This window comes from uncultured Ruegeria sp. (assembly GCF_947489545.1).
Taxonomy (GTDB): domain Bacteria; phylum Pseudomonadota; class Alphaproteobacteria; order Rhodobacterales; family Rhodobacteraceae; genus Ruegeria.
This window is the reverse complement of sequence record NZ_CANLDZ010000016.1, coordinates 1-56,115: the sequence shown is the minus strand read 5'-3', so window position 1 is coordinate 56,115 and position 56,115 is coordinate 1. Positions and strand designations below refer to the sequence as shown.

At 55.5% G+C, this 56,115-nt stretch carries 54 protein-coding genes and 8 pseudogenes (1 of these 62 only partly in view); 33 read left to right on the top strand and 29 right to left on the bottom strand.

Translation table 11 applies throughout. The features are described from left to right. Positions 1–755, bottom strand: partial view of a homocysteine S-methyltransferase family protein gene (locus Q1B13_RS19155; protein WP_299083059.1) — the 5' portion only. Its footprint begins 190 nt before the window's first position; 755 of the gene's 945 nt are visible here — the first part of the coding sequence; it begins with the start codon at positions 753–755; its stop codon lies off the left edge, out of view. A gap of 187 nt (positions 756–942) precedes the next feature. Here Q1B13_RS19155 and Q1B13_RS19150 point away from each other — a divergent pair, with 187 nt between their 5' ends. The 3 genes from Q1B13_RS19150 (at position 943) to Q1B13_RS19140 (ending at position 2,145) form a co-directional block, all read left to right on the top strand. Further along, entirely contained in the window at positions 943–1,560 is a 618-nt protein-coding gene (locus Q1B13_RS19150; protein WP_299083057.1) for a TetR/AcrR family transcriptional regulator, read from the top strand. 150 nt (positions 1,561–1,710) lie between these two features. After that, positions 1,711–1,875 carry a hypothetical protein gene (locus tag Q1B13_RS19145; protein WP_299083055.1) on the top strand — a complete coding sequence of 55 codons (165 nt, stop codon included), beginning with the start codon at positions 1,711–1,713 and terminating at the stop codon, positions 1,873–1,875. Positions 1,876–2,010: 135 nt separating this feature from the next. Continuing rightward, positions 2,011–2,145, top strand: coding sequence for a hypothetical protein (locus Q1B13_RS19140; RefSeq protein WP_299800249.1), 135 nt, complete (start codon positions 2,011–2,013; stop codon positions 2,143–2,145). A gap of 69 nt (positions 2,146–2,214) precedes the next feature. Here the strand turns inward: Q1B13_RS19140 and Q1B13_RS19135 are convergent, their stop codons facing one another. Beyond that, positions 2,215–3,108 (bottom strand): AraC family transcriptional regulator, encoded by an 894-nt coding sequence (locus Q1B13_RS19135; RefSeq protein ID WP_299083053.1) that lies wholly within the window; start codon positions 3,106–3,108, stop codon positions 2,215–2,217. Between the two features lie 169 nt (positions 3,109–3,277). Here Q1B13_RS19135 and Q1B13_RS19130 point away from each other — a divergent pair, with 169 nt between their 5' ends. Together Q1B13_RS19130 and Q1B13_RS27040 are read left to right on the top strand one after the other, a co-directional pair. Further along, entirely contained in the window at positions 3,278–4,225 is a 948-nt protein-coding gene (locus Q1B13_RS19130; protein ID WP_299083051.1) for an SDR family oxidoreductase, read from the top strand. A 576-nt stretch (positions 4,226–4,801) separates the two neighbouring features. Further along, the gene (locus Q1B13_RS27040; RefSeq protein WP_366871116.1) at positions 4,802–4,993 is read left to right on the top strand and encodes a DMT family transporter; all 192 of its coding nucleotides are present in this window, start codon (positions 4,802–4,804) and stop codon (positions 4,991–4,993) included. Between the two features lie 310 nt (positions 4,994–5,303). On the opposite strand, the gene Q1B13_RS19120 is transcribed toward Q1B13_RS27040, so the two are convergent. The 7 genes from Q1B13_RS19120 to Q1B13_RS19090 form a co-directional block, all read right to left on the bottom strand. After that, complete coding sequence (locus Q1B13_RS19120) at positions 5,304–6,791, bottom strand: cryptochrome/photolyase family protein (protein WP_299083049.1); 1,488 nt, start codon at positions 6,789–6,791, stop codon at positions 5,304–5,306. 79 nt (positions 6,792–6,870) lie between these two features. Further along, positions 6,871–7,002: a DUF2256 domain-containing protein gene (locus Q1B13_RS19115; RefSeq protein WP_299083172.1), complete on the bottom strand. Its 132-nt coding sequence runs from the start codon at positions 7,000–7,002 to the stop codon at positions 6,871–6,873. A 2-nt stretch (positions 7,003–7,004) separates the two neighbouring features. Next, positions 7,005–8,519, bottom strand: coding sequence for an FAD-binding domain-containing protein (locus tag Q1B13_RS19110; protein ID WP_299083047.1), 1,515 nt, complete (start codon positions 8,517–8,519; stop codon positions 7,005–7,007). Positions 8,520–8,624: 105 nt separating this feature from the next. Continuing rightward, complete coding sequence (locus Q1B13_RS19105; RefSeq protein WP_299083170.1) at positions 8,625–8,708, bottom strand: hypothetical protein; 84 nt, start codon at positions 8,706–8,708, stop codon at positions 8,625–8,627. 14 nt (positions 8,709–8,722) lie between these two features. Next, complete coding sequence (locus tag Q1B13_RS19100) at positions 8,723–9,298, bottom strand: ABC transporter ATP-binding protein (RefSeq protein WP_299800272.1); 576 nt, start codon at positions 9,296–9,298, stop codon at positions 8,723–8,725. Then, entirely contained in the window at positions 9,298–10,368 is a 1,071-nt protein-coding gene (locus Q1B13_RS19095) for an iron ABC transporter permease (RefSeq protein WP_299083044.1), read from the bottom strand. Before Q1B13_RS19095 ends, Q1B13_RS19100 begins: the two co-directional genes overlap by 1 nt. A gap of 43 nt (positions 10,369–10,411) precedes the next feature. After that, positions 10,412–11,560, bottom strand: coding sequence for an ABC transporter substrate-binding protein (locus Q1B13_RS19090; RefSeq protein WP_299083042.1), 1,149 nt, complete (start codon positions 11,558–11,560; stop codon positions 10,412–10,414). A 953-nt stretch (positions 11,561–12,513) separates the two neighbouring features. Between Q1B13_RS19090 and Q1B13_RS19085 the strand changes: the two are divergent. Then, a pseudogene (locus tag Q1B13_RS19085) lies at positions 12,514–13,161 on the top strand (IS6 family transposase). A gap of 283 nt (positions 13,162–13,444) precedes the next feature. On the opposite strand, the gene Q1B13_RS19080 reads toward Q1B13_RS19085, so the two are convergent. Beyond that, a complete protein-coding gene (locus Q1B13_RS19080) occupies positions 13,445–14,512 on the bottom strand; it encodes a ParB/RepB/Spo0J family partition protein (protein WP_299083040.1) in 1,068 nt (355 codons plus the stop codon). Then, the gene (locus Q1B13_RS19075) at positions 14,505–15,836 is read right to left on the bottom strand and encodes an AAA family ATPase (protein WP_299083168.1); all 1,332 of its coding nucleotides are present in this window, start codon (positions 15,834–15,836) and stop codon (positions 14,505–14,507) included. Before Q1B13_RS19075 ends, Q1B13_RS19080 begins: the two co-directional genes overlap by 8 nt. 634 nt (positions 15,837–16,470) lie before the next feature. Here Q1B13_RS19075 and Q1B13_RS19070 point away from each other — a divergent pair. The 3 genes and pseudogenes from Q1B13_RS19070 (at position 16,471) to Q1B13_RS19060 (ending at position 19,823) form a co-directional block, all read left to right on the top strand. Then, a complete protein-coding gene (locus Q1B13_RS19070) occupies positions 16,471–17,730 on the top strand; it encodes a replication initiation protein (protein WP_299083038.1) in 1,260 nt (419 codons plus the stop codon). 228 nt (positions 17,731–17,958) lie between these two features. Continuing rightward, a pseudogene (locus Q1B13_RS19065) lies at positions 17,959–18,586 on the top strand (IS6 family transposase); the annotation flags it as partial. A gap of 217 nt (positions 18,587–18,803) precedes the next feature. After that, positions 18,804–19,823 (top strand): glycosyltransferase family 8 protein, encoded by a 1,020-nt coding sequence (locus Q1B13_RS19060; RefSeq protein ID WP_299083036.1) that lies wholly within the window; start codon positions 18,804–18,806, stop codon positions 19,821–19,823. A 283-nt stretch (positions 19,824–20,106) separates the two neighbouring features. Here the strand turns inward: Q1B13_RS19060 and Q1B13_RS19055 are convergent, their stop codons facing one another. Next, positions 20,107–20,250 carry a hypothetical protein gene (locus Q1B13_RS19055; RefSeq protein WP_299800243.1) on the bottom strand — a complete coding sequence of 48 codons (144 nt, stop codon included), beginning with the start codon at positions 20,248–20,250 and terminating at the stop codon, positions 20,107–20,109. Between Q1B13_RS19055 and Q1B13_RS19050 the strand changes: the two genes are divergently transcribed. From Q1B13_RS19050 to Q1B13_RS19040, 3 genes and pseudogenes are all read left to right on the top strand, one after another. After that, a complete protein-coding gene (locus tag Q1B13_RS19050; RefSeq protein WP_299800241.1) occupies positions 20,242–21,744 on the top strand; it encodes a rhamnan synthesis F family protein in 1,503 nt (500 codons plus the stop codon). The two genes, Q1B13_RS19055 and Q1B13_RS19050, sit on opposite strands and share 9 nt — an antisense overlap. Positions 21,745–21,832: 88 nt before the next feature. Continuing rightward, a pseudogene (locus Q1B13_RS19045) lies at positions 21,833–22,048 on the top strand (IS6 family transposase); the annotation flags it as partial. After that, positions 22,039–22,433 (top strand): annotated as a pseudogene (locus Q1B13_RS19040) (transposase); the annotation flags it as partial. The pseudogenes Q1B13_RS19045 and Q1B13_RS19040, both read left to right, overlap by 10 nt. Before the next feature lie 5 nt (positions 22,434–22,438). On the opposite strand, the gene Q1B13_RS19035 reads toward Q1B13_RS19040, so the two are convergent. The 12 genes from Q1B13_RS19035 to Q1B13_RS18980 form a co-directional block, all read right to left on the bottom strand. Then, the gene (locus Q1B13_RS19035) at positions 22,439–23,542 is read right to left on the bottom strand and encodes a nucleoside hydrolase (protein ID WP_299083032.1); all 1,104 of its coding nucleotides are present in this window, start codon (positions 23,540–23,542) and stop codon (positions 22,439–22,441) included. Between the two features lie 12 nt (positions 23,543–23,554). Beyond that, positions 23,555–24,421 carry an ABC transporter permease gene (locus Q1B13_RS19030; protein ID WP_299083031.1) on the bottom strand — a complete coding sequence of 289 codons (867 nt, stop codon included), beginning with the start codon at positions 24,419–24,421 and terminating at the stop codon, positions 23,555–23,557. Positions 24,422–24,423: 2 nt separating this feature from the next. After that, on the bottom strand, positions 24,424–25,332 hold the full coding sequence (locus Q1B13_RS19025) for an ABC transporter permease (protein ID WP_298934665.1): 909 nt from the start codon (positions 25,330–25,332) through the stop codon (positions 24,424–24,426). A gap of 51 nt (positions 25,333–25,383) precedes the next feature. Further along, entirely contained in the window at positions 25,384–26,727 is a 1,344-nt protein-coding gene (locus Q1B13_RS19020) for an ABC transporter substrate-binding protein (protein ID WP_298934666.1), read from the bottom strand. Positions 26,728–26,752: 25 nt separating this feature from the next. After that, positions 26,753–27,796: an ABC transporter ATP-binding protein gene (locus Q1B13_RS19015; RefSeq protein ID WP_299083030.1), complete on the bottom strand. Its 1,044-nt coding sequence runs from the start codon at positions 27,794–27,796 to the stop codon at positions 26,753–26,755. Continuing rightward, positions 27,793–29,217: a hypothetical protein gene (locus tag Q1B13_RS19010; RefSeq protein ID WP_299083029.1), complete on the bottom strand. Its 1,425-nt coding sequence runs from the start codon at positions 29,215–29,217 to the stop codon at positions 27,793–27,795. Before Q1B13_RS19010 ends, Q1B13_RS19015 begins: the two co-directional genes overlap by 4 nt. Positions 29,218–29,233: 16 nt before the next feature. After that, on the bottom strand, positions 29,234–29,962 hold the full coding sequence (locus Q1B13_RS19005; RefSeq protein WP_299083028.1) for a GntR family transcriptional regulator: 729 nt from the start codon (positions 29,960–29,962) through the stop codon (positions 29,234–29,236). After that, positions 29,959–30,855, bottom strand: a complete 897-nt coding sequence (locus tag Q1B13_RS19000; RefSeq protein WP_298934670.1) for a tagatose 1,6-diphosphate aldolase — start codon at positions 30,853–30,855, stop codon at positions 29,959–29,961. Before Q1B13_RS19000 ends, Q1B13_RS19005 begins: the two co-directional genes overlap by 4 nt. Continuing rightward, the gene (locus tag Q1B13_RS18995) at positions 30,852–31,874 is read right to left on the bottom strand and encodes a dihydroxyacetone kinase subunit DhaK (protein ID WP_299083026.1); all 1,023 of its coding nucleotides are present in this window, start codon (positions 31,872–31,874) and stop codon (positions 30,852–30,854) included. The genes Q1B13_RS19000 and Q1B13_RS18995 overlap by 4 nt, the downstream gene beginning before the upstream one ends. Next, the gene (locus Q1B13_RS18990; RefSeq protein WP_299083025.1) at positions 31,871–32,401 is read right to left on the bottom strand and encodes a DAK2 domain-containing protein; all 531 of its coding nucleotides are present in this window, start codon (positions 32,399–32,401) and stop codon (positions 31,871–31,873) included. The genes Q1B13_RS18995 and Q1B13_RS18990 overlap by 4 nt, the downstream gene beginning before the upstream one ends. After that, the gene (locus tag Q1B13_RS18985; RefSeq protein ID WP_299800235.1) at positions 32,391–33,206 is read right to left on the bottom strand and encodes a sugar phosphate isomerase/epimerase; all 816 of its coding nucleotides are present in this window, start codon (positions 33,204–33,206) and stop codon (positions 32,391–32,393) included. The genes Q1B13_RS18990 and Q1B13_RS18985 overlap by 11 nt, the downstream gene beginning before the upstream one ends. A 93-nt stretch (positions 33,207–33,299) precedes the next feature. Next, a complete protein-coding gene (locus Q1B13_RS18980; protein WP_299083024.1) occupies positions 33,300–34,466 on the bottom strand; it encodes a hypothetical protein in 1,167 nt (388 codons plus the stop codon). Between the two features lie 84 nt (positions 34,467–34,550). Between Q1B13_RS18980 and Q1B13_RS18975 the strand changes: the two genes are divergently transcribed. Genes Q1B13_RS18975 through Q1B13_RS18965 form a run of 3 tightly spaced genes read left to right on the top strand, consistent with a single transcriptional unit; the run spans position 34,551 to position 37,752 of the window. Continuing rightward, complete coding sequence (locus tag Q1B13_RS18975; protein WP_299083023.1) at positions 34,551–35,720, top strand: thiolase family protein; 1,170 nt, start codon at positions 34,551–34,553, stop codon at positions 35,718–35,720. Continuing rightward, complete coding sequence (locus tag Q1B13_RS18970; protein ID WP_299083022.1) at positions 35,717–36,088, top strand: zinc ribbon domain-containing protein; 372 nt, start codon at positions 35,717–35,719, stop codon at positions 36,086–36,088. Before Q1B13_RS18975 ends, Q1B13_RS18970 begins: the two co-directional genes overlap by 4 nt. Next, complete coding sequence (locus tag Q1B13_RS18965; protein WP_299083021.1) at positions 36,085–37,752, top strand: AMP-binding protein; 1,668 nt, start codon at positions 36,085–36,087, stop codon at positions 37,750–37,752. Before Q1B13_RS18970 ends, Q1B13_RS18965 begins: the two co-directional genes overlap by 4 nt. A 33-nt stretch (positions 37,753–37,785) precedes the next feature. On the opposite strand, the gene Q1B13_RS18960 is transcribed toward Q1B13_RS18965, so the two are convergent. Together Q1B13_RS18960 and Q1B13_RS18955 are read right to left on the bottom strand one after the other, a co-directional pair. Next, the gene (locus Q1B13_RS18960; RefSeq protein WP_299800232.1) at positions 37,786–38,520 is read right to left on the bottom strand and encodes a hypothetical protein; all 735 of its coding nucleotides are present in this window, start codon (positions 38,518–38,520) and stop codon (positions 37,786–37,788) included. A gap of 144 nt (positions 38,521–38,664) precedes the next feature. Then, positions 38,665–39,056 (bottom strand): annotated as a pseudogene (locus Q1B13_RS18955) (DDE-type integrase/transposase/recombinase). Positions 39,057–39,267: 211 nt separating this feature from the next. Here Q1B13_RS18955 and Q1B13_RS18950 point away from each other — a divergent pair. The 5 genes and pseudogenes from Q1B13_RS18950 to Q1B13_RS18930 all read left to right on the top strand — a co-directional run. Continuing rightward, a pseudogene (locus Q1B13_RS18950) lies at positions 39,268–39,383 on the top strand (5-aminolevulinate synthase); the annotation flags it as partial. A 91-nt stretch (positions 39,384–39,474) separates the two neighbouring features. Beyond that, entirely contained in the window at positions 39,475–40,983 is a 1,509-nt protein-coding gene (locus Q1B13_RS18945; protein ID WP_299083018.1) for an FMN-binding glutamate synthase family protein, read from the top strand. Between the two features lie 88 nt (positions 40,984–41,071). After that, positions 41,072–42,745 carry an acetolactate synthase large subunit gene (locus Q1B13_RS18940; protein ID WP_298934682.1) on the top strand — a complete coding sequence of 558 codons (1,674 nt, stop codon included), beginning with the start codon at positions 41,072–41,074 and terminating at the stop codon, positions 42,743–42,745. Further along, positions 42,742–44,127, top strand: coding sequence for an aldehyde dehydrogenase family protein (locus Q1B13_RS18935; RefSeq protein ID WP_299083016.1), 1,386 nt, complete (start codon positions 42,742–42,744; stop codon positions 44,125–44,127). Before Q1B13_RS18940 ends, Q1B13_RS18935 begins: the two co-directional genes overlap by 4 nt. Before the next feature lie 267 nt (positions 44,128–44,394). Then, positions 44,395–44,608, top strand: a pseudogene (locus Q1B13_RS18930) (transposase); the annotation flags it as partial. A 64-nt stretch (positions 44,609–44,672) separates the two neighbouring features. On the opposite strand, the gene Q1B13_RS18925 reads toward Q1B13_RS18930, so the two are convergent. The 3 genes from Q1B13_RS18925 to Q1B13_RS18915 all read right to left on the bottom strand — a co-directional run bounded on the left by Q1B13_RS18925 (position 44,673) and on the right by Q1B13_RS18915 (position 46,084). Continuing rightward, positions 44,673–45,086 (bottom strand): glutathione S-transferase N-terminal domain-containing protein, encoded by a 414-nt coding sequence (locus tag Q1B13_RS18925; RefSeq protein ID WP_299083015.1) that lies wholly within the window; start codon positions 45,084–45,086, stop codon positions 44,673–44,675. A 24-nt stretch (positions 45,087–45,110) separates the two neighbouring features. Beyond that, positions 45,111–45,791 carry a zinc-binding dehydrogenase gene (locus Q1B13_RS18920; RefSeq protein ID WP_299083013.1) on the bottom strand — a complete coding sequence of 227 codons (681 nt, stop codon included), beginning with the start codon at positions 45,789–45,791 and terminating at the stop codon, positions 45,111–45,113. 74 nt (positions 45,792–45,865) lie between these two features. Further along, positions 45,866–46,084, bottom strand: coding sequence for a hypothetical protein (locus Q1B13_RS18915; protein ID WP_299083012.1), 219 nt, complete (start codon positions 46,082–46,084; stop codon positions 45,866–45,868). Positions 46,085–46,182: 98 nt separating this feature from the next. Between Q1B13_RS18915 and Q1B13_RS18910 the strand changes: the two genes are divergently transcribed. The 13 genes and pseudogenes from Q1B13_RS18910 to Q1B13_RS18850 all read left to right on the top strand — a co-directional run. Beyond that, positions 46,183–46,785, top strand: coding sequence for a TetR/AcrR family transcriptional regulator (locus Q1B13_RS18910; RefSeq protein WP_299083011.1), 603 nt, complete (start codon positions 46,183–46,185; stop codon positions 46,783–46,785). A gap of 214 nt (positions 46,786–46,999) precedes the next feature. Further along, complete coding sequence (locus Q1B13_RS18905; RefSeq protein ID WP_299083010.1) at positions 47,000–47,371, top strand: YciI family protein; 372 nt, start codon at positions 47,000–47,002, stop codon at positions 47,369–47,371. Positions 47,372–47,374: 3 nt separating this feature from the next. Beyond that, positions 47,375–48,610: a sigma-70 family RNA polymerase sigma factor gene (locus Q1B13_RS18900; RefSeq protein ID WP_299083009.1), complete on the top strand. Its 1,236-nt coding sequence runs from the start codon at positions 47,375–47,377 to the stop codon at positions 48,608–48,610. 68 nt (positions 48,611–48,678) lie between these two features. Beyond that, positions 48,679–49,065, top strand: coding sequence for a VOC family protein (locus Q1B13_RS18895; RefSeq protein ID WP_298934691.1), 387 nt, complete (start codon positions 48,679–48,681; stop codon positions 49,063–49,065). Between the two features lie 25 nt (positions 49,066–49,090). Beyond that, positions 49,091–49,489, top strand: coding sequence for an MAPEG family protein (locus Q1B13_RS18890; RefSeq protein ID WP_299083007.1), 399 nt, complete (start codon positions 49,091–49,093; stop codon positions 49,487–49,489). Further along, positions 49,489–49,833, top strand: coding sequence for a TfoX/Sxy family protein (locus Q1B13_RS18885; RefSeq protein WP_299083004.1), 345 nt, complete (start codon positions 49,489–49,491; stop codon positions 49,831–49,833). Before Q1B13_RS18890 ends, Q1B13_RS18885 begins: the two co-directional genes overlap by 1 nt. Positions 49,834–49,845: 12 nt before the next feature. Further along, complete coding sequence (locus tag Q1B13_RS18880; protein WP_299083002.1) at positions 49,846–50,505, top strand: DUF2461 domain-containing protein; 660 nt, start codon at positions 49,846–49,848, stop codon at positions 50,503–50,505. 223 nt (positions 50,506–50,728) lie between these two features. Next, on the top strand, positions 50,729–51,508 hold the full coding sequence (locus tag Q1B13_RS18875) for a transglutaminase family protein (protein WP_299083000.1): 780 nt from the start codon (positions 50,729–50,731) through the stop codon (positions 51,506–51,508). Positions 51,509–51,565: 57 nt separating this feature from the next. Continuing rightward, complete coding sequence (locus Q1B13_RS18870; protein WP_299082998.1) at positions 51,566–52,993, top strand: circularly permuted type 2 ATP-grasp protein; 1,428 nt, start codon at positions 51,566–51,568, stop codon at positions 52,991–52,993. A gap of 4 nt (positions 52,994–52,997) precedes the next feature. After that, positions 52,998–53,939: an alpha-E domain-containing protein gene (locus Q1B13_RS18865; protein WP_298934696.1), complete on the top strand. Its 942-nt coding sequence runs from the start codon at positions 52,998–53,000 to the stop codon at positions 53,937–53,939. A gap of 12 nt (positions 53,940–53,951) precedes the next feature. Then, a complete protein-coding gene (locus Q1B13_RS18860; protein WP_299082996.1) occupies positions 53,952–54,749 on the top strand; it encodes a transglutaminase family protein in 798 nt (265 codons plus the stop codon). A 48-nt stretch (positions 54,750–54,797) separates the two neighbouring features. Then, the gene (locus Q1B13_RS18855) at positions 54,798–55,532 is read left to right on the top strand and encodes a peptidase (protein ID WP_298934699.1); all 735 of its coding nucleotides are present in this window, start codon (positions 54,798–54,800) and stop codon (positions 55,530–55,532) included. A gap of 40 nt (positions 55,533–55,572) precedes the next feature. Further along, positions 55,573–55,752: pseudogene (locus Q1B13_RS18850) on the top strand (transposase); the annotation flags it as partial. Positions 55,753–56,115: the final 363 nt, after the last annotated feature.

Sequence of the window (56,115 nt, the reverse complement as noted above, 5' to 3'; positions counted from 1 at the left end):
GATGCATTGGATCGGATCCCGCCAATGCGGAGGGCCCACGCAGCCGTGGTATCCAGCACCTCGCGGAAATGATCCGGGTGTGCGCAGTTGATCATGTAGTAGAGTGGCCCGCCATTTGTCGCGGCATCGACCTCTGCAATGGCTTCGCCAAGCGGTTGGCCGGACGGCAGGTGCCCATCGGTTTCCAATGTGAAGGCGACAACAATGGGCGTGTCGATTTCCTTCGCTGCCTGCACGATACCAACGGCTTCGTCCGCATGGGTGAGTGTCATGGCGCTGATCATGTCGACGCCGGCATTGCCAAGTGTATGTATCTGTGGCGCATGGATCAGCAGCGCTTCTTGCCGGGAAATCTGGGTATCCGGCGCGTAGGCATCTCCTGCCGGTCCGACGAGCCCGTTGATAAGGATAGGGCAGCTTTCGGTCTCTTGCTGCGCCCGAAGTTTGGACACGAAGGACACAGCCCGTTGATTGGTCTCCATCACGTCTTTGAGCGTCTGACCAAGCGGTCCCGCCCAAGCCGTGCCCGCGCGCCAGGTCGGCGCATCAAGGATGAAACCGCGACCGGAAGACTTCGCGATTCCAATGAACCGCTCGAAATATGCCCGCAGATCAGCGCGGCCCTGATCGGTCTCCAACAAAACCGCTGCCGAGAAGCATGGCAGGTCATAGCCTTTGTCGAAGATCAGGAATGTCTCTAGTCCTCCGTCAGAGAGGAAGAAGCGCCGGGTCTCCTTAAGTGTCTGAATACGCATCGAAGCTCTCCTTGTGCGTTGATGACAAGGGGATACTTCTTCTAACGGGTCAGCTGATAGTTGCCGCGTGGTCTGGTTGTGTCACTTCCGTTTTTGCCGTAATTTCAGGGGGTAACCCGAAACTCGACGGCCGCGCCACCTGTCAACATATAGTCAACTGGACTCGCGGTACACTGGGAGACCGATAGTGGATCAAAAAGTTGATACGCGAAGCCGAATCCTCGATATCGCCGAGGCGGCTGTTTTGGACAAAGGGTTTGAAGCAACCTCAATCGAGGAGATAGTTGCGGGAGCAGAGATTTCGCGCGGTGGATTTTTCTATCACTTCAAGGACAAAAACGCTTTGGCCCGCGCGATGCTGGAACGGTACATCGAAAATGAAGAAGCGCTTTATGATGACTTGTTCGCTCGGGCACGAGAGCTGAACGATGATCCGCTACACTGTATGTTGATCGGATTGAAACTGTTGGCTGAAATGCTTGAGGAAATGCCGACCGGTCACCCCGGATGCGTGATCGCCTCCACAGCGTATCAAGACAGGCTCTTCGATGAAGGCGTCCGCGACCTTAACCGCCAGGCTATCTTAGGATGGCGGAAGCGCTTTCGCGGTATGTTTGAAGAGATCGCTACTGTGTATGAGCCCCGGGAACTCGTCAATATGGATGCCTTGGGAGACATGGTGTCAGGGGTCGTCGAGGGCGGCCTAGTGCTTCAGCGCGCTCTTCGAGAACACAACAATGCGTCCGAACAGATCATGCTGTTCAGGACGTATCTGAAACTTCTGTTTGCCCCAAAGCCCTCTTGACCATTGCCGACGAAAACGATCGGCTAGCCAAAGCCGACATTCCTTCGGATTACAGCATTTGCAGATATGGGCTCCTTCCGGACGTCGAAAGCCACGCACCATCTCGTGATATGGTGATCTGTCAACACCGGGTTGTCGTCGTGGAAGGGCATGGCGGATCGGACGACCAGTCATGGAAACACCAAACTTACCTACCATTCGCGCGCTTCGACCAACCTGGAACAGGGGCAGGATCGTAGGTCAGAAGCGACAATTGAAACCAAAGCACGTCTGGGCAAAGGGTCTGTGTTGGCGCTGACTTGGGTGATGACGTAACACTGCTCGAGGTTACAGTAATCGCTGCATAGTCCGATAGCTAACATTCGTTAAAGACGCAGCATCTGAAACTTCGGGCTCTAAGCAGTCATCTGGTAGTTTCTGGAGGTCATCCGGTAAGTTCAGGAGGCATCAATGTCTGCTTCGCGCTCACTGCTGCCATCGGAAAAAGCGCAGCATCTTGCTGGCAGGCCTACCTGGCTCGGATGGGAACGGCCCATTGCCGCCGTTGACCATGTCATCTCTATGCTGCGGTTGCAGCCCGCATAGCAGACGTTCACCGTCGGCGCGAAATCTGTTGCAGGGCGAACTCACAGAATGCGCAGACATCGCCACCGATCATGCACTTCCAATCGCAACCTGATGGCCGCTGCTCCACTGCCGTGGTGACTGCCCATACATACGCTTGAACTCTCTACTGAATTGAGACGGGCTTACATACCCCACGTCGATTGCCGCTTCGTTCACGGTCATGCCCGCTGCAATCTTCATGGCAGCGTTGTTGAGGCGCATTGACTTCACAAATTGGATCGGGGCCATTGTTGTGACCTGTTTGAACTTGCGATGAAACACGGCGCGGCTCATGCCCGCACGGGACGCCATGTCATCAATCGAAATGGGCGCATCCAAATGAGATGACACATGCGCGATGGATCGCGCAATGGCGTTACCGGCACCAAAAGCCTGCCGAGCAAACTTGCCCGCCTCGCCTTGAAGGATCGCATAGTAGAGTTCCCGCAACCTGGCGTCCCCAAGAACTGCCGCGTCCATTGGATTTGCCTCAAGCATCAACAACCTCAGCAGCGCATCGGAGAAACCTTCATCCCACTTTGCCAGTCTGATCCCCTGCGCGCGCAAGCCACCTTTGACTGTAGGGAGTGCGCCGCCCACATTTTCCATCTCTAGCGCCAGCTCCGTCATGACCCGCTGGCTCAACGAAATGAAAACACCATAGAGTGGGTCATCAATTGATGCAGCAGGCGTCCCGGCTTTCACTGGCATCGACATTGGGCAGCACAAGTATTGGCTGTCGTCGTAGATGTATCTGTGGCCATCCAGAACGGCCTCCTTAGAACCGCTGACGATGGCAACGACACTGGGCTCATACACCGCCGGAACACAAGGGATTGCTTCTGTCGCCCGAAACAAGCGCACGCCCTGAATGCCGGTTTCCGTCAAACCCTCTTGATCAGTGCGGCGCTCGATAAGTTGTTTGATACGTTCTTTGCACATGTGGCTAATCTAGTTCGGCAGAACCCACACTGACAACCCAAATGATACAATCAGGCAAGTATTCGCGACGATCCAGCCTATTTTTCAGAGTCGGTGAGAGATACGTATATTTTTAAGACACCAACATGCGCCGCGCAACTACCGTACCGGCGCTTTAAGGAGAGACACCATGGCAGATACAACATTTGGACCGAGAGGTTGGACGCCAGAGCGCCTCGGATCACTCGCAGCCAAAACCTACGTAATAACCGGTGCCAACGCAGGTGCTGGTTTCCAGGCCGCGCGCACCTTTCTGTCAAAACGCGCAAAGGTGGTGATGCTGAACCGCAGCGCAGACAAATCAACCGCCGCTGTCAAGGAACTGAAAACAGAGTTTGGCGCAAATGCTGATGTAAGTTTTGTACGTATGGATCTGTCTGATCTTACAAGCGTGCGCGCTGCGGCAGAAGAGGTGATCAAAACTATTCCGCAAATCGACGCGCTGATCTGCAACGCAGCTATCGCACAAGTGCCAACACAGAAATTGACCGTTGATGGTTTCGAAAGCCAGCTTGGTACGAACCACTACGGTCATTTCATGCTTTGTGGGATGTTGTTTGACAGGATCGAAGCCAGTAAAGGCCGCATCGTAGTTGTCGCCAGCCTGGGCTACAACTTGGGGATCAAAACCATCCAGTTTGACGACATGAATTGGGACAAGAACTACAGCGCCAACCCTGTTTACAGCCAGAGTAAGCTGGCACAGATGATGTTTGCCTATGAGTTGCAGGATCGCCTTGAGGGAACAGGCAAGGGTGTCCAGGTCTACGTTTGCCACCCCGGCGCCTCCGCGACATCATTGATCAGCACGAGTGGCGGTGTCCTGACGCGGATGGCGTGGTGGCTTATGAGTAAGACGCCGCTGGTTCAAACCGCCGAGAAAGGTGCTTACCCAGAAATTATGTGCGCGACCGAGGACGGGTTGGAACAGCGTGCGCTCTATGGCCCCACGGGGTTGATGCAAACGGGCGGACCGGTTGGGAAAGGCACGCTAAATCCTCATGCTTATGATAAGACGGTCATGGCAAAGCTCTGGAATGTGTCGGAAGAGGCGACGGGGTTCAGCTGGGCCTTCTGATTGCCTCACCGATGCGTTGTGCTTAGCAGTGCTCGCAGCCACGGACATTTATCCTTCTCGCAGCGTCCGGATCAGCCCCGAAGTATCGATCATAAAGGGCGGCCCGATGCCGCCTTTGGCCGATGAATCTATATACTGCGAGCGCAGCCCTCATGCCCAAAAATCGCTGCCCCGGAAATGCTATCGATCAAGCGAATTGGCACGTTGCGGACAGAACTACGGGTCGCTGCACGGCGCAATCCGATAGCCGACTTAACTATGTTCTTTGTCCACTGAGCCACGGCCCTTGCAGCGGTAGGTGATCTATGGCCCAAGGTCGCGATATCGCTAAGCGGTAAACACTTGCGGCAAAAGACGTGCCTAGATCAGTGTGTGATTACATCCGGCACTGCGCCATGATCGGAGCATCGCAAATAACGTACTGTTGGGGGGACAGTCCATAACACCGCAAAACCTATCACTCAGACTTGCGCTCGGCGCCATTGTAGCAATTTACTTTCCGATGATTTCTAAGTCTGCTCAGATCCTGGGCTCGGCACCTATGGCAAACCTACAGTTCTTCGCAATAGCCTTTGTATCCTCCGTGATTATCGCGTTTTCCTCGGGCAGCCGACTAGCGGATTTCGGGAAGTTCACGCAAATCCCCCGTTTCTTCTGATCGCGGGCGTAATGAGCGCTGGGTTGATCATCGGATCGTCCGTCCTGATCCCGAGAATTGGATTGGGCGCTTTCGTCGTGCTGGTTGTGACGGGCCAAGATCACTCTTAGAACCCTAATGCGTCGGCAGGTGCACTTAAGCCGCGTCGTGATGGTCAGTTCACTTATGCGATCTGGACGCTTCGGTGTCATTCGCTACGGGTGAACACCGGTTCGTCCATGGGGAAACCGCTCCGAATATCGGAGGCAGCGCAATCAATGTCTTATCATGTGTTCGCCGATCCACGACGGCCCAAAGCCGCGGTTCGCTCAGTTAATGGTCTCTGCAGCGCGGCATTCTCCAAAGCGGACATTATTAGTCGCCCCTTGAGTTCCCTCTAGTGGCGAAAACTTCAAATTGGGCGCAAAGCAAGCTTCAGAGCTACTGACCCAAAAACGCGTTGGCCGCATTCAGGTGCTTCTCTTTTGTACCCGGGTCCATCCGCGCAGCTGTCCTGCACATCATTGACCAGCGCGGGTTTCGGGCAAGGTCATTCTGGTGCTTAAAGATAAATCGCCAATACAACCCGTCCCAGACCTCCGCCCAAGGCCCATTACCCCAATGGCTCATCTTCCGGACGTAATTTGAGCCGGAAAAATAGGGTTTAGTGGTGATAAGCCCGCCGTCGGCATGTTGGCTCATGGCATAGACGTTGGGGACCATGACCCAATCATAGCTGTCCACGAACATCTCCATGAACCAGCGATAGACCTCTTCCGGGTCAATCTCGCAAAGAAACATGAAGCCACCCAAGACCATCAGGCGCTCGATATGGTGGCAATAACCGGTTTTCAAAATACGTCGGATCGTGTCGTCGATCGGGTCGATACCGGTTCTGCCGGAATAGAAAGATGCCGGCATTCTGCGGCGGTGACTCCAGTGATTGGAGGTGCGCATCTGTACGCCGAGGTCTTCATATGTCGCACGCATGAACTCGCGCCAGCCAATGATCTGGCGGACAAAGCCTTCGACCGAGTTGAGAGGGATATCTCGGTCCTGCGCATACGAAAGTGTCTCTGCAATTACTTGCTTTGGCGTCAGCAGGCCGACATTCAGGGCGGGTGTCAGAACAGCGTGCCAAAGCCAGCTTTCCCCTTCGACGATGGCATCCTCAAAATCGCCGAAACGATCAAAACGCCGTTCCAGGAATTGCTGCAACCACTCCCCAGCCGCTTTGTGAGACGTCGGGTAATAAAACTCGTCCAGCGCTCCCAACGCGTCTGGGAACTCTTCGCGTACTTGCTCTTGTGCCGCGCGGTCAATCGCGTCTGGCATTGGCCAATCAACCCAAGGTAGGCTGTTTAGCAAAGCTTTGGGAACCTTTTTGCGGTTGTCCTCGTCAAAGCTCCACCGGCCACCAACCGGTTGGTCATCATTCATCAACACATCCAGACGGCGGCGTTGGCTTTTGTAGAATTCGGCCATGAACCACCGTTTTCGACCCCTCATCCATGCTGTGTTATCGGCACGCGCGTTCAGAAAGCCGGGGGATGGGCGTATGTCTAACGTAACGCCCACAACGCTCGCGGCCTTTTCCAACCGCCTTTGCGCGATGAAATCAACAGGGTCTGCCATCACCACGCTTTCAATCCCGTCGTTGGCGAGCAGCCGAAACATACGCAGGCACGCATCCTTCCGCATTTCATAGGGATAAATCTCGGCATTGATGCCCTTGGCGATCAAATCCTGATGGTATCGCGCCATGCTAGCGCGATGGAGCCAGAGCTTTTGTCTGTGCATACGCATCGGATATTGCGCATCGCCAAAAAAAAGCGGGTCCTCAAACAAAGCCACCCGGTCCGGAGGTTCTGCCAAACCAGGATGCTCGGCGAAAAGCTGATTGGGCAGTAGGATTGTGGCTGAGGGCATGGTTAGGCTCGCACGTTCACTTAAACATCAGGCCGACTAAGGCCTTCGTTTTTCGAAGACTGGCCAGGAGACATACCACTCATGAGCGCCGCCGGCACCGATCCGAGCAATAGCGCACCTCATCCCAAACCTTCGCCCACTTCTTGCGCCACGCGAAGGGGCGCCCGCACGTAGAGCAGGTTTTCTGCAGCAGTTGGGATTTTCTACGCATTTTCATGGGGCATCTCCGAAAGGAAGGCTCAATTGAGCCGAAGGTGTTTTGATCGACCTCCGTACTCGCTTTGGACGCGAAGTCTTGCGGCTTGCGTGTTTGGCCACGATCGCCAGCGCTTCTGCGCGGAATTCGGGGGCCCGGCGCACTGCCCAAACACTTTCGCGCGCGGCTTTCGCTGCGGCGAGATGGTCGAAAAGACGGGTTGGATAGTGACGGTCGATCACGCCTGATACCGCCTCGGCCTTCCAGGGTTCATGGATGTACTGGTCGGGAATGCTGGCCAGTTCCGGCAGCCACTTTCGGATGAAGGTACCACTCGGGTCCTGATCGTAGCCTTGTTTGACAGGGTTGTAGATACGTACTGAATTAATACCCGTCGTACCCGATTGCATCTGGACCTGGCTCCAGTGAATGCCGGGTTCATAGTCGGTGAACATACGCGCCAGATGCAGCCCCGGTGCGCGCCAATCCATCCACAGGTGATAGCTGGCGGTGGCCATGACCATAGCCCGCATCCGAAAATTGAGCCATCCCGTCGCGCGCAGAGACCGCATGCAGGCATCGACAAACGGATACCCTGTTGCGCCGTCGCTCCAGGCGTGCAAAAGCTCTGCGCTCGGGGTCTTGGGGCGCAGGCCGTCATACAGCCTATGCAAATTCTCGAACTCGATCCGAGGGTCGTCTTCGAGCTTTTGGATAAAGTGGCAATGCCAGTGCAGCCGACCGGAAAACGAGCTTAAAGACCTTTGCCAGTTTTGTGCCCCGCGGGGCAGCGTCCTGCGACGCCTGTCGCAGGCTTGTGCCACTTCACGCATCGAAACGGCACCCCACGCAAGGTACGGAGACAGCCGTGAACACGCCTGTGCGCCTTCTTCGGGGCTGGACATTGCACGCTGGTAGCGTTCCCCACGATCGTTCAGAAAACTCGAAAGGCGCTCCAACCCTGCCCGTCTGCCGCCAGGCTGACGATGCGGGCAAGGATCGTGGGAAAGCTCAAGATCTCGTGCTGTTGGGATATGCCTGGGTTCCAGATTGATAGGCTGCAAAACTGGCGCCTGGCTTATAGGTTCAGCCATGATGCTGTCCCAACGCGCAGCCCATCCATCCCGCGAACCAAGCCTGCGCAAAACGCCGTGGTTTTGCACCTGGGTCCAAGGCACCCCCTGTTCGCGACACCAAGCGGCGACTTGCAGATCGCGCTGATATGTCCAATCGTTTCCAGTCTCTTCATGAGACCAAAGCGCTTGCAGAAATCCGCTCTGTCTCAAGTCGTCAAGAACGTCGACAACAGGCCCAATACGCACGATCAAAGGTTGCCCAAGCTGGGCAAGATCAGCTCTTAACTCACCAAGTGTTTCTGAAACAAAGCCCCAGTGCCGGGCGGATGCATCCGGTTGTTGCCAAAGCTCTGGTTCGACGACGTAGATCGGCAATGCGTGCCCCTGCAGCGCGGCACGAGCAAGCGCCCGATGATCTTGCACACGTAAGTCGCGTTTGAACCAGACGACTTGCAATTGTTGTATCCTCGCGTCCTGATTGGATGATGTGGGACGACGTAGATCTCTTCGTGCTGCGGTCCAGATGAACAAGTTTGGTTGCGCAAGAAGGCGTCCTCGGCCTCAGTTCAGTATCGAAATCGATAAGTTCAGGGTGGATGCAAAGGCCACCCAAGCCAGATAGGGCAGGAAAGCAAACGTCGCCACCCGATCCGACGCGCTCACGTTGCGGATATGGCGTTGCGCTTGGCAATGGCTTCTCGAATCTGGCTCAGCACCCGCAGCTGATGTTTCAGGTCGAGCGCCGAGGTCGGCTCGTCAAAGAGATAGACTTCGGAGTCTCGGATCAACGCTTGGGCGACTGAGACCATCTGCGCCTGCCCACCAGACAACTCGCTGATATATGCCTCGGCAAGATGGCCAATTTGAGCGTCGTGCAAGGCTTGCCCAACGGCTTCCATGTCTTCTGAAGTAACGCGCCAGCCGCTCAGGTTCTTGCGTGCCACCATCACGACATCAAAAACTGTCAGCGCAGCGTTTGCAGCAAAGAACTGTGGCATGAAACAAACACGCGCTAGCCGCGCTTTGGCAGACAGTGTTGCCAGATCGGTATCACCAAGTGTGACTGAGCCATCTGCTGTCAGCAGCCCAGCGATCACGCGAAACAAGGTGGATTTTCCTGACGCGTTCGGACCAATCAATGCTGTCATCTGGCCCGGTTTCAGGGGAGAAAAGCCAGCCCATTTCAAAATCGGCCGTGCGCCGTAGGCGAAATTCAGATTTCTGGCTTCTAGCATCATTGCCAATGCCTTTTGCGTTGGCTGAGGATCAGGCTCACGAAGAAGGGAATACCGATCAGCGACGTGATCATGCCTATCGGATACACGATGCCCGGGGTGATAGCCTTGGACGCAATCGACGTACCGGACAGGATCAAAGCACCAGCGAGCGCGGACAGGGGCAAGAACCCACGCTGATCTTCACCAACAATCATGCGTGCGATATGTGGCGCGACCAGTCCGACAAAGGCGATTGCGCCGACAAATGACACGGCAACCGCTGACAACAGCGACACGCCGGCAAGCACCATCAGACGAAGCGCGTTGACATTGACGCCGAGGGCCGCGGCCTTGTCTTCCCCCATCCGCACGGCCGTCAAAGCCCACGAGCGGCTCAGGAAATAGGGAAGGACGACGGCTAGGATCACTACGCAGATGGCGACCTTGGGCCATGTTGCGCGAGCCAGTGAGCCCAATTGCCAGAAGATAAGCTGCGCAAGTTGCAACTCGGACGCACCATATTGAAGAAACGCTAGTAAAGCGTTGAAGGTGAACATCATTGCGATGCCCATAAGGATCATCGTCTCGGGGTCTGCGCCGCGCAGGCGCGGGACAAAAAACAGCAAAAGCGAGGCGGCCATTGCAAAGAAAAACGCGTTCACCGTCACAAACAAAGCGCCAACACCGGGCAGGACAGACCAGCCCAGTACGATGGCAACCGCAGCACCGAAGCTTGCTGCCATCGAAAGGCCCAAAGTGAAGGGCTCGGCCAACGGGTTGTTCAGGATCGTCTGAAGCTCGGCACCTGAAACACCCAGCATGGCACCAACCACGATGGCCATCATCGCAATGGGCAATCGCAGATCCCAAATGATGACCTCTTCTTTCGCTGTCGCCACAGAAGGATCGAAGATCACATGGGCAACGCGCCAGAAACTCAGATCAGCCGGGCCGGTAACTACATCTATCACGACCGTTGTAAACAAGATCAAGGCAGCCGCCGCGACGAGCGCGACGCGCAAGACCGCGCGTTTGCGATATCCGCCGACAATTGTGTCAACGCTTGGAGAATTGGAGATATCTGTCATTCGCGAATGACCCGCCGTCCAAAGTACGGCGGATCCTCTTTTCTTATTTGTCAGCGCTCAGCCAGAACTGGCCGGATGCTTCATAAGGCATGAACTCGTCATGCAGCCTTTCGAACGTCTCTTGTGGATCGAGGTTCTCGAAATCCTCTGGATAGAGCCACTTGGCGATCTGCTGAATAGCCACGAAGTGATATGGAGAATTGTAGAATTGATGGTAGATTGAGTGGTAATTTCCATCTTTGACCGCTCGCAATTCAGCAAAGCCCGGACGTGCCGCAAGGGCGGCGATCTTCTCGGCATTCACCGCCGGATCCCCTTCATACCCAAGCAATGTAGAAGTCACTTCTGGTTTGGCTTCAGCCCAGTTGGCCCCTGTACCGATCACATGATCAGGGTCGGCATCGATTACCCCTTCCATGGACACGCTTACAGAGTAGGCATTCTCCAGCGTTGAGGCATAGTTCTTGCCACCTGCCAATTCCACGAAGCGGCCATAGTTATAAGGCCCAAAAGACCAGCAACAGAAGTCTGGTTGCCAACCTGCTGCGTTCTCAAGGACCACTAATGGGTGCTCCTCGGCCGGGATTTGATCGACTACATTAGTGACTTTTTTCATCTCAGAAATGTAGAAATCGATAAACTTGGCCGCGCCTTTTTCCTCGCCCAAGATGCGTCCGAGGATCAACAGCGAGGGCACTGTATTTTCGGTTGCATTGCGGCGAAAATCGATGAACACAACAGGCACACCAGCCTTGTCCAGCTTATCAATCAGTCCAGTTTCTTCCGCTTTGAAGAGGTTGCCGCTGTCAAGTAGAACAAGATCAGCATCTGCTTCGAGCACAGCCTCAATGCTGAAGTCGCCGGCATATGGGTTGCCAAAATTGATCATCCGCTGCGTATCTATCGGGAAAACGTCTTCGAATTTGCGAAACGCATCCGGGTCATACTGAACCAGATCGTCTTTCCAGCCGACAATCTGATCGAACGGGTTGCCGTCTGTGATCGCCGCAATCGCATACATCATCCGGCCTTCGCCAAGAATGATTTTGTCGGGATGCTCGTCAAGCGTCACTTGACGACCAGCAATGTCGGTTAGGGTTACGGCTTCGGCCTTTGCGGATGTTGCTGGCGTGAGAAATGTCACGGTTGCTGCAAGCGTCAGGGCAAAGCCGCTGATGAAACGAGTGTTCATAGCAGGCTCTCCTATAGACTATGAGGCCTCCTTAGAACATTTGACCCATAAACCCAAGTAAAAAACTCAGGAAGCAGTTGTTGCCAGTCCGCATTTGGAATTCGTCTGAGAAATTGCACGCTGCACAGCTACGAATGATCACTGTGGACTCGCCACTGCTGTTCTCTGTGAGCATCTCGCTTGGCAGTAGGTAGCAGACACTCATCAGCAAGGTTTGCAATTTCTGAGATGCCGACAAGCCCGCCATTCACACCTTGAAACCGAGTGCCAGCATTACCGCGATACTGCAAGTGGCTGATTGAAGAGGTGCGACGCGCCAAACTCGTACCCCCTCGTTGAAATCGTAAACCTCATTTCAAGACGCGTCGCTTCTTCCCAATACACAATGCGCGGGTTAGAATTGTGTCTGTTTTCTGAAGAGAGACGCCCAATTTGCTTGACGTTGCGGCAACCATTCAAACAATTTTGCTGATGGAGCTAGAGAAACGCGGGGCGACACGCCGCACTCACAACCCCCTCGAAAACCAGTTGAAAAACTGTACGTACTAAAATCAAGACGTGCCACCCACACAGAACGTATCGCATTGCGGCAAAATTGTGTCCATGATTCCTTGCGAAACTCACCGTTTCTTTTTCGGAAACCAATCGTTTCGCAGAAATTTGACACACTAAGGGGTTCCCCCAATTACACGTATCACCACCGGGTGCTAGACGTCAGTTAACGGAGCACAAACACCACTCTGTGTACCCCTTGTTGAGGGGCTGGCATTGACCCCCTCGTCCAGCCCCTCCAATGACTTAGCAAAAAAGCTCCCCAAACGGTCCCCCTGTTTCGCTATGTTCAATTCATGTGCGGACGACTTGGCAGGGTTCTATTCCAAACTTTCGGCCATTAACGCTTTCGGAATTAGCGAGTGAATGACTGTCGGTCGTATCAAGTCGAAAGCCAGCTCATGATTTCCTTCAAAGGTGCACAATATCCAAAAGATGTGATCCTATTCGCAGTGTTCCTCTATGTTCGACACGGCGTTTCCTACCGCGATCTGGAAGAGATAATGGCAGAGCGAGGTGTTTCGGTCGATCAGACCACGCTGAACCCACGGGTAACACGGTACTTTCGCTCCATTGTGGAAGCAGCGCGAAGGCGCAAAGGACCGTGTGATCACTCCTGGCGCATGGGTCTATCTCTACCGAGGCGTCGACAAACACTGCAAGACGCTTGATTTTACGCTTTCACCACGCCGAAACAAACCTGCAGCGACCAAGTTCTTCACCCGGATTTTAGAGACAAATGGATTGCCGAGGAAGAATGTGACCGACAAGAGCGGTGCTAACACCTCCAGCATCAAAGCTATCAACAAAATGCTCAAAGGCTTTGGCTGCCCGATCCGAATTGAGATGGTGAGGCGGAGATACTTGAACGATATCGTCGAGTAAGAACACCGTTTCATCAAAAGACGAACCCGCCCGATGCTCGGCCTCAAGTCTTTCGCTTCAGCTTCGGCAACTCTTACAGGTGTCGAGGCGTGAAACTGATCCGCAAAGGTCAACTCACGTCTGGACCCTGCCCATTTCGTCAATTTGCGGAACTGGCTGCTTAACCCGCAGATCCAACGTAACCTCTTCGGACAGCAAGAAACTTCGCAACAAAATCCCCCAAAAAACCTGCGCCACTAATAATGGTTGCCAGGGAACTCTGGGTGCAGCCCTCTCTTAAAGTCACCTCAATCATTTAATGATCATTATTTGCGCATTTTGCGCACGACAGGGTAGTCGCTTAACTTACTCTGGCGTGTGGTTAAAGCAGCGTTTCAAGCTTTCAGCGCCCACATTGATATCGATGAACCGCATGGCTCGTCAGGCGCTGTGGGTTTCGTGACGAAACTAACCCAGATAACTTGAGATTTTTTCGATCAGTTGCTCCGCGTCTTTGGGCCTCAGTTCACGCCCCTTGATGCGAATCCGCATTTCGCCAGATGACACCTCTGCCAAAATCTCTCCGCCTCCCGGCAAAATCTGCGGAGCCAATCGCTGAACTTCTTGTGGCCGTCCTCCGCGCGCCTTTGTTTCGGTCGGTTCAGGCGTATCTTTCAGAGCCGCTTCCAACAACGACCACTCTTCTTTTGCATCCGACACTTCTGCTGACGCAAGAGTTTGACGAAGTTTTGATTGCGCCCCATCGCGGAGGGCGGATGCAAGCTTAAGGCCTGCCTTTTCCGTCAGAGCAATTGGGTGCTTTAGAAGATCGCCTAGCGCCTCATGAACAACCGCAAAGCTGCGTACCTTTGACCGCTTGGCTTTGGATGCAGCGGCAAACAAAACATCCACAGCAGCCTCAGTCGTGTCGAAGACTCCCTGCCCCGCAGCAAGAACCGCGATACGGCCTCGTTCGTAGGGGCTGAGATTTGATCGAAGCTCATTCTCTTCGACCATCGAAACGTAAGCCCCCTGCCCCGTCCCAGCCTGCCGAACAAAAGCTGGTATCTGGGAAAACCTGGGGTCTGTTTCTGACAGCCGCCGAAATGCGTCCAATCGACGATAGCCGGAGATAAGGCCAAAACCGTCACCGTCGGGCGTGACTTCGATGGGCGTTCGCAAACCGTGAACACGCAGGGATTCCAGAAGCTCGGCCATGGCCTCTTCGTCTTCGACCATACGGTCGCGCCGGATGAAGTCGGCATCAATTTGATCCAAAGGCAGGTTTTGCGCGACAAGCCCTGCGTTCTCGGCATCGCGCCAGCGCGCGGCGTCCCCCTGATCCTGGGCCAACGCCACGCGATCCGTAACCGCCACCATACCGTTCAGCGACGCGGCTTCGGCTGCGACCTGGGCTATCGGTGGTGTTGTCGTCTTTGTCTCAAACGGGCTGATCGATGGTTTCGCCGCGAAACCCGCCTCGAGCTGTTCCAATTCCGCCGTATCCGGGGCGGTCAGTCTTCTGCGTTTAGCCATCTGCTTCTCCTCCCATCTGAGCATCGCGCCACCAACATCCGATCAGAACCTCTTTGAATTCTGCGTAGGTCCGGTCGAATGTCTCTCGGCCCCTCACATAAGTTTCTCGGTTGAAGTCGCGATAGTCCGCCTCGTAAATGCCGTTCACTTGTTCACCCGCCTGCCCGACCAAGGCCGTATAGTCCTGCCGGTATGCGTTCATAAAATCACCAAAATAGGCCTGAATGACGTTGGCCATATCTGTCTGCTGGCTGGCGTCGAACCGCGTGATGATGGCCCGTACTACATCCCATTCGAACTTTAACTCCGGTAAACCCGCCGCGCGTTGCGCCGAGTTCTCGCCATCTTCAATACTGGCAAACGTGGTGTAGAGCATATCGAAGAAGCGGCCTGTGGAATCAAATTCCAGAAATGAAGCGCCCAGAGGAACCAACAAAATATCCGCCGCAGCCAGAGCGTTGATCGTTAGGTACCCAAGTGCAGGAGGAGTATCGAGGAACACAACGTCGTAGTCGTTCAGAATACCTTCGTCCTGAAGAAAATTGGTCAACCCATCCCACAAGGGCCAACTACGTAATCCCATGCGCCAAACCGGGATCTGAAACTCGGCCCAATACAGGTTCAGCTGCGCACCGATCAGATCGATATTGGGCCAGTGCGTTTTTTGAATGACGTTGCGGGGCAGGGTGGTCAATGCCTCCTGCAGGGTTTCGTCTAGCGGGATCTCTGGCTGACCTGAGGCTGAGCGTACCCGGTTTTCTTCCTGGACGGCCTTGGCATAGTCCTTTGCAACCAACGGAAACACCGTTTGCCATTCATCGGCAACCTGCCCTCCGAGGATCGAAGTCATTGATCCCTGGCTGTCCAAGTCGATGACCAGAACCTTATAGCCGTCCAAAGCCGCCGACATAGCCAGATGGGCCGCTGTTGAGGTCTTGCCGACGCCGCCCTTGAAGTTCGCAACAGCGACAACCTTAGCCGGTAAACCATCAGGGCGATAAGGAAGATATTCCTTCGTGCTGACACCCTCTGCCGCAAAGTGCTTTCGTAGGGTGAGCACTTCTTCCAAGGTGAACCACTTGGAGCCGGCCTCTCCCTCACCCTGAGGAAGATCGGGATTTGCCTTGAGGACACGGCGAAGATGGGCGGGTGCAACAGGGATGAGATATTTGGTGATCTCCCAGATTGAAAATCGCCGCAAACGCTTTTCTCCATCCGGAGCGTAGCCTCTGCGCGCCAGGTCCTCTCGGCCCTTTGCACAGAACGTCGCTGCTTTTGCGAATCGCGAAGTGCCGATAGGATCGGGTAACTTTGTCGCCGCCATTTCCGGATCCAGATTCAGATATGGCGGTAGCGGGGGTTGGTTGGATTTATTCACTGTCGATGCCTCGGGTAATGTTCGCCTTGTCGGCGTATATTGCGGAATGTAGCGAACATTTGGTCCGGCGGCTATCCTTGTTCTCAAGTTTTTCCACAGTAGGTGTACGCTTAGACCGGTTTCGTGGCGAAACTTCCCAAAATCGAAGAAAAGGACGCAACAAATAGTTTATTTACTTTAGAGACTTTAGAGTCTTTAGGACGTTAATATCTTTATTTAACAATTATTTGCGCCTAGTATGGCACCTGTTTTCAGTGCCTGGAGCACCCATCTACAGGATAAAAGGTGCCCATCTACGGGAGGCTAGGGGCCAGAATCCGGGAAGAAGGGCCCCGATTCTCAGGTTGTTAAGAATCTGCACCAATCAGACCCTAATCTTGTCTCTTTTGGAGGTTGTGCTCCTGCGTAACAGCCGGTCTCCGAACCCCCACGACCAGTTGCCTGGGGATAAGTCGAGCACTTTCGGAATAAGGTACCTGTCTACGGGATTCATGTGATCCTGTATTTGGGCACCCAATTAAGATTGATCAACGGGTACCTTTCGTGGCAGAAATGTCAAAACGAGCAGCCAGGCAGAATCATGCCGGATACACAATTGGACATGGATCAGCTTTCTGGCGCATTGCGCCGGGAAACAGTGAAGAAGAACGTTGCTGCAATTCACATTAGCGGCAAGCTGACACTATTGCAGCGCAAGTTATCCAATGTCCTTCTGTTGAATGCATATGACGCGCTAACGTCCGCACAAACCCACACCATCGACGCTCGGACTTTGGCGATGATGGTTGGATACAATTCGAACGACTTTGACACGCTACGCGCCAGCCTTAGGGCTCTGGCCGAGACCGTAGCAGAATGGGATATGCTGGACGAACAGGGCCGTCAGGAATGGGGCGTCTCGTCGTTGCTTAGTTTCGCAAAACTCAAGGCCGGAGTTTGCGAGTATGCGTATTCCCCTGCGCTTGCACAGAAACTTTACGATCCGAAGATCTACGCGCTGATAAATGTTCAAATCCAGCGAAACTTCAGTTCCGGACACGGCTTGGCATTGTACGAAAACTGCTACCGATTTGTGCGTACCGGATCGACGGGATGGTGGGCGCTGGATGTTTTTCGAAAACTGATGGGCGTGGATGGAAGCGACTACTATGGCAGTTTCAAACATCTCAACGCCAAGATCATCAAACCTGCTGTTGCTGAGGTGAACAAAAGCTCGGACATTCTAATTGAACCGGAGTTCAAGAAGAAGGGGCGCACCGTTACCGACATTCGGTTCCTGATCAAAGGCAACCCGCAGAAGGCGATGTTCGAGATTGACGATGGTGACGGCGTTCGGAACCTGAAGATATACAAAACGCTGCGCGAGCAGGGGGTGTCGGATAGGTTGGCGCGGCAATGGATAGCTGAACATGGTGAAGACTATGTTCAGCAAAAGCTCGACTACGTCAGCGGGCAGGGGGGTATTAAGTCAACACTCGGATATCTCTCAGCTGCGTTGCGGGATGACTACAGAGCGCCGGAGAATGAAACCGCACCCGAGCCCAGTCCCGAGGCGGTCGAAGCCGCCCGTGAACGAGAGGTTGAAAAGGCCCAGGAAGATCAGGCTTACGAGGCGCGGGCGTCAGAACGAGCGGAGCGTTCCCGCAAATTGGCGATCGTCGAGGATCTGGTTTCGCGGCGAAACCCCACACAGCGAGATGCAGACAAACGGCTGTTCCTTGCCGGATTGAACAACGATCTGGATCGAGAGCACTTCCGGGCGCATGGTTGGCGATCAGGCCTGAATGCGACAGCAATCTTCGCCTTTTGGTTGGATATGGAGCCTGACGCCTTCGAGTGATCACCTAGTCTCCCAGACGTCTCTGCAACGCACGTGGTTGGCGCTGGATGGAATGGATTTGTCACCTTTAGAGTTGTGCGCATTTTATAATATTTATGCGCATTATGAGCGCGGTGCTTTAGCTAATAAGAGAACTCAAGGGTTGTGTCGCAAAATCTTGACCGAGGTTGGCGAAAACGCGGATTCAGGTGCTCTTTGCCTTCAATACGACCACGAGCGGGCTTCTGTATGATGTCTTTGAACAGCTGCCACTTCCCCAAGGATGCGGTTCTGTACGCAGTGTATTTCTATCTGAGGTACACTGTTTCCTATCGCACCTTGAGGGAATTATGGCTGAACGGGGCCTGCGCGCGCATCATGCTACATTGAACAGATGGGTCGCGAAGTATTCGCCGATGATCGCAGCGCGCGCCCAATCGATGAAGCGTCCCACACCGGATTCCCGGCGCATGGAGGAACATATGTCCGTGAGCGTGGGAGGTGGATGTATCTCTATCGCGCTGCCGACAAGTTAGGAAATACTCTTGATTTCATGCTCTCAGAGCGAAGAAATGGCCCTGCGGCGACCAAGTTCTTTGCCGAAGCACTGTCATCAAACGGTGTCCTAGGAAAGATCGCAATCGACAAGAGCGGCCCCCATGCAGCCGGTAATCGAGAAGAGAACAGGATACCCATGTGGTTTGGCCGCCCAGCCAAAGTGCAGACAATCTGGTCCAGATTTTTGAACAACATGATCGAGCAGGATCACAGGTCTATCAAACGACGGGTGCGGCACATGTGAGGGTTCAAGCCATTGTCATCCGCGTCCGCGACACTGGATGGCATCGAGGTAGCCAACATGATCCGAAAGAGGCAATCCCCAGCGCAGCGATGTGCGGATTGCGAGAGTTTGCCGAAATCGCAGGATAGGTGCATCCAAACGAACGCTCTGCCTAACTTTCCCAAGAATTTGCGGCACAATCGGACGATGAGAAAGACAACCAAGGGCCCACATGAAACCCAGGCGGAGCTTCTTTGACAATGCAAATATCGGTGACATAGTGTCGACCGAAATACACCCCGATAGGCACCCAATGATCCACCCGCGCATTCCAACTTTACCGGAAGAAGTATTGGCCAATATAGCCGCACAAAAGGCACGTGCGCAGGACACCGTCCCCCAGACCATCCATGTGGTGCTGGCCATTGACGAAACCTATGCCCCCCACGCCGCAGTCACTATCGCCTCAGCCCTCGATCACGCGGGCCACCCGGAGCGCCTAAATTTCCATATACTCGAGGACGGGTCCCTGAGCGACACAACCCGCAAGAATCTCTCCACGACCGCTCGTAATCAACTCATCTTCTTGCCTGTCAATACCGAGTCGCTTACCGAACTTCCCCTCAATCGTGCATATATTTCGAGAGCCACATACTATCGGTTGGCCATGCACAAGGCTCTGCCAAAAGCCATCCAAAAAATTATCTATATTGATTCCGACACCGTGGTCACCGACGCGCTGGAGCACCTCTGGTCCACACCTTTAAACGGTTACCCCATAGGCGCCTGCCCGGATGAGGGAGGCCTCACTCAATCAGCGCGCCTTGGCCTGCCATCTGAGCATCTCTATTTCAACGCAGGGGTCGCGATCTTCGACCTGGACGCGATAAGAGCCATGGATTTTGATACCGCATTGGCAACCGCCTACGAGACCCATAAAGAGAGGATCACCCTGCAAGATCAGGATCTGCTCAATCTGGTTTTTTGTGGTCAAACCCAGTCCTTGCCATTGCGCTGGAATGCAGGAACCCGGCTCTACCTGCCATCCGAGGTTGAGGCCGCCTATACGCCCGAAGAAGCGCTGGAGGCTGCAAACGCGCCCGGCATCCTTCATTTTACCGACCGCCGGAAGCCGTGGATGCTCAAAGACTTGAATCCGTTGGGCCATCTTTACTGGACCTATCGTAACCAAACCCCATGGGCCGAAACAGCCCTTCAAACCGCCATCCGTCGTCTAAAAAAAGCCCTGCGTCATCGGCTTAGCTCATCGCAAAAAGCCATAGACGCCGATATCGTTGCGCGTGCGCAATATGATTCGGATGCGCTCCCATAGCCTCAAAGGTTGAGGCTGCCTACACGCCCCAAAAGGTCGCAAACGTGCCGGGCATCCTCGATTTCTCCGACCACTGGAAGCAGTGAATGCTCAAAGACCTATTCCCGATGGGCCATGATTATTATACCTATTGCACCCAAAAAGCTATTCGCCGAAACTGCCTTTCCGACCGTCGCATGCCGCTTCAAAAGGCCCTGCGCTGTCGGATTAGCGCATCGAAAAAGGCAATTAACACGGAAATCAAAGCGCAGTGCTCACAATGAACCAGATGCGACCCCATAGTCTAACGGCAGGCATCCGGTATCAGCTCCAATGCCGGACAGACCAACCCCAGATAATCGAGATTCATCACGCAACAGGGGCCATTGATCACATCCTTTTGCCCTCCGACGCCTTCCAAAGTTTCCATGTCACGCCCATGGAACATGACGTGACGATTCACGCACAGCATCTAGAAATCCGCAAATCCCGCCCGGATTTATGGAGCCACCACACCGCTTCCCGCATCCTTAGAAAATCCCGCTTCGCCGCCCCATTGCGCCATGGAGGCTGCATCTACAGTTTTGAGCGCCCCGCCAAAGGCGCACCCCGCGCCAGTCTTGCGGACAATCGGGGAATGGATTTGGGCAGCGAGAGCTTGGCTACGCTTCTGTCCTCTCCGATGATTCTTGATGCAATCCCAGATCTACCGCACAAAGATGCCCCTGCACCGAATTTCGACGGCGCGATCGCGGTCGTTTTGCATCTCCACTACCCAGAGCTTTGGGACGAGGTCAGCACCTTTCTGACGCACTCCAAACTGACCTTCCGCCTGATCGTCACCCTTACTGCACCCAACCCCGCACTTGAGGAGCAGATCAACTTCCAATTCCCCGGGGCAAAAATCCTCAGCGTCGAGAACTTGGGTCGCGACATTCGTCCCTTTGTTACCGTTTTCCAGTCCGGGCTTTTGGACGGTATCAGTCTCATCTGCAAAATTCACGGGAAACGCTCGGTTCTAAGTGGTGTCACCGGCGCGCGGTTTGGGCATCTGTGGCGCCGCAGGGTCCTCTTGGATCTGTTGGGTTCGCCCGTCCAAGTGCAAAACATCCTCAACCACTTTGCGATGCGACCAAATCTCGGCATGATGGGCCCCGCCACATTGCGTCTAAAAAACGGGAGCGGCATTGATCCCGGCCATGAAGCCAGCCTGCCCATTCGCGGCGACTTATGCGTGCGTGCCGGACTTGTTCCTGCGCAGATCAAGGACGATTTCTTCGCAGGGACCATGTTTTGGGCGCGAACAGAGGCGCTGTCACCCTTGAAAACTCTCCGCCTTGGCGCTGAGATGTTCACTGACGAAAGCACCCAAATCGGTGACCAGTTTGAACACGGATTTGAACGGTTCTTTGCAGACTGTACCCGCGCGAAAGGCTTCCAACTAGCCGATATTGAACCCTTAGTTCTGGTCGACCCCGTTTTCCCTATTCGCTCCAAGGGCGGGCAAATTCTAGCCCCTAGGGCGCTCTTTGAAGCTCCTCGAGACTGGTACCGGCACCGGTGGATAAAGCCTCTTCCAGACGAATTGAAAGGTCGCAAAGTAGCGCTGGTAAGCACACCTGGATACGTGGCGAAGGACGGCTGGTTGACCTGCCTTTGCCTGGCTTCCTCTCACCCCGTGGAAAGCTCGACCGAAGCGCTTTTCCAGCGCGATCCCGGCGGGTTTGATATTGCCCTTTGGGCTGACATCTTCCAGAGTGCACCACAGCTTTGGGACTCCGACGAAGTACTCTTGGTGAGCGATGGACAAGCTCGCGCCCTGACCCGGGCGGCCCTCGAAGACCCAGAACTCCGTTCTTTCTTTGAAGAGGTGCTTGTGTGGCACAAAGAAGGCGAGGCCGCGTATCGCTATGAAGCGCGTCTAAAGCGATGGTTAGTGTAAAACGGTTGTGTTGCAAACTTTCGACCGTTGATGCTTTCGGATTTGGCGAGTGAATGACTGTCGGTCGTATCCAGCCGAAAGCCTGCTCATGGTTTCCTTCAAAGGTGCACAGTATCAGAAAGATGTGACCCTATTCGCTGCGCTCCTTTATGTTCGCTACGGCGTTTCCTACCGCGATCTGCAGGAGATCTCGGCAGAGCGAGGTTTATCCGTCGATCACACCACGATGAACCGCTGAGTGACGCGATACTTCTGCGCAATCGCTGACACAGCACATCGCCGCAGAGGCCCATGCGACCGCTCGACCTGTTCGTCACCGCCGGGGTCAGGTCAGCGACTAAATCAGCGCGCAGGCGCTGCCCAGCAGCTTCCCAAACGTCGACTGGCTGCTCGGGAATCGCGTCTATGACGCCGACTGGTTCCGAGATGCGTCAAAAGACAAAGGGATACGCGCCTGCAGCCCGGGTCGAAAGCAACGCAAGACCACCGTCAAGTACGACAAGCGCCGATACAGACGGCGCAAGCGAATTGAGTTCATGTTCGGCAGGCTCAAGGACTGGTGGCGTGTCGCGACACGCTACGATAGATGTCCAAAAGTCTTTCTCTCTGCAACCGGCATGTATTGGTTATCGGCCTTGATTCTAAGCCATGGTCGACCTCGAGTAACAGATCATACCAAAAACAACTGATTGGATTATCCTCTCTCAATAGCGCGATAAAAATCCTCAAAAACAACATCCCGTGCGACATCATAGGCTTCGCGCATGAGGTGGCGCGATGGGTCATTCTGCCAGTATAGATCGGCGCTTAGATGCGGTGAGGTTGTCAGATGGGTCGGCACGTAGGCGGCATCAAGCATCCAAGCAACGTTGATAATGTCCCAGATCACCCACGTTTTAGTATCCGGTTCTGATATCGCGTATTTCACGTGCAACGGGTTGTTTGTGTAGAGATGCCAAAGATAGTCACCAATCGCTCCGCGGCCCTTAACAAAAGCTGCCATTTCGGGCTTGGAAATCGTCAGCTGCGCGCCGACATGGTAGCCTGGCAGATACACATGCGGCACACCGCATTCGAACAGCAGACGCGACGACAACTGGTCTTGGACGAGGTTCAGTGAAGGTTCGTTGCAAAACGGGGCATAGCTGGGAAAGCCTGAAGTCCAGACCACAACGATATTGTCAATGATGTCCGGCGCCATCAGCAGGGCGGAACCGATGTTTGGCAATGCCCCCATGGCGAGAATGTAAACAGGACCATCTTCGCGATTGCGCGCCTGTTTGATGATGAACTGGGCCGCATCGGAATCAACCGGCGCGTCATATGACGGCAAATGCTGTGTCGAGCCATGGTACACTTTGCCTTCGGAGCCGACACCGCAGGCGTCAAATACGCGAAGGATTTCATCGTAAGAGCGCGCTTCACCGACATCCGGCGTAACAAACTCAATGTCATCCGCCGTACGGCCATCGGCTAGCAATCGTTGCGCCCATCCCGCGAAGGGGCCCACAAATTTACTGTCGTGATCTGTTCCGCCGCCTTTTTGCAGGGCGGCCACCGCATCATAAAGGCCGTCTCGGTGATGTAGGAACGAATAGGGGGCGGCGGTAACGCCTTCGAGGTTAAGGCGGTCTTGCGACAACAACGCCCAGGCCACGGCATATTGGTCATCGATCTCGTTGGCGGTGTCGGTGTCGATGATAACGCGGGGCATCGTGCCGGGTCGGCCCAGTCGTGTTTTTATCAGCTTATGATCAAGGGGGATGAACCGTTCCACGGCCTCTTTCAAAGTCGTCATGTCTTTGCCTTTCTAGTTGCCGAAGCCTTTGCCAAATGCCTCTTCTTTGATGAACCGCTCGGTAATGACCAAAAGGATGATACCGGGCACCGTCACAACCAGTGTTATGCCTGCCGCTGACGCGTCCAACGTACCACCCGCGATTTTCGAGAAAAGCAGTGTTGGCAATGTGATGATTTTGCCCTGACCCATAAAAAAGGTCAGAAGGAAGATATTTGTAGACACCAGAAACGTAAACAGCGCCCCTGCAACCACGCCCGGCAACAGCATGGGCAGGGTCACCATGCGCAGAATCTGCCAGCGTGATGCGCCAAGGATCATCGCCTGTTCTTCGAAATCACGACCCAGTCCCTGATAAACAGCGGTGAGCATGCGTATCATGTAAGGAATCGTGGGAATAAGGTGGACAATGATGATCCCTGTATATGTCCCGGCCAGCCCGATCTGGATAAAGATCATCAGAAGTGCGATACCGATGGCTGCCTCGGGCACGATGAGGGGCATGGAGAGAAAGAACTCAAAGGCCGACTTGCCGCGGAAGCTTTCGCGGGCAAGTACTCGGGCCGCGGGCAGGCAGATAATCAGGCAGATCACCGTGACCGCGCTACCGATAAAGACCGTGTTCAGCGTGGCCTCCCAGACCTGACTATAGGGTGAGATCACGTAGTCCCAGGCCAGGGGCAAAACTGATTTCTCACGTTGCTCCAGCCACCATGTGCTTGGTAGCAGATCAGGCCAGGCCCAGCGGAACGCAAAGCTCTGGATGATCAGCGGGACGAAGGGGCCCAGGATGAACCCTGCGATCAGCCACAAATAGACTTTCTGAAAAGGCGAAAGCCGTTCGCTCAGGGCCGTGGCATTGGCATTCCAACGTGCCATTGTTATTGCCTCCCGATGCGGCGTTCATACCGCCGGTAAATCGCGAGGTAGCTATAAAGGATACCGCCTGCGATAAGCGCGATGGACACAACCGTTGCCATCCCCTGAAGCTGCAGAGTGTAATCCGCATCGTTGAAGTATCGCCAGGCGACCACTGGTAGGGTGTCGGGGAATCCACCACCGAGGATGAACGGTGCTTCAAAGGCCCCTATGTTGAAAGCAAAGATAATGAGTGTCGATGAAATGATTCCCGGCAAGATCTGCGGCAGTGTCACCAAAAAGAAAACCTGCCGCTTGTTGGCACCCAGTATTGCTGCGGCCTCTTCTGTCTCTCGCCCGACGCCCAGCAGAACGGCGTAGATGGTCAGGGCGACAAATGGGGTCTGTTTCCAGACATATACGGCGATAATGCCCCAGCCCATATGCGTCTTGAGGATCTGCGGGAACTGCGCGGGGTCGTCGATCAAGCCCGCAAAGGCCATCAGCCGCGACAGCATTCCCCCATTGCCCAACATGATCACGGCCAGCGCAATGCCAACGGTGTACGGGATCATCAAAGGCAGTTTGTAGAGGTATTTATATAGCGTTTTGGACGGAAAGCTGCGCACCAGCGCAAGTGCAAGAAGAATACCTAGGACCAATGAAAGTATAGTCGCTGCAACAGCGTAGTACAGCGTCAGCCAGAGTGATTGCCAAAATGAGGCTTCACCCCAGAGCGCGCGGAAATAAGAAAAATCGGGAAAGGTGTTCACACCAAACCAGGGCGCAAAGCCCAGCGATTGCATGACGCCCAGCACAAGGGCGCCGCCAAAAAGCACCGTCAAGACAAGCACAACCGGCAGCAATTGCAATAGCATCAGCCGTCGTTCCCGACGCAACCGTCCCAGTTCGTTTGGCGCAGAACCACCCATTCTGAAATCCTTGTTCGAGCCCCCGCACAGCGCGGAGGCTCTGGGTAAGTATCACTGGTTCAGGTTGGCAACGGCGCGTTCCACGATCACATCGATCGAGTCCGTGCTTTTGCGCTCGATGTATTCCAGCCATGCGGCCTCGATGACATCAACCAGCGTCGCATTGGTGTCGGGCGCGGTGTTTGCGTCCAACTCTTGCTGCGTAATGCCGACAAAACCGGGTGAGGCTGCGGTCAGCTTTGCAACGTCGTCTTCGGACAAACGCCATGGGTCAATACCCGGTGGCATACCAGCAACCTCGAGCTTGGACGCTTGCGCTTCGACCGAGGCCATGTAGTTGGCCATAACCAGCGCGGCGGCCGGGTTAGGCGCGTTCGCGGGGATGACAAGATAGTTCTTGTTCTTGATCATGTTGCCTTCTGGGAAGATGAACTGTTCCGCCCCCTCAGGATAGGTGCCATCCCGCAACCCGATTGCGACACCATAAAGACCGAACTGACAGGAAAAATCGATTTCGCCGTTCAGGAACAAGCCATTCAGGGCTGACGGGTCTTCGGGATATCTTGCGCTGCTTCCTGACGCCCCCAGCAACATCCCGTCCAGCTCTTTGAGGTATTCCATGCCCGGCGTGATCAGTCGCGCCAATTCTGCGGCCCCCAAATCCTCAACCGAGTTCTGGAACGGAACTGCTCCGTTGCCGTCCGGATTATGCGCGTAGATCGCCGCCTGAACGAAAGTGTTGCCGATGAAATGGGGCGGCTTGACATAGGCGAACTTTCCGGGATTGGCCTCAAGATAACTTTTGAGTTCCGCAAACGTGCCCGGAATATCTTCCTTCGCGACCCGACCGGTATTGACCGAGCACACATATTGCTGACCTGACCATGGCATTTCCGACGCGTTGGTTTCAACGCCAAAGTCGCGCAGGTTCAGCAATGCGCGCGGATCATCGGCATTCCACTCGATATTGGCGCTGTTAGGAAGTTTGTCCGCAAAGGCACCGAACAGGGCACTCTGGCGTTTAAGCGTCGCAAAGTTTTCACCGTTCACCCAGATCGCATCAACGCTGCCTTCGCCCAGACCCTTGCCCGAGCCAAGCTCGGCCAGAACCAAGTCAACCGCGTCCTTGGTGCCGGTTATGCGAACAGGGTTGAGCTTTACGCCTTCGGCCTCAAGCCCCGGCGCAGCAAAACGATCCATCCAGATGTTGATCTGATCGCTGCCGCCCCAGTAGTAGAGGTTGATTTCACCCTCTTCCTTGGCGCGTGCCTGAATATCCTCCCAAGTCGCCGAGCCGGATGTAACAGCGTCGCGGAAGGCCTCGACATCTTGCGCATAAGACGCACTCGTCACCAACCCTCCAAGCAGGGATAACGTAAGAAGTGTTTTCTTCATGGTCTCCTCCTCTGAATTCTTTCCACTAGTCGGTTTCCTGAATGACCCAGATCCGCTCGGGCGCGATGGTCAGCCAGACGTCTTGCCCGACATCGATAACGCGGCGGGATTGTTCCGTGACCTGCACCGTCTCACGGCCGCAACTGACCCCGTAAGTGATGTTCGCGCCAAAGAAATCCCGGGTCGCAATCGTGCCACGAAAGACGTTTTGCGCGTCCGATGGTTCATCCAGATGCAGATCGATCGCCTCGCTGCGTAACATCACCGAGCGGGTGCCGTTCTGCGACGGGGCGTCAAAAGTCAGCACGCCAAAGTCCAGTGTTGCGGTCTTGTCCTTGATCTGCGCGGCAAAGACGTTTGTGGCGCCCATGAAATCGGCCACCTCAACGCTTTTGGGGTGTTTGTACAAGGCGTCCGGCTCGTCAAACTGCGCCAGATTGCCATTGAAGATCACCGCCACCCGGTCGGCAAGTTCCATGGCTTCGATCTGATCGTGGGTCACAAAAATCGTGGTGATCCCCAGCCGCTGTTGCAGGTTTCGAATAAAGCGTCGCATTTCGCCGCGCAGCTTGGTGTCGAGATTTGCCAGCGGTTCGTCCATCATCAGGACCGACGGGTTGGTAATCAACGTGCGTGCGATGGCCACGCGCTGCATCTGCCCGCCCGACAGCTGCGCCGGAAAGCGGTGGCGAAAATCTTGAAGTTGCACAACGTCCAGAATTTGCTCCAGCCGATCTTCGGCCTCGGCCCTGTCGGTTCCGCGCACTTTGAGCCCGAACAGAATGTTCTTTTCCACGGACATATGCGGAAACAGCGCATAGCGCTGGAACACCATGCCGACATTGCGGTTTTGCACCGGCACTTCGGAGACATCCTTGCCATCAAAGCAAATCTGCCCACTGGTCGGGATTTCCAGCCCGGCAATCATCCGCAGCGTTGTGGTCTTGCCGCAGCCTGACGGGCCCAGCAGGGCCACCAACTCTCCCGATGCGATATCGAGATCGATATGGGATATGGCTGTGAAACTGCCATAGTCCTTGCGGACACCTTTGAGGAGAACGGTCGTCACACGTCAGCTCCTTGCGGCAGACCGTTATGGGCCGGAATTATCGGCAACGCGGACATGCCGCACCATTGGGCAAACTCCTCGAATACGGCGCGATGCAGCCCGGGGACAAGAATGAAGTGATGTTCCAGCCCGTGTTCCAAAACGGTTGTCACCACGTCGCGGGCTGACCAAGCCCCCTTTGCGTCAGAAAAACCTCCGATCCAACCGCGGCAGCCGGTAAAGCCCGGTGCGGGCCCTTCGGCAATTGTGCCCTCAAGCGCGAAACGCGCTGTACCGTGGCGCGAGACACGCAGGATCGTGCAGTCTCCATGCGCAAATTCGTAGTCGGCGATGGCACCGTGAATTGGTCCGGCCTCGGTACCGCGCCCGATCATCGGGTGATTGATCAACGCAACCCCTTTGTCCGCCAGGTAAAGCGGGCCACCTCCGCCATGCCACATCAGGATCTGATCACGGTCGAAATCTGGTGACGTCATATCCAACAAGCAGCCCACACGACCAGTCAGAGATTTTGCCACAAGCTGAGTGACAGCCCCCAGAACATCGCCTTCCGATGCGATTGGCAGTGCGTCGTTTTCCTCAAGCCAGCTGAATGCAGCACCGGGATGCATCCCGGGATGATCTTGTAAGGCGGGCCAGTCGGACACCGTCAGTGCACCATAGCCGCCTTCCGTTGCGATCTGACGCAAGGCCAATGCCGCACAGGCGGTCAGTGCCATCTGATCATCCGAAACACCACGCACCTCAGCGGCCTTTGTCATGGCTGACAGCTCAGAGGCGACATCCTCGTCGGATTGTGCAGCCATCAGATCGGTCATGTGGTGGATATCAACATGCTCGGTCCAGACGCCAAGCTGCCGAAGCAATGTGTCGGATGAGACTTCCATATTGTAAAAGGTCATGGCCAGTCCGCCGACAACGCCGATCCGCACACCGTCCAAAGCCTTGCGCGCACTCAGTGCGCGGATGGTTTGCCCCATCCGCCGTTTCAGGTGATCTTCGTTTGGGGCACCAAGATACCATTGCACAGGGAATTTGCGTGTATCCCGCACACCGCGCATGATCGACATCGACATGTTAAGCGATACAAAATTGTTAAGCTGTATGTCCTCGGTCAGCGTCGGCTCGGGCGTGACCCAAACACCCATGGGCAGATTTTCCAGCGCCACTTCCCGCACCACGTCGCCCATGGTGAAGCCACCGTGCAGAAGCAGCAGAAAATCCACGCCTTTCGCGCGCAACTCATCCACCGCCTCGCGGGCTTCGACCGCGTTCATAGGGACGGTTTCGGCCAGGACGACCGAGGCGCCGTATGAGGCGGAAAACTCGCGCACCCAATCCGAGCAAGCCTCGAAAACGCCATGCTTGCCGGGGAAGTAGCTTGGCAGAGAGGCGTTGATTAATCCAATTGTCAGCGACATGAGCATCGCCCTTCCGTTACGCAGTTTGGCGCGGGGCGGCCCCGGCCAGATCAAAACTGATGGGTCCCTGACGGAACACCTGATCAAAGAAAACCGGCGCCCCGTCCGCGTCAAAGGCGGTGCAGGCCTGCGACAGTATCGGAGTGCCAGCCGGTATATTCAGCAGTTCGGCGATTGCCGGTTCGGCAAGAAGGCTGTCCAACGTCTCGCACGCGCTGGTCCAAGCCAGATCGAACACCTGCTGCAAAATTCTGAGGATGGATTGGCTCTGCCCGGTTTCCGGGAAGTGATCGGCCGAGATATGTGGCACCAGCCGGCTGGGTATCCATGTTTGGGTCAGCATGCCCGGCACGTCATCGATCGTGCGCAGCCGTTCAACCAGTGCCAGCGGTTCTTTAAAGTACTCTTTGACGGCAGGTGGCACAGTGTCTGCTTCGACCTCAAGTCGCAGCAACCGCGCGCCAGGCACACGCCCTTCGCGCAGAACTTTGTCGGTGAAAGACACAAGGCAAGTTGAGGTCGGCGGTGACAATGTCGCAACGTTATATCCGCTGCCCTGGCGCGAGGTCAGATAACCGTCGCGCACCAGAATTTCCAACGCCTTGCGGATGGTGACACGGCTGACGCCAAAGGCGTTTGACAGCTCGCTTTCGGTGGGCAAGCGCATACCAATGGCATATTGCCCGGTCTGAAGCCGGTTCAGGATCTCATCGTGGACCTGTTTGTATTTCGCAACGTACATCATGCCAGCGCATCCTTCAATGCATCCAGCCGCTCGCGGCCGATCGACTGCATCCACCGGGCCATTGCGACGGAACCTTCAGCACCAAAAATGGCGATTGCATCGCTCCAGATCGCGCGCCCGCACATAAAGCCCTTGGCGTTCACGCCTGCCTTGCGCGACAGGGCCAACGCATCACGGAATTGTTCAAACGTGACCCCGGCGCTGAGATACAGGATCGGGATATCACCCGCCGCTTCGGCGGCATCGCGGAAGGCCGTCATGGCCTCGGACTCGGTCATGGCGGAGCCGATTTGCGCGATATTGACGGGAATTTCGACCTTTAGAATATCAATATTGAACTCTGGCGCGGCAAATGTGCGGGTGGCAGATCCGACAAGCCCCGGTTTGGCCATCGCAAATTCGGCAGAGCCGCTATCTTGTATGTCGCGTTCATACACGAGGGGCTCGAACAGAAATGTCACCCCTTGCGCGCGACACTCGGCCCCGATCTGGGCCACAAGGTCCTTTTTACGCTGGTTCAGCGCTGTAGGATCGTTCGGCCCGTAATAGAGAAAAAACTTCAAAACCTCCGCACCCAGACCTGGATAGTCTGCAATGCTCAGGTTGTCCGGCAGCTTTGTCATCCGGTCGTCGTCCGAGATGTGATACACGTCCGCTTCATATGCCAGCATCCTGACGCAGGCCTTGTCAAATGCGGGCAACAGCTCGCGGCCAAGCGAGGCATCGACCAGCATTGTGGTGGCAAACGGGCTAAGCGTTTCAACCGTGATACGTTTGAATTCCAACAAATCATCGGCACTTGCATGTACACCGCGCGCCTCGCGCAGGGCGGCCTCGAGACCGCTGCCCTGATCGACAGCGACACCATGAACAGGACCAAAGAAGATACTCATGTGGCCTCCATCCTGATCTGCGGAAAGAATGGCGTGTCGGATGGCGCCAGCCAGTACCGCAACATCTCGTCTGTGGGTTCCAGGAAGGAAATCGAGAATCCACCCATTTCCTGCGTTGTTACATAACTGCCGATCATCGGCGCAATTGCGCGAATGCCCTGTTCGGCCAGCGTGGTGCGTGTTTCTTCCCAAGCGGTCAACTGTTCCATCAACGTGGTTCCGCCCATCCCGTTGATGATCACGCAGACCTGTGCGCCTTTTTGCATGGGCCGGTCGGCCAGAAGTGCGTCAATCATCTGCCGAACAAGATCGCGTAGGGGGCCGGTTTTGACGCGCCCGACACCGGGTTCGCCATGAACGCCCATGCCAAGGAAAATCTCGTCCTCCGGCAATTCAAACATGGGTTTACCTGTCAGGGGCGACACGGGCGGAGTAATCGCCGCCGCGAGCGTCACAAGCCGGTCACGCACAGCTTCGCCAAGGGCGATCAGCGCATCAAGCGGTTGGCCTTCCTCGGCCGCCGCGCCAAGGATTTTGTATATGAACATCGTACCCGGAGCTCCGCGCCGGTCCTGTTTGCGATCTGGCGGCGCGGCGGAGATGTCATCATACATCGGCATGGGAACGGTGCGGATGCCCAAATCCTCGGCCATCATGGTGGCTGCGCGCCCGTTGATCATGTCGCCGGAATGTTGCGATATCAGCAGGATTGAACCCGCGTCGCCAGTCACCTCGGAAATCCCGTCCAGTATCAGATCCGCCGAAGGCGCGGCAAAAACATCCCCCACGACATTGGCATCCAGCAATCCGGCCCCGACAAAGCCCATAGCAATCGGTTCATGACCTGAGCCATTGCCGATCAATAACGTGACTTTTTCATCGACGTTTTTCCGATCCGCTGAACCGCGAATGATCACGCGCGGATCACTCTGGCCACGTTGCACTTGGGGAAAGGCGCTCACAAAGCCGTCCAACATATCGTCGACCATCGTTTCGGCGCTGTTGAACAGTTTTTTCATTCCGATACCTTTGCAAGGGTCTCCAGAAAAATCACAACCGAAGCGGCACCCGGATCCATATGTCCGCGCCCTGCGTTTTCGACGTATTGTGCTCGACCCCTGCGGGCAGTCATGCCCACGGTGGCATCGCACCCCGTCGTCGCGGCGGTGATCATCGCCGCCAATCCGTTGTCCTGCGCGGCAAGCGCCGGGGATAGGGCGTCCACCATGCTTTTGTCGCCTGGCGCAACGTCCCCCAGATCGCAAATCCTGTCGCACGCGCGAGTCAGGTTCAGTGGCGCGCCCGCGCCCAGATGTGCCTCAATCTCAAGCAGGATCAGACCAAACAAGGTGCCGGATGCGCCGCCCGACGCTCGCATGAACGCCTTGGCGCGTTTGCCATCCTTTGCCGCCGCTGCCTTTGTCAGGCCGCGCAGCATGGTCGTGCCGTGATCACCATCCCCGATGGCGGCATCAAGCGCGTTGAGATGGTCTGCTTCAACGGCATAGCGCGCCAGAAGCGACTCAAAGAAACGGTCAGCCGACATCGCCGAAAACCTCTTTCAGATAGGCCAGCGTTTCTACTGCGGCCCGGTTCGGGTCGGGCTCGATATCGCGCCAGATATTGAGATCCCGGCTGGAGGCATGTCCGGCCATCACGAACATCTCGGCAACGATACAACCTTTATATCCGATATTTTTCAAAGCTTTGGCATCAGCGGCAAAATCATAGTGACCAGAACCGGGCTGGCCCCGGTCATTGTCAGACACATGGTAGTGCACCAGCGTATCACCCGCGGCGCGGATGGCGGCGGGTGGGTCTTTTTCCTCGATATTCATGTGGAAACTGTCGAGCAGCACGCCGATGTGATCCGATCCTGTCGCACGCGCAATGGCGCAGGTCTCTGCCGCGGTCGAGGTCAGATCGGTTTCGAACCGGTTAAGCGCTTCGATCCCTAGGAAAACGCCTTCGGCTTCCAGAACTGGGGCGACGCGGGCCAAGGTTTCCGCTGATCGGGTCGCACGGGCGGTTTTGTGGGCGGGGTCGAAAACACCCCAAGGTGCGGCCACCACACCGGCGAGGCTTTTGGACCCCAATCGCGCCGTTATCCGGATTGCATCGCTAAGTGCGGCGACGGCGCTGTCACGGATGGCCGGGTCTTCTGAGGTCGGGTCCGCCTCGGGGCCGAGGCCAGTTGAACAAGTCATGGTCAACCCGCATTCATTGGCCTTTGCCCGGATCTTGTCGGCACGATCAAGCCCAACGCCAAGCAGCGACAGCTCGACAACATCATAGCCGATTTGTGCAGCAGATTCGAAGATCGGATCCGGATCGTCGGTCCAAGCTTTCATCCACAGTCCAGAATGGATACCGAACTTCACGCCAAGTCCTCCCCGCAGTCGCAACCATATTAGTAGTAACAAATTGATTATGTCAACAAATCACTAGTCGGGGCCCGCCGCGGCTCTTGTCGGGGGTAGCTGCATGGTCAATAAAAGGCTCAGAAACAAAAAACCGATGCAAACCAGAAGGGCCAGACGCATATCGCCCGTTCTGTCGAGCAACCATCCCGCGCCCCATGGCCCCAGCAATCCGGCGACGCCCCATCCGGTAAAAACCCAGCCAAATGCCCCCGAAAAAGCCGAAGTTGCTACGCGTGCGGACACCAACAAAGGTGTCTGTGCAGCGATCTGTCCGTAGGATAGTGCCACAAGAAAGATCAAAAGGTTCACAAACAACTCTGAGGAAATTGGCATAAGTAAAGCACACAATGCCGCCATTGATAGTAAGACCGCACCGACAAAGCCGTGCATCGGGCCAAAGCGTGCCGCAATCCCGGCCGCTGACAGACGTCCCAATGTGTTGCCCGCGGCAACTCCAAAAACTGCGAGACCTGCCATGCCCGCACCGGGTGCGTTGGAGGGAAGGAGTTTCGGTGCAAGACCCAGAACAATCAGACCCGCACAGGAACCGGTGGCAAAGATAGCCCAAAGAACAAAGATCATGCGGTCTGGTTTGACAAATCCTGTCTGCGTTTTGGGGTTGGTCGTCTGGGTGCCATTGGCAGTTTCAGTGACTGAAGAAACAGCCACGATAAAAACCATACAGCCGAGTACGGGCATTAATGCACTGAGCGACCATCCGAGCCCGGTCAGCCAGATACTCATAGGACCAAATACAACTCCACCTAATCCGAACGATGCGACGCTGGTCGGAACAAGGAGTTTTGGCCGGCGCGAAGCTGCTGCAGTGGCAAGCGCGTGATTGTAGAGAGCACCCGCGGAAAATCCAAAGCCAACGCTATAGGTGAGCACGAAAAATTCGAATTGCTGTGCCTGCGCCGACAGGATCAGGCTGGCGGCCGCAATGCCTGAAATAATAGGCAGTTGGGCGTGCGCTGGAAACTTGGAAAAAAGTGCGGGGCCGATCAGGACGCCAAATGTGAAGCTGACAAGCGCAAAGGAAAACACCATGGATGCCGATGCGCTGCCGATATCAAACCTGCTTTGAACTGCGGGCATCAGACCGGACCAGCCATAAAGGCTGCCCCCGCCAAAACATCCCAAAACCGGCAGGGCCTGGCTAAGCCAATGGGCATTCCGAGTCTTCAATGCTCGGCCCTTTCAATAATTTGCTATTACAGACTTGTATGAACAAATTTACTGAGTCAATCTTCCGTCAGGGAGGATCGCCTATTGGTTCTGGTTATCGGAGCAGCATTGACGCCATTCAACCGGCGGCGCGACGGCTCTGGCTTTCGCGATTGGGCCTCGCAAGCTTTCGGCGATGCACTACAGATGGCTGGATTGGAGCCCGGCGATATTGACGCGTTGATCGTTTCATCTGAGAGCGATTTTTTCACACTCCAGCTCAACCCGGCATCAGTTTTTGCTCAGGATATTGGTCTTTGCGGCGCTGCGACGCTGCGGGTTGAGGGCGGTGGCGGTTCTGGCCAATATGCGGTCCACGCGGGTGTTGAACGCATCTTGTCCAGACGGGCGCAAAGGGTTGCCGTATTGGGCGTGGACCCGTCAGCCAGCGCACTGGACGGCGACAGCATTCGGGAACTTTACGGATATTCGTTCGATTTCTGGACCGATGGCCTTTCTGGCGTCACCGCCACTGGCCTTTATGCACTGTCATGGCAGGCTTTTGCGGCTGAACATCGCGGCACAGCGGCCGACCTGGACCGGATCGCAACCAAAAACCGCCTGAACGCCTGCGAAAATCCCGGTGCACATCTTCCCCGCAAGCATACGGCTGCAGAGTTTGAAGGATCTGCAGAGATTGCTTCCCCTTACAAACGCCTGCATTGCTCGCCGCTGAGCGACGGAGCGGCTGCTTTGATCCTGTCCGCGCCCGAGGCGGCACCTGTCGCGCGGCAACCCAGCGCGCCAAAGATCACCGGGATCGGGGCTGCATCCGATCTGCCCGGTCTCGGCCATCGCAAGTCACCGGGTCAGTTTGTGGCCAAATCGCTTGCCTCGGACCGCGCGTTTCAAATGGCGGGTATCGGCACCTCGGATATCGACCTGGCAGAGGTTTACGACGCCTATGCCGGCGCAGAGTTACAAGCGATTGCAGCGCTTGGCCTGTCCGGTGATCCGATCACCGATTTGCGGGATGGCCGCTTTGATGCCGACGGCGCTTGCCCAGTTAACCTCTCTGGCGGGTTGATTGGACAAGGTGCGCCTGTCGGGGCAACTGGGGTCGGACAAGCCGCCACCTGTGCGCTGCTGCTGGAAGGCCGATACCATAAGAGCCTGCAGCCCGAGCGTCCGCTGGGTCATGCCTTGGCCGATACGCATGGCGGCGTCGGCACAAGCTGCGCCGTGACCGTGCTGCAGGCAGGGGATCGCACATGAAACATCAGGTCTCGCTTGAATATTCGTTGGCCGAAGGTTGGCTAGCCCCTTGGATCGAGGGGCTGCGGCGGGGCAAAGTTGTTGCCTCGCACTGCACCACTTGCGGTGCCGCGCAATTCCCGCCACTTCGCGTTTGTCCCGATTGCAAAAGCCCCTCTGACGGTTGGGTCATACTGCCGGGGCGGGCCGCGATCCAATGGCGGACGTCGGGCGCTGATGGCGATTTTGCGATGGCCAATTTTGAAGGTGCACAACGTGCAACAGTGCTGCGCAGTACGCACCTGCCGCTCGATGCGACACATGGACGTCTGCGCGCGTGCCCCGAAGGCCCGCCCATCCTGCAGCTTGAAGCGGAGCCGGGCATATGAGCGAGTATCTGGATTCCTTGGACCCGGGCCAGTTGGCGGCCCTTCATCTGGCACCAACCAAGGATGGCGGACACAAGATTACCTGGCCGGCGGATTACAACATCTATAGCGCGACGGTTGGCCGGTTTCTGGGACCCGAAGACCGGGACCGGGCCGCGATCATCTACGAAGCGTCCGACGGCACCGTCTCAAGGATGAGCTTTGCCGAAGTCGATGCGGCTGCCACCGGGCTTGCCGCTGCCCTGCGCGCGCTTGGCTATGGCAAGGGCGACCCTGTGGCGTTGCACACCGGTCAACATCCCGACACGGCGATTGGTCACATGGCGATTGCGAAAATCGGCGCAATTGCGGTCACGCTGTCTCAGCTCTATGGGCCTGACACGTTGGCCCATGCCCTGAACGACTGCCAAGCCCGTGTGATTCTGACCAGCCGGTCCGCGTGGGAGCCCTTGCGCAGTGAATCCTTCCCGCATCTGATACATGTGTTCATGCGCGATCCCGGTTCGAGCGACATCGACCTGGACGCAGCAATGCACGACGTGCCGGATGAGTTTACGCCCGATTTTGGTGGCGCGGGTGATCCTGCTTTGCTGATGTACACATCCGGTTCGACTGGCAAACCCAAGGGGATCATGCACGGGCACCGGGTTCTTGCCGCCTATACCCCGTCTATCAACCTGTTCTTCAATCTGTCGCTGGACGACACTGATGCCGTTTTCTGGTCGCCTTCCGACTGGGCCTGGGTTGGCGGGCTTCTGGATATGCTGTTTCCCGCCTGGATGGCCGGGCGCCCCGTTGCAACGTCGTTGGAGCGGTTTACGGCCGATTACGCCTATGACTTCATGGCCCGCCACAAGGTCACGCATACCTTTCTGGCCCCTACGGCGATCAAACGGTTGGCGCAGCACCCGACCCCAAGGGACGAATATGATCTGGCCCTGCGCGTGATCTGCACCGGGGGCGAGGCATTGGCAGCTGAAACACTCACTTGGGCGGAAACCAAGCTGGGTGTGGTCTGCAACGAGTTCTACGGCATGACAGAGGTCAATCATCTGATCGGAAATTGCGCCGCGCTTTTCCCGCGCAAACCGGGATCGATGGGCCTGGCCTATCCCGGTCATCGGGTCCTGCTTGTCGATGGCGAAGGGCAGCAGGTCGCCGATGGTGAACCAGGTGAAGTTGTGACCCCGCTTGGCTCGCCGACACAGTTCATTGGCTACTTCAACAACATAGAAAAGACACACGAGATGAAACTCGGGTCTTTCTGGCGTACCCATGACCTCGCTGTGCGCGATGCAGAGGGTTATTTCTGGTACAAAGGGCGATCCGACGACCTGATCAAATCTTCGGGCTTCCGGATCGGACCCGCCGAAATCGAAGAATGCCTTCTTTCGCATCCCAGCGTTGCCGAGGCCGCTGTGATCGCCAAACCTGACCCAGACCGGGGGGCGATTGTCAAAGCGGTGGTAAAACCCCGTGCGAATGTAACGGCAGATGACGCGCTGGGGGTTGCCTTGAAAGAGCACGTGAGAACCCGCCTTGCCAGCTACAAAGCACCCCGCGAGGTCGAATTCGTCAACGAGTTCAAGATGACATCCTCTGGCAAGATCAGCCGCCGTGCCTTGCGTGAGGCTGAAGAAGCGCGGCTAAAGTCCGATTGCTAGTCCAAAGGTGGCGTGACTGCCAGCGGTATACCCCTATTCGGGGCCTTCGCGCGCCACCTCCAAGGCAAGCTGCAACGCCGCCTCGAAGGTAGCGGTGTTCGCCCGCGCGAGCTCCGCCTGACTGTGATCCGGCAGTGGGTCCAGAAAGGTGCGCCCGTCTGAAAGCAGGTCCCATGTGCAAAGAAGGGCGAGGCTGGCGCGTCCGTACCGCGCGGCAACGGCTGCTACGGCGCTGGCTTCCATATCTACCGTTTGCAACCCCTCTTGTGCCCAACCGGAACAGATCTCTTTGCTTTGGGCGAATAGACTGGGCCAAGTGACGTGCCGTGTGCTCAGCACATTGCAATTGGCCTCTCGCAACAGCATATCAGCACGTGCGCACCAATTCGCATCGAAATTGACCTCCTCCCCGGCGCCGTAATACTGCGAAACCCCATCGCGCGCGGCCGCGCTGCGCGGGACAGTCACAGCACCCGCCGGAATTCCGGGTGTCATCACCCCGCAGGTTCCGATCTGAATGATCAAGGATGTACCAAGCTGAGCAAAAATATGGCTTGGCTCAACAGCCCGAGGCGCGCCATATGCGCAGCAATAAGCCACGCGCGCCTTTCCAAAACTGCCTGCAAAGATATCGGGAAACGGCAACTCCCGAACGTCACTAAGCCGTGCCAGCCGGTTCTCACACGCCTGCGCGCGCCACCAGGTGCCCTCCAACACTAACACGTGAGGAACGCCACCGAGTGCACTACCGAGAGCGTTTTCCCACATAGCCTTGTCAAAATCTAAAATTGCCAAAGGCGATTGCCTCAATATTGAAACCGATGACGACATTTAGTGCGCCAGTCGAAAGGAGTACAAGGGTTCCGTTGCAAAGTTAGCGGATGTTCGGAATCCTAATTTTGTGCCGATGGGTTAGGTGTCCAGTTCTGCGAACTTTAGAAATGGACAGAGTCCGGGCGTGAATTGACCTTTGCGGATCATGTGCGTGACTTCGATACCTGAAAGAGTTGCAGATGCAGATTTAAAGGACTTGAAGCCAAGCATCGGGCGGTTTCGTCCTTTGATGAACCTGTGATCTTGTTACACGATTTGATTTAGATATTTCCGCCTCACCATCTCGATCGGGCGCGCTCGCATGGGCCTTTGCGGCGGTCTGCTGTGTCAGCGATTGCGCAGAAGTATCGCGTCACTCAGCGGTTCAGCGTGGTGTGATCGACGGAAAAACCTCGCTCTGCCGAGATCTCCTGCAGATCGCAGTAGGAAACGCCGTATCGAACATAGAGGAACACTGCGAATAGGATCACATCTTTCTAATACAGTGCGCCTTCGAAGGAAGTCATGAGCTGGCTTTCGGCTTGATACGACCGACAGTCATTCACTCGCCAATTCCGAAAGCGTCAATGGCCGAAAGTTTGTAACACAACCATCGACAATACAATTCGGTCAGCTCAAAACTTTGCAACAAAGCCCTCAGTATTCGCGAGGGCACGTAATGGTTAGAACCCAGCAGATGACCAGCCAATCAACTTCCCGACTGTCCTGCGCGGAACTGAGCGCCAGCGTCTTACCCCGTCGCTAGTGCATGGATCACCAGAACTTGATCATTCGTGGATGGACTTAATGCTCTTTGATCCCAATGTGAACTCAATCGCAATGAACGGGCCGGATGACGCGCTCGTTGGTTTGACCGCAGCCAATAGCCAAATCCGGAGCCAATGATTGATGTCACAGTTAACGAATGTGATCCTGACGCTACTGCAAGTCCTATCTTATGCTTTCATCTTCACCATCGGTCTGGTCGTGCTTTGGGTCGTAGTGACTTATTTCCGTGACAAGACTCAAACCGAAAGTACCTTGCGTCGCAACTATCCGGTGGTCGCACGGTTTCGTTATTTCTTTGAACACATGGGCGAGTTCCTTCGTCAGTACTTCTTTGCACAGGACCGAGAAGAGATGCCGTTTAACCGGGCGGAACGGTCCTGGGTGTACCGCGCAGCCAAGAATGTGGATTCAACCGTGGCCTTTGGCTCGACCCGCGATCTGCGACCGACGGGGACGGTGTATTTTGTGAACTGCCCGTTTCCGACGCTGGAACAGGACGCACAGGAACCGTCAGCAGTGACCATTGGGCCATTTGCGCAACACCCATATACCACTGATTCAGTCTTTAACATTTCGGGCATGAGCTATGGCGCCATCTCGGTTCCGGCCGTTCGGGCGCTATCATCCGGAGCGAGCGCGGCGGGCATCTGGATCAACACTGGCGAGGGTGGCCTGTCGCCCTATCACCTGGAAAGCGGCGCGGATGTCGTTTTTCAGATCGGGACGGGCAAGTTCGGGGTGCGTAAACCGGAAGGCGGTTTTGACGAAGACAAGCTGCGCGCAGTTGCGGCCCATGACGCCGTAAAGATGTTTGAGATCAAGTTGAGTCAGGGCGCCAAGCCCGGCAAGGGCGGCATTCTGCCCGGCGCCAAGGTCACCGAGGACATTGCTGCCATTCGCGGTCTGAGGGTCGGTCAGGATGCCATCAGCCCCAACAGGCACCCCGAAATCAACAGCGTGGGCGATCTGCTGGACATGATCAACTATGTGCGAGACGTAACTGGCAAACCCGTTGGCTTTAAGGCAGTAATTGGGGCCTATGGGTTCTTTGAAAGTCTGTGTACGGAAATTCTGAAACGTGGCCCCGAAAGTGCCCCGGATTTCGTCACCATCGACAGCTCCGACGGGGGCACTGGCGCCGCCCCGATGAGCCTGATTGACAACATGGGCATGCCCTTGCGTGAAAGCCTGCCGCTCACGGTGGACATACTCAGGAAATTTGGATTGAAGGATCGGGTGAAAGTTTGCGCCAGCGGCAAGATGATCAACCCGTCCGAGGTGGCCTGGGCTTTTTGCGCAGGTGCCGATTTCGTAAACTCGGCGCGCGGATTCATGTTCGCGCTCGGCTGTATACAGGCCTTGCAGTGCAACAAGAATACATGTCCCACAGGCATCACGACCCATAATGCCAAACTGCAATTCGGACTTGACCCAGTCAGCAAGGCCGAACGTGTCGCAAGCTACGCCAAGAATATGAAAAAAGAGGTTGGCACTATCGCCCACAGTTGTGGTGTGGCCGAACCGCGCCTGCTGAAGCGATATCATGCGCGCATCGTTTTGGACAACGGGCGCTCTGCATCCATGGATGACCTTTATCCGGATCCGCAACAAATACAGGCCGCTGAATAAACTTGTCTGTATAGGTAAATGACACCGTAGCCCCGGCTGCCTGCGGGTCAGCCATCAGCGGTTGATCCTGCAAATTTGAGGAGATCACATGTCACCTTCAGCACCCATCGCATCAATCCCTACCAAAGCTTCGGACCTGCTGGTCGCGGCGCTTGAGGCTGAAGGTGTCGAATACATCTTTGCTGTCCCGGGTGAAGAAAACTTGGACGTTCTGGAATCACTCAGAACTTCGGAGATCGAGCTTGTATTGACCAGACACGAACAGGGTGCGGCCTTTATGGCGGCCACTTATGGGCGCCTGACAGGCAAGGCCGGGGTTTGCATGGCAACGCTTGGACCAGGAGCTACAAACTTTGCCACCCCAGCGGCCTACGCGCATCTTGGTGGAATGCCATTGGTAATGATCACCGGGCAAAAGCCGATTAAGAAATCCAAGCAGGGTCAATTTCAGATCATTGATGTGGTGGGTTTGTTTGCACCGATCTGCAAGATGTCCAAGCAGATCGTACACGGCAACACCATCCCGTCATTGATCCGCGAGGCGTTTCGCGTCGCCCAAGAGGAACGCCCCGGTGCAGTCTTGCTGGAACTCCCCGAGGATATTGCGGCCGAGGAAACCAACGAACCCGTGCTGACACCGCATCCACGCCACTATGCCGTGGCAGGTGACACGGTCCTGAACGAAGCCGCGGACCTGATCCGTGCCGCAAAGATGCCATTGCTGTTACTGGGGGCAGGGGCCAACCGCAAACACGCGCGCAGTGCCCTCAGCCAGTTTGTGAAGGAAACGCAAATCCCGTTCTTCAACACGCAGATGGGTAAGGGCGTGGTCGACGAACGATCTGATCTTTTCCTTGGCACCGCAGCGTTGTCCGATGGAGACTACTTGCACTGTGCCATCGATCGGGCCGACCTGATCATCAATGTGGGCCATGATGTGGTCGAAAAACCGCCCTTCTTCATGGAGGAAGGCGGCACCAAGGTGATTCATGTAAATTACAAGGCTGCGCAGGTCGATCCTGTCTATTTCCCACAGGTCGAAGTGGTTGGCGATCTGGCGGAATCCATTGCACGGCTGGGCAACATTCTGGGTGGGCCGCTGGACTTTGATCGCGCCTATTTCCGGCGCGTCAAACAGGAAACTGATCTGCACACTTCGAGCGGGGCTGATGACGCTCGGTTCCCTGTGATCCCGCAGCGTTTCGTGGCGGATACGCGCAAGGTCATGGGGGATAGCGACATCATCGCGCTGGACAATGGTATCTACAAGATCTGGTACGCGCGTAATTATCAGGCTTATCAGCCAAACACAGTGTTGCTGGACAACGCGTTGGCCACTATGGGGGCAGGGCTGCCCTCGGCGATGATGGCGGCCAAACTCTACCCCGAACGTCGGGTGATGGCGATTTGCGGCGACGGCGGGTTCATGATGAACAGCCAAGAGATTGAAACCGCAGTCCGGCTGGGTTTGAATCTTGTGGTCACAGTGCTGAATGACAGTTCCTACGGTATGATTCGGTGGAAGCAGTCACATGCCGGTTTTGATGATTGGGGGTTGGAGTTTAACAACCCCGATTTCGTGCAATACGCAAACAGCTATGGCGCAACCGGCCACCGGATTGAACGCACCGAAGATTTGGTGCCGACTTACGAAAAAGCGTTTGCCACCGGTGGCGTGCATCTGGTCGACCTGCCTGTGGATTATAGCGAAAACCAACGTGTACTTATCGACGAACTGGCCGCCAAGGCATGCTTGATATGAGCGGTGTCGTAGATGTCTTAAACCCATACAGCCTGCAGTCGATTGGCAGCGTGCAAACCCGCTCCTGGGTTGAGATCGAGCGCATGCTAAGTGCTGCGCAGGATCTACACCGCGATCGCGACGGTTGGTTGCCCGCCTTCAAAAGGGTTGAAATTCTGAAAGAAACTGCCCGGCTTATGTCCGGTCGAGCCGAGGAACTGGCGTTTTTGATAGCCAATGAAGGCGGCAAACCACTTGTCGATGCACATGTCGAGGTCAAACGTGCAGTCGACGGGGTCGAACTGTGCGTTCACGAAATTGCCCAGATGGCGGGGCGCGAAATTCCGATGGACCTCACCGAGGCTGGTGCAGGGCGCGTCGCGTTCACGCGACGTGAACCGATTGGTGTCGTAGTTGCGGCAAGCGCATTCAATCACCCGCTCAACTTGATTGTGCATCAGGTTGCCCCTGCAGTGGCCACCGGCTGCCCGGTGATTGTCAAACCTGCTTTGGATACCCCGCTCTCCTGTAAGGCTTTTGTGGATATCTTGCATCAGGCCGGTTTGCCCGCTGACTGGTGTTACTTCGCGCCCTGCCAAAACGATGTGGCCGAGAACCTGATCACCGATCCTCGTGTCGGCTTTTTCTCCTTCATTGGCTCGGCGCAGGTTGGGTGGATGTTACGCTCCAAGCTTGCGCCCGGCACGCGTTGTGCACTGGAACACGGCGGGGTCGCGCCAGTGATCGTGGACGAGACCGCCGACATTGACGTGATGATCCCATCTTTGGTCAAGGGGGGGTTCTATCATTCAGGACAAGTCTGTGTTTCGGTTCAGCGGGTCTTTGCACCGACCGGATCAGCTGCAGGGATTGCTCGGAAACTAGCGGATGCGGCGGCGGAGTTGACGGTAGGAGACGCCACCGATCCCGATGTCGATTGTGGCCCGCTTATTCGTCCGGCCGAGGTTGACCGCGTCGAACAATGGGTAGATGAGGCCGTTGAAGGTGGTGCGAAGCTGCTGACAGGCGGAATGCGACTTGGCCCAACTACTTATGCGCCGACCGTCCTGCTGAATCCGCCAGCAGATGCGCGCGTCTCAAAGGCAGAAGTGTTTGGACCGGTTGTCTGTGTCTATGGCTATGACATACTTGACGATGCCTATCGGGTTGCGAACAATCTGCCATTTGCCTTTCAAGCAGCGGTCTTTACCAAAAACCTGGACACCGCAATGCAAGCTATTCAGCGTCTGGATGCTACGGCGGTCATGGTCAACGATCATACTGCTTTTCGGGTCGATTGGATGCCCTTCGCGGGCCGCCGACAGTCAGGATACAACACCGGTGGGATCGGATATACAATGCACGACATGACACAGGACAAGATGGCTGTGATTAAGATTTGATGTCAGTTTTAAACCGGATCGGTCCGTTGCGTTAACGTCAGCAGTCTGTGGTCGGAACTGGTACTGGTCTCGGACTATTCCGCTTCCGGAAACAGCTTGGCGACGAGGTTGATCTCGTTGAGGCACCGTATACTTAACTGACCTGGGCTATGAATTCTCCGCGCCTGGAAGCTATGCAGCTCTAACCTGTGCGATTTCACGCCAGGGGCTTTGTTGCACAAATCGTTGGGGATTCATCTCGTGAATCCAGTGTGATAGCTGGAAGACATGAGCAATTGGACCCCTACGAAGTACAAGACCTCGAACTGGTCGAACTATAACGCGGCGCTGAAACGTCGGGGATCGTTAACGATCTGGTTTGACCCCGAAATGATCTGGACGCCCGCGCAGATCGGCAAGCGCGGGCGGCAGCAGAGTTTTAGCGATGCCGCGACAGGCGTGCCTCACGATGATGGCGCTGATCGGGATGCCACTTCGGCGACGAAAGGGTTTGAGTTGTGTCGCAAACTTCATTGAGAGCAGCATAGTCGGCGCTGATGGGCCGATTATCCCGCCAATGGGGCGAACTGCTCAAACAGAGAGGGTCCGGGCGCGAATTGACCTTTGCGGATCATGTTGACCACCTCGATCAGTATCGGACATCCAAAGGCCTTCAGCGATATGGAGCCATTGCAGATATGCGCCATATTCGGCCTCTTGTCGGGGGGCAACCGAAAGGTCTGAGTCGCCAAACCAGTGCAGCGAGACTGCACAATAGCGGTCGACGCTGCGATTACAGTCCCAGCATCATAGAGCGCCGGGACTTTGCCCATTGGGTTGATCTTTCGGAACGCATCTGACGCAAAATAGGTGCTGTCATATCCCAGTGTCCTGAGTTGGTAAGGCAAACCCATTTCCTTTAGACGCCAAAGCGGGCGGACGGAACGGGTACCAGCGCTGTGCAACAGTGTAAGTGTCATTGTCAGCATCCCCTTTGCCTTGGCTTAGAGGCCGTTTGGCGCAATCAAGACTTTGCCCGAGCGGCCGCCCTTCATGGTGTATGCGAGGGCCGTGTTGATCTCTTCAAGCGGGAAGATGCGATCCACTGATGCCTTAAGAGTTCCTTGCAGGATCATCGCAGTCAGTTCGCCATAGACCTGCGCCTGTTCTTCGGCGGTCGCCGTCTTGAACCAATGGACCAACCAGAAACCGCGCACGATGACGTCGTTAAAGATTACGGCTGAGTCTGGAAGCTGGGCGTCTTCGCCAGACATGTTGCCGTACATGACAGCTGTGCCATCCGCTTGGAGCGTCGAGGCGAGGCGACCAAGCGAGCTGCCGCCCACAGCGTCCAAAGCGAGTCTTGGGGCCACTTCCAGCTCAGCAGCGACGCGCTCTGCAAGGTCTGGACCATCGACGAATACAGCGTCCGCACCTGCATCCTGCGCATCTGCCACTGCGCTGTCACGCCGCACCAGCGCTGCGACTTTCACACCGCGCGCTTTTACGAGACTTGCAACAAGCCCCGCCACGGCAGAGTTGCCTGCGGATTGGATCAGCCAGTCGCCTTCGTTCAGCGCGATATATTTTGTCATCAAGAGGTATGCGGTTGCCGGGTTCACACTCAACATCGAAAGCTGGTCGGTATCGGCGGGCGGAACAGGAACAACGGCCGCGGTGTTCATGACTTTTTCTGTCGACCAGGAGCCGGGAGGTTCTGCAAGAAGAACAAGGGCTCCGACTTCAGGACCTTCCCCATTTACTTCGATGACCTCGCCGATGCCTTCCATCCAGCGGCGGCTGGGAGAGGGGGCCGGAAACCATAGACACCCTCGACCTGTGCAATGTCGGATGGGTTGAATGGCGCGCGCAGGATCTTTGCCCGCGTCTGCCCGGCCTCGAGGACTGGGCGTGCCAACTCGACGAGATCAACAACGGCATCAGCCTTACCATGTGTTTTGTAGATCGCTTGTTTCATGGGTCTTTTCCTTCGTTGATACGTTAATGAATTATATTCATTAATGCTCGTATAGCGTTCCCTCTTGCCTCGTCAACGCTAATGAATACAATTCATTTATGAAAAATTCAGATCACACGAGCCCGTCAAAACGCACCCGCGACCCCGAAGCAAAACGAGCGGCTCTTCACGATGCGGCGCTGCAGTTGTTTACAGAGAAGGGCTACGAGAACGTGTCCATAGCGCAGGTCGCCAAAATGTCAGGGATCGCGGTTGGGACTGTCTACCGCTTCTATGACAACAAGCTCGCGATGCTTCGGGCAATGCTGGAAGAGATCGAAGCACTGTTCGTCGACCGCATGAAACAGGATTGGAATCAAGGCGGTGCTCATTCTGAGCGCCTAGGTTCAATCTGCGAGGGGCTGTTTGTAGTCGCTGAACAACACAGGTCACTCTTGCGGCTGCTAACAATGACGACGGATATGGTTTATAGCGATGGCGCGCTGCCCGGTGACCGCATCCAAAACCAGATCCGATCTTTCTATGCCGAGGGCATATCTGAAGGGACATTCGTGAAGGGAGATGTCGCCATGATGGCCGCAATGGCGCACGGTCTGGTCGAAGGCGCCATGATGCAAGCGATGCGAAGCGACAACGTAGAGAGGGCCGAGGCCACTGTTCAATTGTCGACAGTGATGAAGAACGCATTTTTGGCGCGTTAGTGAACCAGACATACAAAAACGGAACTGAGGATGTCGGTCTTGTCCGTGTTGTGGTCTGCGGCGCACCTGAGTGTTGCGCGTTGCTAGCAAGGCCTGCTTTGGGGAGGTTGCTATTCAGCACGAGGCATTTGGTTAGTGCCTGGATTGGGGCGGTTGTCGGATTTGCATGTCTTCGCGCGTCCTTGCACCATGTGAATAATGCACGGAGGCGAAAATGATTTACACAATTACAATCTATGGGGAACCGGGCGTGTTCGAAGCGCTGCCCAAAGATCGCCAGGATGAAGTGATGTCGGGACATGGCGCGTTGCAATCGGCGTTGGCAGACCGGGGGGAGTTCGTGTCGATGAAATTGATGCCTCCAACCTCTGCCGTGATGGTCCAACCAGCCCCATCTGAAGGCGCGGCGCCACTGATCACCGATGGCCCATTCGCCGAGACGAAGGAGAATTTCCTTGGGTTTTATGCCGCCGATTTCAAAGATCTTGATGAAGCACTAGACTACGCCAAGATGATCTCATCCCCAGTCGCACGGCTTGAGGTGCGACCGGTTGCCTGGGCTGGCGGCGCGATCTCGTCGGAATAGGTCATGTCTGACTGGCTTGAGGCCACATTCGCCCTGCTCCGCCCGCGTGCCCTCGCGGCCCTGACCCGGTTGTTTCGGGATATCGACATGGCCGAAGAGGCGTTTGCCGACGCTTGCCTCAAAGCGCTGACGGTCTGGCCTAAAGACGGGGCACCTCGGGATCCGTTGGCGTGGCTGCTGACGACCGCGCGCAACTCGGGTCTTGATCATGTCCGCAAATCACAGCGCCGTGCGGCAATCTTGTCACGCCACATCGAGGAGTTTCAGCCGATGCCCGCCGAAACGCCGGATCCGGACGAGATGCGCGATGACGTTTTGCGGCTGCTGTTCATATGCTGCCATCCGGAACTCGACCGACGGGACCAGATTGCTATTGCGCTGCGGGTGGTCCTGGGGTTGAGCATGGAAGAGATTGCCCGCGGATTTCTGGTCAAGCCGAAAACCATGGAGCAGCGGATCACACGGGCGAAAAAGAAAATATCGTTAAGCCCGGTCGCCTTTGAAACGCCAAGCCCGGCGGAAAGAGGCGCACGGTTGGGCGAAGTTTCCTTGATGGTCTACCTGATGTTCAGTGAGGGGTGGTCGACCTCGGCCGGTCCTAAGCAAATCAAGCTTACTTTGTGCGAGGAAGCAATCCGACTGGCCCGTCTGCTTGCGGCACTGTTTCCGGCAATGGGAGAACAGGCCGCCTTGCTGGCGCTTTTGCTGTTTCAACACGCCCGGCGACATGCGCGCATTGACAGGGGCGGAAAGCTCGTCGCGTTGGACGATCAGGATCGCGGCCTTTGGAACCGTGCGGACATCGCCGAGGCAACAGGCCTTTTGCAGAAGGCCAAGCGGACTGGTCATCACGGTGTCTATATCGTCCAGGCCGCAATCGCTGCGACACATGCCCAAGCGGCTTCGGTTGGGGACACGGACTGGGCGTCGATCGAAAGCCACTACGCTGCCCTCTATGCATTGCAACCGACGCCTGTAGTCCGACTTAACCAGATTGCCGCTCAGGCCAAGCTGTACGGCGCGCATCATGCGTTAAAGGCGATGGAGCCATTGGCACAGGATTTGTCCAGCTATCGCTGGTTTCACGCAATGCGGGGTGGGCTTTTGCAAGAAACAGGGGATCACCGGTCAGCGATTACTGCCTTTGAAACCGTGATGACACTCGGCCCAACTGCCCTCGAACGTGTTGCGATCACGGAAAAAATCGCGATCAGCCACAAAAATTTGCGCAACGTGTAGGGATCGCTTCGCTTCGCGCGTCCTTGGATCAGACTCGTATGTGGCGGGCGTAACCAAGGGAGATACACATGAGTATTCTTGAGATGACCACTGTCGGAAACTCTGGATGGATCGGGCATTCTGGCCCCGATCAGGCCAAAGCCAAAGCGTTCTATCAGGAGGTGCTTGGCTGGACCATCAACGACATGCCAATGCAGGACGGGTCAAGCTATTCTGCCGCTGTCGTGGGCGAAACTGCCATTGGTGGCTTTTCCCCAATGCCAGAGGATAACGGAAGCTGGACGATCTTTTTCACCGTGGCGGACGTGGATGCCAGCGTCGCTAAAGCTGAGGCCAAGGGCGCTAGGGTCGTTCAGTCCGCGATGGATATGCCGGGGGTCGGTCGCATGACCACGCTGATGGACCCGCAGGGCGCGCGGTTCGCGCTGATCACCTATGAAAGCATGGCGTCCTGAGTGTGATCTGGAAAGGAAAGATCAGATGGAACAGTTTCCGCAAATCGCACTGGCAGTCACAGCCGTTTTTGTTTTGATGAGCATTCCTATGGCCATTGCTGTTGGCGTGCGTCGCACCAAGACTGGGATTCCCTTGCTTCATGGCGAGGATGAGAGCTTGCTGCGGCTTATGCGGGCGCATGGGAACTTCATCGAGTACGTCCCACTTGCCTTGCTGGCCCTTGCGGGGGCAGAGATCGCGGGAACCGCGCCTTGGCTGGTTGCTGCCTGCGGTGGAGTGCTGCTGCTTGCACGCCTCATCCACTATTTCAGCCTCAGTGCTTCTGTGAACGGCAAAGGGCGCGCGGTCGGGGCGGCGCTCACGACCTTAACCATGTTGGTGCTTGCGCTGGCGATCCTCTGGCAACTCTGGACGACCAGCTGATGCCCGTGGATGAAACGCTCAACGCCCGCATGCGAGAGGCTTTGGCCGCGCATGTGGGCATTTCCGAAAAGCGGATGATGGGCGGCCTGTGCTTCTTTTTGAACGGCAACATGCTCTGCGGTGCGCGGCGACACCAAGACGGCGTAGGACGGTTCATGTTTCGGGTGGGCAAGGTGAACGAGAGCGACGCTTTGAAAGACCACACGGCCCGCGCCGTGATCCACGGAACCCGCAAACTGGGTGGTTTTGTTCGTGTGGATGAACCAGATTGCGATGACAAAGCTTTGTTGCGTTGGCTGCACCTTTGCCTCGAACACGCCGCAACGTTACCGAAAAAAGACTGAACGGAGGATAGTATGGCCCAATTTGACTGTTTCTCTCCTGAGGCGGTTGGTTTCCTGCAAGATCTGAAGGCCAACAACACGAAAGATTGGTTTGCGGCGAACAAAGCGACTTATGAGACCCACCTGAAAGCGCCCAGCAAGCAGTTCGCCGACGATATGGCGTTGGCCCTAGGTGACCTGACTGGGCAGAATCACGGAAGCAAAATCTTTCGGATCTATCGCGATGTTCGATTTTCTAAGGACAAGACACCCTATAACGCGCATCTGCACCTTGCGTTTATGTCGGCTGGGCCAGCGGTTCAGCCGCCGATGTGGTTCTTTGCGCTCTCTCCTGAAAAACTGTCCCTCGGCTGCGGGGTTTTCCACTATGACAAAGGGGCGTTGGACGTCTTCCGTGATGCGATGGCGGGGCCTCTGGGGGCAGAGTTGATCCAGACCACCACTGAGATGCGAGGGCGGGGTTTCCGGATCAGCGATCCGGAATTGAAACGTGTTCCGTCCGGTTTTGATAAGGATCATCCCCATGAGGATGCGTTGCGGCGCAAAGGCTTTTCGGTTTGGATAGACGCCGAGTCCCCTGCCTTTGTTCTCGAGCCGAACCTGACGAAACGAACAACCACCATGTTTGCCGAGCTCATGCCGGTTTTCCTGCTGCTTTCCCGGATCAAGTAGCCCCAGTTATGCGCACTCAGCGATTGGCGGTATGACGGGCCGCGCTGTGGCGTAAGTATCTACCGGCTAAAGTCGAGATTGGGCCGATGATGCGCTAAATTTAAGGTTGGTTCCGACCTCTCGTAACCGGGCTTCTACACAGCAGCCAAACACTTCGAACTCGACAACTCGATTTGTTGGTGGGAAATTATGTTCTTGCGGTTTCGCGAAAACGAGGCAGGTTTTGCAGATTTCCATAAAAACACATTTATTGTATTCTGCAGAGCAGCCTTGCGATCTCCTGCTGCAGATTGAGGCTGTGACCGATGCCGAACAGGATTGTACCGGCACAGAATTTGCGATCCAGCCGGAAGTTGCATCTCGTATTGTTCAGGGCGAAGAGCAAGTTGGACAACGACGGTGGATCCACGTCGAGCGTAGTTTTGAATGCCTGTATCAGACATGCGTTCTAGTGGACCGACAGGCTTTAGAGCTGGGGACTCTACATGCCACTCCGCTTCCTTTGATACCTGGCGATGTGACAAAATTCCTAATGCCGTCAAGATATTGCAATCCATCAGATTTCATCACCTTTTCGCAAAGGAGGTTTGGTGTTGAGCCGGGCGGTGAAGTTGTCATCGCGATGTCTGAATGGATTAAGCGCAATTTCATTTATGACAATGGTGCAAGTGACTCCTCAACCAACGCCATAGACAGCTTTACCAAGCGCCGGGGTGTCTGCCGGGACTACGCCCATGTGCTAATAAGTATGGCGCGCGCGATAGGGATTCCGGCACGGTTTGTCAGTGCCTACGCTCCGGATGTTGTGCCTCAGGATTTTCATGCGGTGGCCGAAGTCTATCTTGGGGGTCAGTGGCATTTAGTTGATCCAACTGGCATGGCGCAGGTATCTGAGATTGTTCGCATCGGTATCGGTCGAGATGCCGCTGACGTGTCGTTTATGACATCCTATGGCCGTATGGAGCTTATTAATCAGTCAATTCAGGTGTCTCGCCTTGGATGAATCACAGAAAACGACGCGCTGTATTGCAAGTTGGTACACAACCGCTACCATGCTTGAATGCCTTCAGAACGACAGTACTTTGATGAGATGCTTTTGGGTTCAGATAACGTGCGAGTACCGTACGCCGAGTATCAAAAGTGGTTTGCGAACGAAGATCCGACGCGCCTTTCGAAAAAATCTAAAGAAGCTGAAGCGTTCTTTCGACGAACGGGAATTACATTTAACGTTTACGGTCAGGCTGCGGCTCAGGAACGTCTGATCCCGTTTGATTTGATCCCGCGTATTATTGCGAACCGGGAATGGACGAAGTTGTCCAAGGGGATCGAACAGCGCGTACAAGCGATCAATGCGTTCCTGCACGACATCTATCATCGGCAGGAAATCCTGCGGGCAGGTGTTGTCCCCGTCGAACTGATTTCGCGTAACGAAGCGTTTCTGCCGCAGATGATTGGCGTCACACCGCCCGGCAGTGTCTACACCCATATTGTTGGGACCGATATTGTCCGAACTGGCGAAGATGATTTCTTTGTTTTGGAAGACAATGCGCGCACACCGTCAGGCGTGTCTTACATGCTCGAAAATCGGGAAACGATGCTGCAGATGTTCCCCGAGCTGTTCAGCCAGATAAAGGTTCAGCCGGTAAGCGATTATCCAAAAAACCTGCGGCGCTCGCTCGCCGCGTGCGCGCCGGACAACTGTACCGGCAAGCCGACTGTGGCGATCCTGACACCCGGGATTCATAACAGCGCATATTTTGAGCACTCCTTTCTGGCCGATCAGATGGGGGTTGAGCTGGTTGAGGGTCATGACCTGCGGGTGGTCGATGGTCATATCGCGATGCGTACGACTGAGGGATACAAAGTCATTGATGTGCTCTATCGCAGGGTCGATGACGACTACCTCGATCCACTAAACTTCAAGCCGGAATCCATGTTGGGCGTGCCCGGTATTATGGATGTCTACCGCGCCGGTAACATCACGATTGCCAACGCGCCCGGGACCGGGATCGCAGACGACAAGGCTCTTTATTCGTATATGCCTGAGATAGTCGAATTCTACACCGGCGAAAAAGCAATCCTGAAGAACGTGCAGACCTGGCGATGTTCAGAGGCTGACTCTCTTGCCTATGTTCTCAAGCATCTGGCAGAGTTGGTCGTCAAAGAGGTGCATGGATCGGGTGGTTATGGGATGCTTGTTGGTCCTGCGGCAAGCAAGAAAGAGCTGACAAGCTTTGCGGCCAAGCTTCAAAAGAACCCGTCAAATTACATCGCCCAACCGACCCTCTCGTTATCGACAGTGCCAATCTTTGCCAAAAAGGGGCTTGCTCCGCGGCACGTTGATTTACGGCCCTTCGTGCTTGTTTCTCCCAAAGGCATCAGCATCACACCCGGCGGGTTGACGCGCGTGGCCTTGAAGGATGGGTCGCTGGTTGTCAATTCGAGCCAGGGTGGCGGCACCAAAGACACATGGGTTCTGGAGGACTAGCGAAATGCTTGGAAAAACCGCTGGTGGCCTCTACTGGATGTTTAGGTTTTTGGAACGCAGCGAAAACACGGCTCGTCTTGTGGAGGCAGGGTTTCGCATAGCCTTAACACGGTCAAAAGATCCTGCCTCGGAATGGAAATCCGTCGTGACTACTGCTGGCGTTCGCAGCAGCTATGATGCGAAATACGATGGCTATATGGCCGCGAACGTCGTGGATTTTCTGCTGCGAGATACCACGAACCCGTCCAGCGTAATCTCGGCCATTGAAAAAGCGCGGACCAACGCACGAATGGTTCGAACAGCTTTGACCACCGAAGTTTGGGAAGCCGTCAACGAAAGCTGGATGGGTTTAAAGGAAGCGTTGAAGAAGCCCATTAGAGAGACTGAACTACCCGCCGTCTTAGGAGAGATCCGCCGCCACAGCGCCTTGGTCCGTGGAGCTATGCAAGGTACGATGCTGCGCAATGATATCTATGATTTCACCCAAATTGGTACGGTGTTGGAACGGGCTGACAACACAGCACGGATCATAGATGTAAAATACTACACGCTGCTGCCGACAGCTAGTTTTGTCGGTTCTGCGCTGGACAATGTGCAATGGGAAACCATTCTCCGGTCGGTTTCTGCACACCGGTCGTTTCGATGGCTCAACAGCGATGAGATGACGCCGGCGGCGGTTGCAGAATTTCTTATTCTTGACAGTCGCTTCCCGCGTTCGCTGTCCTTTTGCAGTCGAATTCTGGAAGAGAACCTAAATTATCTGGCCAAAGATTATGGTATCCGCTTGCCTTGTCATGAAATGATTGATGCCCAACGCGATAAGCTTCGCCAGCAAACGATTGACACTATTTTTGACGAAGGTCTGCATCAATTCATCACAGCATTTATCCGCGACAACAACGCTATCGGGCAGCAGATCGAGCAAGACTATAGGTTCATTGGATAGGCATCTGGCACCATGAAGCTGAAAATCACACATACGACAAGTTACTCTTATGACGTCCCGGTCTCATATGGCTTGCAGCAGGTTAGGTTGACCCCTGCCACCAACCAAAACCAAACGGTTCTGGACTGGAATGTTGAGATCTCGGGTGGGGCGCAAGAGCTGACTTTTCAGGATCAATACCAAAACCAGACAGTGTTGGTTCAGGCCGAACCCGGCGCAACCGAGGTCTGTGTTCAAGTCTCCGGCGAAGTAGAGACACACTCATCCGACGGGATATTCGGTAAAGTGTATGGAGCTGCACCCCTTTGGCACTTTGTCCAAAGCACACCTCGCACGACTGCAGGAAAGGGCATTCGAAAGCTGGCCAAGTGTATTCGTGGCGATGCCGATATACTGAGCGATCTACACGAGCTGTCAAAGGCTGTTCTGTTGGCTGTTCCTTATGGCGAGGCAGACACAGAGGCGGGGACCAGTGCAGAAGAGGCCCTCGCAGCGGGGGGTGGTGTGTGCCAGGATCACGCGCAGATCTTCATCTCGGCAGCCCGTACTGCCGGTGTTCCAGCGCGATATGTCAGCGGCTACCTGATGATGAACGACAGGGTCGAGCAAGAGGCCAGCCATGCATGGGCCGAAGCGCATATCGATGGTCTTGGATGGGTTGGATTTGACGTTTCCAACGGCATTTCGCCGGATGAACGCTATGTCAGGATCGCGACTGGCCGTGATTCACGCGAGGCAGCGCCCATTACGGGAGTCCGCCTTGGGCCTTCTGCTGAATCGATGATTGTGTCACTGCAGATTCAGCAATAGATACGGTGCCATCACTTCGCTGTTTCTATTCCATACTGGACCAAGACAATGACTTATTGCGTTGGACTTCGCCTGAATAAGGGCTTGGTCTTTATGTCGGATACTCGCACAAACGCGGGCGTCGACAACTTCTCCGTCACGAAGAAAATGTTCACATGGAGTGTTCCGGGCGAAAGGGTCATTACACTGATGACTGCAGGCAATCTTGCCACCACGCAAGCCTTGGTGAGTCTTCTTGATGAGCGATCCAAAGTCGTCGCCGAGCGCAACCCGACGCTTCTTGAGTTGCCGACGATGTTTCAGATCGCACGCCTGGTCGGGGCCACTTTGAAAGAGGTGATCAGCGACAGCAGGCCGGATGGGCAGGAAGCATCATCGAAATTCAAAGCATCGGTTATTCTGGGCGGCCAAGTTAAAGGCGGCGCACCAACATTGTTCATGATCTATCCCGAAGGCAACTTTATCGAAATCACCGATGACAACCCTTTCTTTCAGATTGGTGAAGCCAAATACGGTAAACCCATTCTCGTAAGAGCCTACGACCCCGACATGAGTTTCGAAGATACCATCAAACTGCTGATCGTCTCCTTCGATTCAACAATCAAGGCGAACTTGTCCGTAGGGTTACCGCTTGATCTTCAGGTTTACGCTAAGGACAGCTTTGACGTTATCAATAGCCCCCGGATCGAGGCTGATGATGAGTATTACCAAGCCGTTTCTACCGGTTGGAGCGATGCGTTACGCAATGCTCTTATGCAGTTGCCAAGTTACAAGGCTCAATAGGCTCTGGTTAGCAGGGAGTGTCGCGTCTGGAACCCTTCTTCCTAAACCCCACGGAAAGCCTCGCGTTGATGACAAGCGCGTCCTGAGTGGCGTTACCTTTATCAATTGTAATGGGTTACGCCGGTGCTATGCGCCGAAAGAATACGGTCCGCATAAGACCCTCTACAACCGCTGGAAGCGGTGGAGCGGCAAAGGGATTTATGCTGAGATCCTGTTCGGCTGGCTCAAGGATGGGCGGAGGGTTGCGACCCACTGCGACAGACGCCCGAAGGGTTTCTGTCAGCAATCGCACTTGTCGCTCTCGTCACCTATTGGGTATGAGTCCTGAGCCTAGTCTCATTCCAATATGGGAACTTATGGATCTAAATCGCCCCGAGAACCAGATTTAACCAAATCAATACCTTAGAAAATCCAATACGCGTAAAGCCAATTATAATCAAAGGCTTGCTCATACAACAAACTGAGACTTCGTCACGAAAACCTCATGTTGGCCGCTTTTCCAGCTACGGGCCATGTGTGGATGCCCCCGGTTTTGCAAGAAGTTTCTGAGCGATTGTCGTCGTTGATTGCGGTCGTGTGTCAG

What these genes read in the sequence shown, in the direction of transcription:
- Q1B13_RS19145 (WP_299083055.1), top strand. Translation starts at nt 1,711, where the DNA reads ATGGCGGATCGGACGACCAGTCATGGAAACACCAAACTTACCTACCAT.
- Q1B13_RS19140 (WP_299800249.1), top strand. Translation starts at nt 2,011, where the DNA reads ATGTCTGCTTCGCGCTCACTGCTGCCATCGGAAAAAGCGCAGCATCTT.
- Q1B13_RS19135 (WP_299083053.1), bottom strand. Translation starts at nt 3,108, where the DNA reads ATGTGCAAAGAACGTATCAAACAACTTATCGAGCGCCGCACTGATCAA.
- Q1B13_RS19130 (WP_299083051.1), top strand. Translation starts at nt 3,278, where the DNA reads ATGGCAGATACAACATTTGGACCGAGAGGTTGGACGCCAGAGCGCCTC.
- Q1B13_RS19120 (WP_299083049.1), bottom strand. Translation starts at nt 6,791, where the DNA reads ATGCCCTCAGCCACAATCCTACTGCCCAATCAGCTTTTCGCCGAGCAT.
- Q1B13_RS19115 (WP_299083172.1), bottom strand. Translation starts at nt 7,002, where the DNA reads ATGCGTAGAAAATCCCAACTGCTGCAGAAAACCTGCTCTACGTGCGGG.
- Q1B13_RS19100 (WP_299800272.1), bottom strand. Translation starts at nt 9,298, where the DNA reads ATGCTAGAAGCCAGAAATCTGAATTTCGCCTACGGCGCACGGCCGATT.
- Q1B13_RS19095 (WP_299083044.1), bottom strand. Translation starts at nt 10,368, where the DNA reads ATGACAGATATCTCCAATTCTCCAAGCGTTGACACAATTGTCGGCGGA.
- Q1B13_RS19090 (WP_299083042.1), bottom strand. Translation starts at nt 11,560, where the DNA reads ATGAACACTCGTTTCATCAGCGGCTTTGCCCTGACGCTTGCAGCAACC.
- Q1B13_RS19080 (WP_299083040.1), bottom strand. Translation starts at nt 14,512, where the DNA reads ATGGCTAAACGCAGAAGACTGACCGCCCCGGATACGGCGGAATTGGAA.
- Q1B13_RS19075 (WP_299083168.1), bottom strand. Translation starts at nt 15,836, where the DNA reads ATGGCGGCGACAAAGTTACCCGATCCTATCGGCACTTCGCGATTCGCA.
- Q1B13_RS19070 (WP_299083038.1), top strand. Translation starts at nt 16,471, where the DNA reads ATGCCGGATACACAATTGGACATGGATCAGCTTTCTGGCGCATTGCGC.
- Q1B13_RS19060 (WP_299083036.1), top strand. Translation starts at nt 18,804, where the DNA reads ATGATCCACCCGCGCATTCCAACTTTACCGGAAGAAGTATTGGCCAAT.
- Q1B13_RS19050 (WP_299800241.1), top strand. Translation starts at nt 20,242, where the DNA reads ATGGAACATGACGTGACGATTCACGCACAGCATCTAGAAATCCGCAAA.
- Q1B13_RS19055 (WP_299800243.1), bottom strand. Translation starts at nt 20,250, where the DNA reads ATGTTCCATGGGCGTGACATGGAAACTTTGGAAGGCGTCGGAGGGCAA.
- Q1B13_RS19035 (WP_299083032.1), bottom strand. Translation starts at nt 23,542, where the DNA reads ATGACGACTTTGAAAGAGGCCGTGGAACGGTTCATCCCCCTTGATCAT.
- Q1B13_RS19030 (WP_299083031.1), bottom strand. Translation starts at nt 24,421, where the DNA reads ATGGCACGTTGGAATGCCAATGCCACGGCCCTGAGCGAACGGCTTTCG.
- Q1B13_RS19025 (WP_298934665.1), bottom strand. Translation starts at nt 25,332, where the DNA reads ATGGGTGGTTCTGCGCCAAACGAACTGGGACGGTTGCGTCGGGAACGA.
- Q1B13_RS19020 (WP_298934666.1), bottom strand. Translation starts at nt 26,727, where the DNA reads ATGAAGAAAACACTTCTTACGTTATCCCTGCTTGGAGGGTTGGTGACG.
- Q1B13_RS19010 (WP_299083029.1), bottom strand. Translation starts at nt 29,217, where the DNA reads ATGTCGCTGACAATTGGATTAATCAACGCCTCTCTGCCAAGCTACTTC.
- Q1B13_RS19005 (WP_299083028.1), bottom strand. Translation starts at nt 29,962, where the DNA reads ATGATGTACGTTGCGAAATACAAACAGGTCCACGATGAGATCCTGAAC.
- Q1B13_RS19000 (WP_298934670.1), bottom strand. Translation starts at nt 30,855, where the DNA reads ATGAGTATCTTCTTTGGTCCTGTTCATGGTGTCGCTGTCGATCAGGGC.
- Q1B13_RS18995 (WP_299083026.1), bottom strand. Translation starts at nt 31,874, where the DNA reads ATGAAAAAACTGTTCAACAGCGCCGAAACGATGGTCGACGATATGTTG.
- Q1B13_RS18990 (WP_299083025.1), bottom strand. Translation starts at nt 32,401, where the DNA reads ATGTCGGCTGACCGTTTCTTTGAGTCGCTTCTGGCGCGCTATGCCGTT.
- Q1B13_RS18985 (WP_299800235.1), bottom strand. Translation starts at nt 33,206, where the DNA reads ATGAAAGCTTGGACCGACGATCCGGATCCGATCTTCGAATCTGCTGCA.
- Q1B13_RS18970 (WP_299083022.1), top strand. Translation starts at nt 35,717, where the DNA reads ATGAAACATCAGGTCTCGCTTGAATATTCGTTGGCCGAAGGTTGGCTA.
- Q1B13_RS18965 (WP_299083021.1), top strand. Translation starts at nt 36,085, where the DNA reads ATGAGCGAGTATCTGGATTCCTTGGACCCGGGCCAGTTGGCGGCCCTT.
- Q1B13_RS18960 (WP_299800232.1), bottom strand. Translation starts at nt 38,520, where the DNA reads ATGTGGGAAAACGCTCTCGGTAGTGCACTCGGTGGCGTTCCTCACGTG.
- Q1B13_RS18945 (WP_299083018.1), top strand. Translation starts at nt 39,475, where the DNA reads ATGTCACAGTTAACGAATGTGATCCTGACGCTACTGCAAGTCCTATCT.
- Q1B13_RS18940 (WP_298934682.1), top strand. Translation starts at nt 41,072, where the DNA reads ATGTCACCTTCAGCACCCATCGCATCAATCCCTACCAAAGCTTCGGAC.
- Q1B13_RS18935 (WP_299083016.1), top strand. Translation starts at nt 42,742, where the DNA reads ATGAGCGGTGTCGTAGATGTCTTAAACCCATACAGCCTGCAGTCGATT.
- Q1B13_RS18925 (WP_299083015.1), bottom strand. Translation starts at nt 45,086, where the DNA reads ATGACACTTACACTGTTGCACAGCGCTGGTACCCGTTCCGTCCGCCCG.
- Q1B13_RS18920 (WP_299083013.1), bottom strand. Translation starts at nt 45,791, where the DNA reads ATGAACACCGCGGCCGTTGTTCCTGTTCCGCCCGCCGATACCGACCAG.
- Q1B13_RS18915 (WP_299083012.1), bottom strand. Translation starts at nt 46,084, where the DNA reads ATGAAACAAGCGATCTACAAAACACATGGTAAGGCTGATGCCGTTGTT.
- Q1B13_RS18910 (WP_299083011.1), top strand. Translation starts at nt 46,183, where the DNA reads ATGAAAAATTCAGATCACACGAGCCCGTCAAAACGCACCCGCGACCCC.
- Q1B13_RS18905 (WP_299083010.1), top strand. Translation starts at nt 47,000, where the DNA reads ATGATTTACACAATTACAATCTATGGGGAACCGGGCGTGTTCGAAGCG.
- Q1B13_RS18900 (WP_299083009.1), top strand. Translation starts at nt 47,375, where the DNA reads ATGTCTGACTGGCTTGAGGCCACATTCGCCCTGCTCCGCCCGCGTGCC.
- Q1B13_RS18895 (WP_298934691.1), top strand. Translation starts at nt 48,679, where the DNA reads ATGAGTATTCTTGAGATGACCACTGTCGGAAACTCTGGATGGATCGGG.
- Q1B13_RS18890 (WP_299083007.1), top strand. Translation starts at nt 49,091, where the DNA reads ATGGAACAGTTTCCGCAAATCGCACTGGCAGTCACAGCCGTTTTTGTT.
- Q1B13_RS18885 (WP_299083004.1), top strand. Translation starts at nt 49,489, where the DNA reads ATGCCCGTGGATGAAACGCTCAACGCCCGCATGCGAGAGGCTTTGGCC.
- Q1B13_RS18880 (WP_299083002.1), top strand. Translation starts at nt 49,846, where the DNA reads ATGGCCCAATTTGACTGTTTCTCTCCTGAGGCGGTTGGTTTCCTGCAA.
- Q1B13_RS18870 (WP_299082998.1), top strand. Translation starts at nt 51,566, where the DNA reads ATGCCTTCAGAACGACAGTACTTTGATGAGATGCTTTTGGGTTCAGAT.
- Q1B13_RS18865 (WP_298934696.1), top strand. Translation starts at nt 52,998, where the DNA reads ATGCTTGGAAAAACCGCTGGTGGCCTCTACTGGATGTTTAGGTTTTTG.
- Q1B13_RS18860 (WP_299082996.1), top strand. Translation starts at nt 53,952, where the DNA reads ATGAAGCTGAAAATCACACATACGACAAGTTACTCTTATGACGTCCCG.
- Q1B13_RS18855 (WP_298934699.1), top strand. Translation starts at nt 54,798, where the DNA reads ATGACTTATTGCGTTGGACTTCGCCTGAATAAGGGCTTGGTCTTTATG.